Below are 43370 nucleotides of genomic sequence, written 5' to 3' on the forward strand. Positions count from 1 at the left end.
GGCGCCATGGCCGGTGGCTATCTGCTTTCGGGCTTCGCCATCATCCACAATGCGGTGCGTGAAAAACCCTGGGCGCTGCCGTCGCCATGAGACTTGGTCTTGCCATTTGCATAGGTCACCTTGAGGCTGCCCTTGACAACGGCTTTGGCAATGAACCCGTCGAGAATCCCGTTGAACATTCGATCACCACGCACTTTGATGGCGGCTTCGCCGCCACGCAACGCTCGCGCGGTGGTTTCGGCCGACGTTACAAAACGTTAATGTTTGGTAAACTTATCAAAACGCAGCTAGTCGTCAACTATATTGAACGAACGTTTTATGTGGGCGAGGGGACAGTCGGCCAAAAAACGTCACATATGGTTAATTTCAAAAAAGAAGAACCTCCGGCAAGGCCGAAGGTTCCGTTCGAGAAGATCTTCAAATCGGTAAGATCAGAGCTCTTCGCCGTGTTCGAGCTGGTTCGGATCGAAGAAGTCTTCCGGCTTCAGCGCATCTTCATCGACACCGTAGATGGCGTCAGCGGAGGTGAGGCTTTCGCCCTTGGCCTGGCGGACGGCTTCGTCGGCCGAACGGGCGACGTTGAGCGAAATCTCGATCTCGACTTCCGCATGCAGGTGCAGCGTGACCTTGTGCAGGCCGATTTCCTTGATCGGATGGTTGAGATCGACCTGGTTGCGGCCGATGTTGAAGCCTTCCGAGGCAAGCGTCTCGATGACGTCTCGAGCGGCAACCGATCCGTAGAGCTGGCCGGTTTCACCGGCCGAGCGGACGATGACGAAGCTCTTGCCTTCGAGCTTGTCGGCAACGGTCCGGGCTTCGCTTTTGCGCTCGAGGTTGCGGGCTTCGAGCGTGGCGCGCTCGGCTTCGAAGCGCTTCTTGTTGCCTTCGTTGGCGCGCAACGCCTTGCCCATCGGCAGCAGGAAATTGCGGGCATAGCCGTCGCGGACCTTCACGGTCTCGCCCATCTGGCCGAGCTTGTTGACGCGTTCGAGGAGAATGACTTCCATTTTATGTTCCTTTCAGTTCGAATTGTTGGAGGTCTGGTTGGGTCTGGCCGGCGTCAGTGCGATGGCGCGACGCGGATTTGCGAGGCCGCCGGCGATCGCGATCACGACCGTCAGCGGCGGGAAAATCACGGTGACGAGATAGACGAGAATGAGCGCCGGCAGCGCCCAGGGTTTTTCACGCACCGCATTGTGGATGATGGCGAAGCCCGAAAGCAGATAGCCACCGGCCATGGCGCCGGCAAAGGAGGCGCCGATAATGGCGGCTTTGTCGCCGGCGAACATCAGCACGACGCCCGCGAGAAACACGACGATCGACAGCCGGTTCATCCTGAGGCTGGCGCGAATGTCCTCGCGCGGACGCACGCTGCGGCCGATTGCTGTCAGAATGCGCATGGCAAAGTAGAAGCCGGCAAACAACTGAACCATATTGCCGATCCCTTGTCCGAACGGCAGAAAGGTCTTGATCGCGACAATCAGTTGCGGCCTTAGATCCTGAGTGACGAGACTTGGATTGATCTCCGAAGCCATCTGGATCACCTGATCGGCCGCCAGCTCATAGGTCGCCGTTGTCTGTAGCATCAGCAAGAATATCGTTGCCAGCGCAACCAGCGTAGCACCGGCGAGCAGCATGTCGGAGAGCGGGTACCAAGCAAGCGAAGTCTCAGGCCCACCGATTTCTGCGGCGGGTCGCGCTAGGCTGGCAAGCTGGCTCATCACAGCCGCCGGCAGAAGTGTGATCAGGAGCACTAGCGCGAAAAGTGGCGAAGACGTCAACGCGCCCAGGGCGAGCGCCACGGTCACGACCGCAACGATGCCTGCCACCCGACCGAAGCCGAGGCCGGCGATGAAGAGAAGCGTAATGGCTACAAGCTGGGGAACGATTTGCACGTAGACGGACACAGCCATCAATATGGCTGCGGCCAAGCCGGCAACAATGCCGATCAGGATCGGGTTGGCAGTCGGTTTCATCGTTCTCGCTGTCCTGTTCATTCAAGCGAATGAAGCAGTTAGGGGTTTGTCCTGAATTGAGATCTCAGGTCCCCAACATGGGATTTAGGTTTTCCGATCCGCGCCCATCGCGGAAGGGAGGAGGAAGGCGAAGCCGCCTTCCCGTGAGTCAGGCTGCGACAGTTGCCGCAGAGTCATGCCGTAGCGATTGTTTAGGCGACGACGTAGGGCAGAAGGCCCAGGAAGCGGGCGCGCTTGATGGCCTGGGCCAGTTCGCGCTGCTTCTTCTGCGACACCGCAGTGATGCGGGACGGGACGATCTTGCCACGCTCGGAAATGTAGCGCGACAGCAGCTTGACGTCCTTGTAGTCGATCCGCGGCGCATTGGCACCCGAGAAGGGGCAGGTCTTGCGGCGACGATGGAACGGACGGCGGGCCGGTGAGGAAGAGGAAGTATCAGCCATGGTGAGATCTCCTTAGTTGTCGCGCGGACGGAAGGGACGGTCGCCATCGCGGCGCGGCGGACGGTCGCCATCGTCACGGCGCGGCGGACGATCGMCACGCGGAGAGAACGGACGGTCGCCATCTTCGCGGCGCGGACGGTCGTCGCGGTCGCGCTTCTGCATCATGGCAGACGGGCCTTCTTCATGGGCTTCGACCTTGATGGTCATGAAGCGCAGGATGTCTTCGTTGTAGCGCTGCTGGCGCTCGATTTCCTGCACGGCGCCGGCCGGGGCGTCGATGTCCATGAGCACGTAGAAGGCCTTGCGGTTCTTCTTGATGCGGTAGGTGAGGGACTTGAGGCCCCAGTTCTCGATACGGCCGACCTTGCCGCCGGCAGCTTCCACGACGCCCTTGTAGGTCTCGACGAGCGCGTCGACCTGCGGAGCGGCAATGTCCTGCCGGGCAAGGAAAATATGTTCATAGAGAGCCATGAAACTCTTTGCCTTTCTTGCGTTTCATCAATCCCATCCGGTTTGGCGCCAAGCCTCAACGACTGTTCTCAGGTTGCGGCGCGAACCGCGGTGCAAGAAAAGCGTTTTTTCGGTACGGTCGAGAGCGGAGACACGGGAAGCCGGAACCCTGTGGTTCCAAACGGTTTCGTCGCCAAAACCGGCCTTCCGTACAGCCACCAGCCAAATGACCGGATGTTTGATGTGGCGGGCTTATACAGATAAATGCGGCAAAAGCAAGGGGGAAACGGATCGCGAGACTGTCACGTCAGAACTGCTCTACATCCTGTGAAAAAAATCCGCGGCGCAGGAAGACTTCAAGCGTGCTTTCCGCTGCTCCTCTTAAATACTTCCAGTGCTCGGTTGTTATCAATTCCGAGAGTTTCGGCCAATCTTCCGGTACCTCATCGAGTACATCGTCCAAGATTGCATTGTATCGCCAGATCGCAGTTTGCTCGTCCCGAGAGAAAACCGGTTCGCAGTAGCTTTCCGGCATGTCCTCCTGTATCCAATCGCCCCACATATTGAATACATCATTCGGAACGTTAACACGCGGAACTGCGGCTTGTAATCGCAATTGAACTTCGAACGATGATGCGATTTCCAGATACCACATGACGCCGTTTCGCATGCGCTGTTTCAACAAAATTGGCGTGATGTTGTCGTCCGTCATGGCGTCAGACACTTTGCTGCGACCCGATAGGCGTGGAGTGTCTTGCTTTTATAGTAGCCGGTTTCTGGTACCCACGTTGCCAGATCTTGCGGTTGTTGGACGTCACAGGTGGGCGGCTTGGGCGTCACGAACAGCACGTCGCCGGTCGAGGTGGGGGGCAAGGCGAGCTCCTGCTCATAATAGTTCTTCGGTAAACCTTGAGGAGGCGTTGCGTAGAGCCGGAACGACCGATCGCGCAGCGTATAGAAGAGATCGGCGGCGATATCGCGATTGTCCGTGACGATCGTGTTGAGCCCAGCCTGCTTCGCCAGATCACCCGCCTTGCGGCTGACGTCGGAGCGGCCGAGGAAACGCTCCAGCGCTTCCCTGCCATTCGGCAGGACGAGATCATGAGCAAAGATCGTGGCGACCGGAAACAGCACCGAGACGATCCCGCCGATTGCCAGCGAAATCGGCAGCCCTCGCGGCCATTTGCGATCGAGCAGCCAGACGGCCAGGATCGTGCCGGCGACGTAAGCCGTCACTGCCCAGTTGGCATAGGCCTTGGCGATCAGCGCCTGTAGTGTGATCAGGAGCACGACGGGGACGGAGAGCCAGACCAGCATGTTTTCACGCGGCTCGTTCTCGTGTTTGACCATGCGCCAGCAGGCCCAGAGCATGGCGAAGAAGATGATCGGCCCGACCACGCCGAACTGTGCCAAGAAAAATCCGACACCGCCGCCGATATGGACGCCGAGGCTGTTCCAATGGGCAATGTCCTGCGTGTGGCGAACGGTCGTGTTGTTGTGGCTGAGATTCCACCAGAGATTTGGTGCGGCAACGATGGCGGAGACGATAACGGCGATTGCCAGATCGCGCCAGCCGATCCTTGCGTCCTTGATCAGGATGAAGGCAACGATGCCGCCCGGCACGAGGAACAGGATCGCATATTTCGCCAGGAAAGCACAGCCGAACGCTGCTCCCAACAGGATTGCCAAGCCAATCGAGCGCCGCTCCCTCAGCTCGAAATAGGCCCAGAGCGCGATGGCGATGAAGAACAGCAGGATATCGTCGGTCGAAAAGAACACTGAGGACAGCGCCACGGCCGGTGCGGTGACGAAGATGACGCCCGTCCAGCCGGCAATCGCAGGACTGACGAAGCGTCGCGCCGTTGCCATTAGCACCAGCGCGGTCGCGGCATGAAATAGCGGGCCGGAAATGCGGATCCAGAAGATGTCGTTCGATCCGGCCGCGGCAGTCACCGCCCGGATCACCCAGGCGATCATCGGCGGCTTGGAATAATAGCCGAGATCGAGATGCTGCGACCAAAGCCAGTATTGTGCTTCGTCGACGAACAGATCCGTCGCATCGAACCTAAGCAGGACAATGCGCCAGAGCGTGATGGCGAGAATGATAAGAAGGCCGGACCGGGCAGACATCGAAAAGTTCCGCGAGATTAGAATGCGCGGACCGGATACATGAATGCGATGGCTATGCCAACCTTATGCGCCATCAGATCGCCATCGGATATTGCCGGATCACCGCCTTGATCTCCTTCACCAGTTCCGGCCCAATCTCCACATCTTTGGCCGAAATCGCCGTTCTCAGCTGATCCTTGCTGGTCGCCCCAACAATCACTGCGGTCATGAACGGTCGCTGCCGCGCCCAGGCGAGCGCCATCACCGGCAAGTCGATCTGATGTCGGCGGGCGATCTCGCGATAAGCGAGCACGGCCGGCTCCTGCAGCGGCTGCAGGCGGCCGGCGAGGTCGCCGTTGATGGACGCGCGCGAGCCCGGCGGCTTGATGCCGCCAATATATTTGCCCGTCAGAATACCGGCTGCGAGCGGCGAATAGGCGAGCAACCCGATATCCTCGTGATGCGAGAGCTCGGCGAAGTCGAGATCATGCGGCCGGTAGAGCAGGTTATATTCGTTCTGCACCGAGGCGATGCGCGGCAGACCCAGCTCGTCCGACAATTTCAGGAACTGCATGGCGCCCCAGGCCGTTTCGTTCGACAGCCCGATGGCCCGGATCTTGCCGGCCTTCACCGCCTCGCCGAGCGCTTCCAGGCATTCGCGAAAATTGGCGACGATCTCGGCCTTCGGCGGATGCTTTTCCGGATGATAGTTCCAGCCCTGGCGAAAGTGGTAATGGCCGCGATTGGGCCAGTGGATCTGGTAGAGGTCGATATGATCCGTCTGCAAACGCCCAAGGCTGAGATCGAGCGCCCTGCGGACTTCGTTGCCGTCGAGCGGTACGCCACCGCGAATATGCGGCCGGCCGGGGCCGCTGGCCTTGGTGGCGAGGATGATCTTGTCGCGATTCCTCCGCGCCTTCATCCAGTTGCCGATATAGATCTCGGTCGAGCCCTGGTTCTCTTCTGTCGCAGGCGTTGTCGGATAAAGTTCAGCCGTGTCGATGAAGTTGATGCCCTGATCCACGGCATAGTCCATTTGCTCGAACGCTTCCGCTTCGCTGTTCTGACTGCCCCAGGTCATCGTGCCCAGGCAGATTTCGGAGACAAGCATGCCGGTGCGGCCAATCGGATTGAATTTCATGGGAAAATCCTTGCAGTGCGGGAAACGGCGGCACTCTATGCCGATTTTGTTGCAGCGCAAGAGCGTCTACTGCGGCTTTCCGCCGGAAAACCCGTGGCTTTCAGCGGCCCGCGCTTGACAGGCTGGGCGATTGTGTGAATGGAGAGCAAAAACCTTGAGGGAGACATTCATGGCGGTTGCGTTCACTTTTCCCGGCCAGGGCAGCCAGGCTGTCGGCATGGGCAAGGATCTTGCCGATACCTATGCCGAAGCGCGCGCGGTGTTCGAGGAAGTGAATGACGCGCTGGGCGAAAAGCTCACCGACACGATATGGAATGGCCCCGAGGAAACGCTGACGCTGACCGCCAATGCGCAACCGGCGCTGATGGCCGTGTCGATCGCGGCGATCCGCGTGCTCGAAACGCGCGGCCTGAACCTTAAGGACAAAGTCTCTTACGTCGCCGGCCATTCGCTGGGTGAATATTCGGCGCTCTGCGCGGCCGGCAGCCTCTCGCTCTCCGATACTGCGCGCCTCCTGCGCATCCGCGGCAATGCCATGCAGGCGGCGGTGCCGCCGGGCAAGGGCGGCATGGCGGCGATCCTTGGCCTCGACCACGCCGGTGTCGAAGATGCTTGTGCCGGTGCGTCGACCGCCGAAGGCAGCTGTCAGATCGCCAATGACAATGGCGGTGGCCAGATCGTCATTTCGGGTGAAAAGGCAGCGGTCGACCGCGCCTGCGCATTGGCGACGGACAGGGGCGCCAAGCGGGCTATCCTGCTGCCGGTTTCCGCACCATTCCATTCGACACTGATGGCGCCGGCGGCCGAAGCGATGCGCGAAGCACTGTCACATGTCGGCGTCAAGAATCCCGTCGTGCCGCTGATCGCCAATGTCCGTGCCGCACCTGTGACGGACGCGGCCGAAATCGTATCGCTGCTCGTCGAGCAGGTCACGGGCCAGGTGCGCTGGCGCGAGACGGTGGAATGGTTCGCCAGCAACAGCGTCACAGCGCTCTACGAGATTGGCGCCGGCAAGGTTCTGACGGGCCTAGCGCGCCGTATCGACAAAAACGTCACCGGTATTGCGGTCAATGGCTCCGCCGATATCGACGCCGCGCTGGCTACATTGAATGCATGACATCCCACCGATGGATTTGATCAAGACAAGGATATGAGCATGTTTGATCTGACCGGCCGCAAGGCACTTGTCACAGGTGCTTCCGGAGGCATCGGCGAGGAGATCGCCCGCGCTTTGCATAAGCAGGGCGCTACGGTCGGCCTGCATGGCACGCGCCGCGAGAAGCTCGACGCGCTTGCCGCCGAGCTTGGTGACCGTACTTATGTCTTCACGGCCGACATAACCGATCGCGCCGCGCTCAAGACGCTGGCGCAGGATGTCGAAAGCACGCTGGGCGGCGTCGATATCCTGGTCAACAATGCCGGCATCACCCGCGACGGTCTGATGATGCGCATGAGCGACGAGGACTGGGACGCGGTCATCAACATCAATCTCAATGCCGCTTTCCTGCTGACGCGCGAATTCGTCTCGCCGATGCTCAAGCGCCGCTATGGCCGCATCGTCAACATCTCCTCGGTGGTCGGCACGACGGGCAATGCGGGTCAGGCCAATTACGTCGCTTCCAAGGCCGGCATGGAAGGCTTTACCAAGGCGCTCGCCGCCGAAGTCGCCACCCGCAACATAACCGCCAATTGCGTTTCCCCCGGCTTCATCGAATCGGCAATGACCGAGAAGCTCAACGACAAGCAACGCGAAGGCCTGCTGGTGAAGATTCCTGCCAAACGCATGGGAACGGCGTCGGAAGTCGCCGCGGCGGTCGCCTTCCTCGCCTCGTCGGAGGCGTCCTACATCACGGGGCTTACGCTGCATGTAAACGGCGGCATGGCCATGCTTTGACGATTTGCGGTTGGTTTCGGGGGTGTCTGTATGCCCTCGGGCCAGCCGCGAAAACCATGGGCCGAACCCGTTGGAATTCGGTGTTGAACACCCGGGAACGGCTCATTTTCTGGCTTTGCGTGGGCAATAAACCATGTTAAGCCGCAAGTGACTGAGAGCAGTCGTTTGCTCGCCTGATGCATGATTAAAATCGGTTTAGACTGGATTTTGGCATTGGCAGGCGATAAACGGAACCGCCGCTGGCTCGCCTCAGGGGGGAAGCGGTCAAATATAACGGTAGCGCCATCAGGGCGCCATGAAGGACGAAGGTCGAGGAACCTGCTATGAGCGATGTCGCAGAACGCGTGAAGAAGATTGTCATTGACCACCTCGGCGTTGAAGCCGACAAGGTGACCGAGAGCGCCAGCTTTATCGATGATCTGGGTGCGGATTCTCTTGACACCGTCGAACTCGTCATGGCCTTCGAAGAAGAATTCGGCGTCGAGATTCCGGACGATGCCGCCGACTCCATTCTCACTGTCGGCGATGCGGTGAAGTTCATCGAAAAGGCCCAAGCCTGATCTTGACGTATCCATTGCAGCCGGGCGGGAAACGATCCCGTCCGGCTGTTCTCTAACTGCGAACTGCATAACTACGACTGCACGGTAGAATGCGTAAGGGTGGAGGTGGGCCATGAGACGTGTTGTCATCACGGGCATTGGCATGGTGACCCCGCTTGGCTGTGGCGCGGAAGTCACCTGGGCGAATTTGCTGGCGAGCAAGAACGGCGCCCGCAGAGTGACGGAGTTCGAGGTCGAAGACCTGCCGGCCAAGATCGCCTGCCGGATTCCGTTCGGCGACGGCAGCAACGGCACATATAATCCCGACGACTGGATGGAACCCAAAGAGCAGCGCAAGGTCGATGCCTTCATCGTCTATGCGATGGCAGCGGCCACCATGGCGCTCGGCGACGCCGATTGGCATCCGCAAACCGATGAGGATCAGATCGCCACCGGCGTGCTGATCGGCTCCGGCATCGGCGGCATCGAAGGCATTGTCGACGCCGGCTATACATTGCGTGACAAGGGGCCGCGGCGCGTGTCGCCCTTCTTCATCCCAGGCCGTCTGATCAATCTCGCTTCCGGCCAGGTGTCGATCCGCCACAAGTTGCGCGGACCCAACCATGCCGTCGTCACGGCCTGTTCGACCGGCGCGCATGCAATCGGCGACGCCTCACGCCTCATCGGGCTGGGCGATGCCGATGTGATGGTCGCGGGTGGCACGGAATCGCCGGTCAGCCGCATCTCGCTAGCAGGTTTTGCTGCCTGCAAGGCGCTGTCGACCGATTTCAACGACGAACCCCAGCGCGCTTCGCGTCCCTATGACAGGGACCGCGACGGCTTTGTCATGGGCGAGGGCGCCGGTGTCGTCGTGCTCGAAGAACTCGAACACGCCAAGGCGCGCGGCGCCAAGATTTATGCCGAGGTGGTCGGCTATGGCCTCTCGGGTGATGCCTATCACATCACGGCGCCATCGGAGAACGGCGAGGGCGCGGAGCGCTGCATGCGCATGGCGCTGAAACGCGCCGGTCTCGAAGCGTCCGATATCGATTATATCAACGCCCACGGCACGTCGACCATGGCCGACACGATCGAGCTTGGTGCCGTCGAACGGCTGCTCGGCAACCATGCCGCCAATGTATCGATGTCCTCGACCAAATCCGCCACCGGTCACCTTCTGGGCGCGGCTGGCGCGATCGAGGCAATCTTTGCCACGCTTGCGATCCGTGACAATGCCGTGCCGCCGACGCTCAACCTCGATAATCCGGAAGTTGAGACGCCGATCGATCTGGTTCCGAAGGTGGCGCGCAAGCGCAAAGTCGATGTGGCGCTGTCGAATTCCTTTGGTTTCGGCGGCACCAATGCGTCATTGGTGTTGAAACGTTATGTGAATTGATGATGATCGGCCGCGGGATCGGACCCGCGGCCTCTTCCAGTTTCTGCCGCAATGCGATTTTATGACGCGCGGTAAGAATTCGATATTTGAGGGTTTCCGTGACCGATCCAAACCAAGCCAATGATGGTCAGTTCGGGCGCGCTGCCGGCGAAAATGGCCGGTTATTGCCGAAATCTCCACGGGAAGCCTTGAGACCGGAAAGGGTGCCGTCGCCGCCGCGTCGTTCGCGCGAGGCCCGCAGCCAATTGGTCATTTTCCTGAATTTCGTCATGAGCATGGTGACGCTGGTGACGATCGGCGCCGTGGCGCTCGTCTACTACGCCTTCCATGAATACCAGGCGCCCGGGCCGCTCGACGCCGATACGACCTTCATGGTCCGCGAGGGCGCCGGCATCAAGGAGATCGGTACCGGCCTTGAACGCAAGGGCATTGTCAGCCAGGCACGGATCTTCAACGGCGTCAGCCAGTTTCTGCTGGATAACAGGGCGCTCAGGCATGGCGAATATGAGATCAAGGCGCATGCCTCGATGCTCGATATCATGGAACTCTTGAAGTCCGGCAAGTCGATCCAATATGCCGTGACCCTGCCCGAAGGCCTGACGGTCAAGCAGATGTTCAAGAAAATCTCGGATGATCCGGTGCTCGAGGGCGACCTGCCGGTCGATCTGCCGCCGGAAGGCAGCCTCTTCCCGGATACCTACAAGTTCACGCGCGGCTATCGGCGCGCTGCGATCGTCGAACAGATGAAGGCCGCACAGGCGAAAATCCTCGACGAGGTCTGGGCCAAGCGTGACAAGGACCTGCCGATCGAGACGAAGGAAGACCTGCTGATCCTCGCCTCGATCGTCGAGAAGGAAACCGGCAAGGCCGACGAGCGGCCGCAGGTCGCCTCCGTGTTCCTCAACCGTCTCAAGAAGGGCATGCGCCTGCAATCTGATCCGACGATCATCTATGGACTCTACGGCGGCGACGGCAAACCGGTCGACGCGGCGATCCTGAAATCGGAGATCACCAAGGAGACGCCCTACAACACCTATGTGATCAAGGGATTGCCGCCGACACCGATTGCCAATCCTGGCCGCGCGGCGCTTGAAGCCGTCGCCAACCCCTCGCATACCACCTACCTCTACTTCGTCGCCGACGGTACGGGCGGGCACGTTTTCGCCTCGACGCTCGAGGAACACAATGAGAACGTCAAGCGTTACCGGAAAATGAAGGCCGACGACGGCTCCACGACCGACGACAACAGCACCGACACCGATACCGAGACACCTCAGAATTAGCGGCCTGATCAGGCGCGCCGGAGACAGGAAAGCATGGCACTACAGTCCATGACCGGATTTGCCCGGTTGGACGGCCAAAGCGGCCGTTATCAATGGGCTTGGGAATTGCGTTCGGTCAATGGCAAGGGGCTGGATATCCGGCTCAGGCTTCCGGGCGGCTTCGAGCGATTGGAAGTCGAGGCAAGGCGGATCATCGGCCAGCATTTCGCCCGTGGCAATATCCAGGCGACCCTGAATATACAGACCGGCGAGGCGCGCGTGCAGGCCGAGATCAATCAGGCCGCGCTCGACGCGGTTCTGGGGCTGCGCGAGAAGCTCRCAGGCGCGATCGACCCCGCACCGGTCCGCCTGGACACATTGCTCAACCTGCGCGGTATCGTCGACTTCCGTGACGTCGATGACGATCCGGCAGCGACCGAAGCGCTTGATCAGGAAATCATGCGGGGCCTCGAAACCGTGGCGGCGGCAATGCGCCGGATGCGCGAGGCGGAAGGCATGGCACTCGACGCCGTGCTTCGCTCGCAGGTCGATGCGATCGAGCGGCTGACCGCGATCGTCGAAAAAGATCCGTCGCGTTCGCCGGCCGAAATCCGCGCCCGGCTTGCCGCACAGGTCGCCTCGCTGATGGACATTGTGTCCGGCCTCGACCAAGACCGGTTGCACACTGAAGTTGCGTTGCTCGCCACCCGCGCCGATATCCGCGAAGAGATCGACCGGCTGACGGCGCATGTGGTCGCGGCGCGGGAGTTGTTGGCCAAGGGCGGGCCGGTCGGCCGCAAGCTCGATTTCCTGGCGCAAGAATTCAATCGCGAATCGAACACGATCTGTTCTAAATCCAACAGTGCAGCGGTCACCGCGGCAGGCATTGAATTGAAAGTGGTGATCGACCAGTTTCGGGAACAGGTCCAAAATCTGGAATAGGGCCAAAATCTGGAGTAGGGGATGGGCAAACCGCAGGGGAACGCCGTGACGATTGCGCGTCGCGGCCTGATGCTGGTCATTTCATCGCCATCCGGCGCCGGCAAATCGACAATTGCTCGCAATATCCTCGAAGCCGACCAGTCCATGCGGCTGTCGGTGAGCGTCACCACCCGCCAGAGGCGGCCGAGCGAGATCGAGGGCGTGCATTACCATTTTGTCTCGCTCAAGGAGTTCGAGCGCCTGCGGTCGAGCGATTCCCTGCTCGAATGGGCCGAGGTGCACGGCAATTTCTATGGCACGCCGCGCGAGCCGGCGGAGAACGCCATGGCGGCCGGCGAAGACATGTTGTTCGACATCGACTGGCAGGGCGCGCAGCAATTGCAGGAAAAAATGCCGGCAGATGTCGTCTCGGTCTTCATCCTGCCGCCGACCATGGCGGAACTGCAGGCCCGCCTCAACCGCCGCGCCGAAGATTCGGCCGCGGTGATCGCCACGCGGCTTACCAATGCCCGCGCCGAGATCGCCCATTGGCGGGAATATGACTATGTGGTGGTCAACGACGACCTCAACCGCGCCTTTGGCGCCGTCCGCGCCATCGTCGAGGCTGAACGCCTCAGGCGCGACCGGCGGCATGGGCTGTTCGATTTTGTCAATACGTTGATGGAATAAGCGAATAGTTATTTGCGAATAGCGAATAGACGGGCAGCGCCAGCTATTCGCTATTCGCTATTCGCTTTCGAAACCTCCATAGCAATCTTTTAGGATTTCCAAAGCGACCTTAAGAAGCATTTAGGATGCGTCGTCGCTGCGCTCCGCCTAGAAGCCTCCTCGATCCGGAACACTCCGCTCATCCGGCAACTCCAATCGAGGAACCAGAAAATGCCCCATATTTCTCCGCTCGATACCCCCGATCTCAACGGCCGTTGGGATATCTATGGCTCGATCCACAAGGGCCTGCGCAAGGCGCAACTCGAAATGCTAATGCGCATTGGCAGCAGCGATTTCGGCAATCCCGAAACCGTTGCTTCCATTATCGCCGACATGCGGCTGGTCATGTTGCTCGGCGCCTCGCATCTCAAGCATGAGAACGACCATATCCATCGTGCCATGGAGGCCAAGGCGCAGGCAGAGGTGGATCGTCTCGAGGATCAGCACGACAGCCATGAGCGCGACTTCGCCGAGCTCGAAGAACTGCTGAGCGTGATCGAGACTGCAGACAACCGGGCGCGCAAGGCGCTCGGTCGCCGGCTCTATCTCGGCTTCAGCGCCTTCATCGCCCACGACCTCGAACACATGCACGAGGAAGAGACCGTCGCCAACCCGACGCTGCATTCGATGTTTACCGACACGGAACTCGAAGACATCGAGATGCAGATCGTTGCGACACTGACGCCGGAAAAGGCGATTGCCTATATGCGGCTGATGATCCCCGCCTCCAATCCCGACGAGCGAGCCAATCTGCTCGGCGGCATGAAGGCCGCCGCCCCGCCGGAAGCTTTCAGCGCAGTGATCGATCTCGCTGCCCGACCGACTCTGAGTGCTGCTGAATTCGCCGAGCTTTCGCGCCGGATCGGACTGGATGGGTAAGCCATGGCCATTTGCAATCCCCATCGCTGCCCCAACAGGGACAACTGTCCCAGGTTGGTGCTCAGCCGAGCCTTCGGCGACCTGATACCTCCATCGATACCGGAAAAACCGCACGGCTGCCCAGTCGGCCTTCTTCCACGTCCGACCCGCGTGACAGTCTCGGCGGGTGTCGAATGGCTCGGTTCCGTGGTCCGCTAGCAGCTGGCGGCTGAAATCATGCGCCTGTCAGGACTTCTGTATCACGGCTTGTCTGCGACCGGGCAAGGTCATCGCCGCGACACCGGCGATGACACAGGCAAGGCCGATCCAGGCGGTTTGCGAAACGGTCTCTCCGAGGAACACTACGCCGATGCCAACCCCGATCGGCACGCGAAGATAGGCCTGTGAAGTGGTGCCGACCGAGCCGAGCGTCTGTATCAGCCGGAAGAAAATCGCGAATGCGAGCGCGGTCGAGAAGACCGAAAGACCGAGCAAGGCAAGCAGAGAATCCGTCGACGGCGACAATGTCCATGGCCTATCGACAAGCAGGCTGACGGGCACCAGGATGATCGCGCCGGAGATCATCGACCCCGCGGCCGGCATCATCGGATCGAGGCCTTTGAAGTTCTTGCCGAATATCGCGGCACCACCATAGGCGAGGCTGGCAAGAAGAATCGCCAGCTGCGACCAGAGATCGCGCCCGACGCCTTCGAGCGCTTCCACGCCGATGATGAGGCAGATGCCGGTCAAGCCGGCTGCGACGCCGAACATCTTGCGCCCGGTCACTGGTTCATGTCGGGTGATCAACACGGTCAGCAGGAAGGTGAAGATCGGCGTGGTCGAATTCAGGATCGTGGCAAGGCCGGCATCGACAGTCTGTTCCGCCCATGCGATCAGTGTGAACGGGACGACGCTGTTGAGGCAGGCCTGCAGCAGAAAACGCCGCCAGACAGCCGGATCGCGAGGCAATGCAAGGCCTCTGAGCCGCAGGATGCCGATCAGGATCGAGCCGGCAATCAGCGTACGCGCGGCAATGAAGGTCACCGGCGGAATGGTTTCGACACCAATCTTGATGAACGTGTAGGAGGCGCCCCACAGCGTCGAGAGCGTCAGCAGGAGGACGAGGTCTCTGGTCATGGAAGACTTGAGGGGCTTCATTTCGACTCGCATCGGGATTGCGCAAGAACGCTTCTATACGAGAACCAGCATCGATGCTGTGTCCGTCAGCTCAGGAGATTTGCGATCCGGCAAAATTCCGCGACGGTCAGCGTTTCGGCCCGTCGTGCCGGGTCGATGCCGGCCCGCTGCAGCAGAGGTTCGCCGCCCAACGGTTTGAGGCTTTGCCTGAGCATCTTGCGGCGCTGGCCGAAAGCGGCGGCCGTCACGCGCTCCAGCTTGGCGAGATCACAGGGCAGGGGATTGGCACGCGGCTCGAGATGCACCACCGTCGAGGTTACCTTTGGCGGCGGCGTGAACGCCTGCGGCGACAGGTCGAACATCATCTCGGCACGCGTCAGCCAGCCGCAGAGCACGCCGAGCCGGCCGTAATGGTCGTCATCTGCCTGAGCGACGATCCGTTCGCCGACCTCTTTCTGGAACATCAGCGTCAGCGATTGCCAGAACGGCGGCCACGGCACCGTCAGCCAGTTCACCAGCAATTGCGTGCCGATATTGTATGGCAGATTGGCGACGATCTTCAGCGGCTCGCCATCGCGCTTGAACTGCGAAAGGTCAATGTCCAGCGCATCGCCTTCGATCACCGTCAGCCGGCCGGGATAATGCACGCCGACTTCCGCCAGAGCCGGCACGGCGCGGCGGTCACGCTCGATGGCGACGACATGCTTGGCGCCGAGCGCCAAAAGCGCTCGCGTCAGCCCGCCAGGGCCAGGGCCGATCTCGACCACCGTCGCGTCGTCGATCTTGCCCGCCGTGCGCGCGACTTTCTGGGTGATATTGAGATCTAGCAGGAAATTCTGGCCGAGCGATTTCAGTGCGTCCAGGCCATGTTTGGCGATGACCTCGCGCAGCGGCGGCAGGCCGTCAAGCGCGGGCATCGGCGGAACTCTTCTCGGCCATGTCGGCCGCCATCTTCAGCGCAGCGATCAGGCTCGATGGCCTCGCCTTGCCGGTGCCGGCGAGCGAGAAGGCGGTGCCGTGGTCGGGCGAGGTGCGAATGAAGGGCAGGCCGAGCGTGACATTGACCGCATCGTCGAAGCCCAGAGCCTTGGCGGGGATCAGCGCCTGGTCATGATACATGCAGATCGCCACGTCGTAGGTCGCACGCGCCGTCGCATGGAACATGGTGTCCGCCGGCAGTGGCCCGACCACGTCGATGCCGTCGGCGCGTAGCCGCGCGATCGCCGGCGCCACGACGGCGTCGTCCTCGAGACCGAGCGCACCGTTCTCGCCGGCATGCGGATTGAGGCCGGAGACGGCGAGCCGCGGCGCTGAAAGCCCGAAGCGTGCCCTCATATCATGGGCGACGATGCGGCCGGTCTGGTAGATCATGTCCTCGGTCAGCGCCGACGGCACGTCCTTGAGCGGAATATGGATGGTGACCGGCACGGTGCGGAGCGCGGGGCCGGCAATCATCATCACCGGAATGACGTTGCGGCCGAACGCCCTGGCACCGAGATCGGCGAGGAATTCGGTATGGCCCGGAAAGCGGAAACCCGATTGGTAGAGGACGGACTTGGCAATCGGATTGGTCACCACCGCGGAGGCCTGGCCAGAAATTGTCAGTTCCACAGCGGTTTCGATCGCGCGGATCGTGCCTGTCGCCGTCGCAGGATCGGGGCTGCCGGCGCCAACCGGCGCACCGGCGGCGACAGGAAGGCAAGGCAGGGCTTGGTCGAAAGCCGCACTGGCGCTGTCGGTCTCCTCAATCGGTATTTCCAGACCGAGGCGTGCTGCGCGGGCGCGTAACACGTTCGGATCGCCGATATAGAGGAATGGTGGCACACCGTGATCACGGCGCAATGCCCAGGCCAGGAGTGTGATATCTGGCCCTATACCGGCGGGGTCTCCCTGCGACAAGGCCAGCAATGCACCATCGCCTCTGCCCATGGTCAGCGCATGATAATCGTGGCGTTCTTACGAAGCTCGTCAACATATTTCTTGCTGTCCGGATCCCCCGTTTCCTTTTCAGCGGTCTGAAGGTCCTTGGCCTCGTACATCACCTGGGCGGCGAAATCGTCCGATACTTCCCGCTTCTTGCAGACCGCCAGATATTCGATGCCCTTGTCCGTCACCTTCACCGATGTGGTGCCGCCGAGCGGCACCTTGATGATGTCGTCCTTCCAGGCATCGGGCAGTTGCGGCTCAAGGATGCGGCCGATATCGCGGATGGAGACATCGAGATAGCCAGCGGCGAAGGCTTTGGCCTGAGCACAGCCCGGATATTTTTTCCGTGACGCTTCCGCCTCTGCCTTGCGCTTGGCCTCGATCTTGCCGCGCTTGGATTCAGGCACGACGAAAATCACCTGCTGCAGGAAATATTCGTTCGTCTTCGGCTTCTGGCCGTTGTCCTGCTTCAGCCGGGCGATGAACTGAGACTGGGTCATGCGGTTGCCGTTCGAGCCGAAGCGGTTCTGGACCGTACGCGGCCAGCTCATCTGCACGCCGACATAGCCCTTGAAATGCGCGACTCCGATGCCTGCCTTGTCGAGAATCATCGACAACTGGGCCTCGGTCATCTTGTTGTTCTTGGCGAAACGTCCGAAGGCGGCATCGACTTCGTCGGTGCTGACCGACGTGCCGGTGCGGATGATCTCAGTGCGCATCAGCACTTCGTTAACCATTTCATCGACAGCCAGCTTCGGCAGATTGCCTTTCGTCCGGCGGAGTTTGAGGAAATTGATGCGCTTGGCGACGTCGCTGTTGGTGATGACGATGCCGTTGACGATTGCCTTGATCTGGTCGCCGCTGCCAGCTGCCACCGACATGCGCGGCAGGGCCAGCGAAGCGAGAAGCAGGCAGAGTGCACCGACGATCAGCAGGTGCAGTTTGGCCGGTTTCGCAAGCATCGTCATCCCTTCAAAGTCCGGATTGTGGGCGTAATACGCCTTTTGCTGCTGGAATTGCACATTCCTTGCGGCAAAACAATGTCATTGCTGCGCATTGTTGATGGCAGACATGCCCGGCAGGTAATCGAGGGCCACCGTGCCCGGCAAAGCCGGATCACCAACATTGACGTCACCCAGCGTACGGAAGGAAAGCCGCGCGCCGATTTGCCAGTCATTGGCGGTGGTATCGGCGATGTCCTTGGTCTGGGTGAAGCCTATCGCAAAGACCGTGCAGCTGTCGTCGTAGCCGATGCCGAAGCCGCGGCGGCTCAGGATATTCTTGTCCAGGTCCCAGGTCATAGAACTGTAGACCGTCCAATTGTCCTTGATCTTGACGCTGCTGGTAGACTGGATTTCGTCGCTATCGGTCGGATAGCCATAGTGCGGTTGCGCCGCGATACGCGAATAGGTGAGCTCGGCTTGCAGCCGCTTGCCGTTGAAGCCGATCGTCGAATCGGTGCGGCGAATGTCGAAGGTCTTCTGATCCGCGCGGCCGCCGAAGGATACCGACAAACCGTTGGGTGCCTCGATGCCGGTCGCGCCGACGAAATCGGACACCGCTGTCTCCAGGCCGGAATCAGCGCCGACATTCACCAGGTCGCGGCTGGCGAAGGAATTCTTGCCGGCCAACTGATAGGACTGGCCGAACACGCTGCGGATCGTATAGCCGCTGTCGAACGTGCCGGTATAGCGGAAGCCGATATTGGCGCGCGTGCCGCCCTCGACGCGGTCATAGCCGGAGAACTTGTCTTCGGAGAACAGGTTCGACGCATCGAAGACGAAGGCCTGCGCATCCTCGTTGGGCAGGGCGCCGGCCAGTTGCTCGTCGGGCCGGGCGAAGACCTGCACGATCGGCTCGATGACATGGCTCGAACCATCCGCCGTGAGCAGGATCGGATAGCGCGCCTCGATGCCGGCAGTAAGCATATAACGGGTAGCGTCGGTCCCGGTGTAATAGTCGCCGTTATAGCCGATCGGATCGTTGGTACCGAGGCTGAAACCGTCGCCACGGGCGCCGAGCATCGGCGTCAGCACCAGCCCGCCCGGCACGATGAACGTCCGCCGCCATTCGACATCGGTGGTGAACCGGCTCGACGTGCCGGCAAGACCGGGAATACGATCGGAGACATTGGTGCCGTTAATGTCCGTGATGTTATCGGTGGTTGTGCGCGTCAGACTCTGGAAGTTCACCGTCGCGCTGAGTTCACCGCCCATGATCGGATTGGGGCTGATGTAATTATAGTCCATCACCGGATGGACGACGGCCTGTTGATTTTCCGCCAGGTTGGTAGGATCTGCATCCTGGATGTCGAAATAGTAGGAGCGGATGTCGAAATAGTTACGCTGACCGATACCGGTCAGATAAACTTGGTTTGTATGTGTGGCCTCGGTCGCATCGAACAGCGAATAGGTGCGGGCGAAATTATTGTCCGACTGCCACAATGCATCCCAGCCGAATGTCCAGCGCGGATTGATGGCGAACTGCGCCTGCGACGAGACGGCGACGCGCTGCTTCTCTTGGTAGTCGGACGTGTCGGGCGTGAATTTCTGCCGGTTCATCTGGTTGATGCCGGCAAATTCGAGCGTATGGACGCCACCCCAGAATTCCTGGCGGAACTCCGCGTCGAGCAAGGCGCCCTGCGTCGTATAGCCCATCACGGTCAACGTCGCGTCCGCATGCGGACCGAGCGTCTGGTAATATGGAATGCCGAGGCCGAAGCCGAGATTCTGCGAGCTGCTCATGCGCGGAAACAGGAAGCCCGATTTGCGTTTCACCGTGCTGTCGGGCAGTTCCAGGACCGGGATATAGGCGATCGGCTGGCCGAACAGTTCGAAATGCGCGCTCTCCAGCCGCACGGTGTGAGTCTTGCCGTTCTCGATAATGCGCTCCGCCTTGACCTGCCAGAGCGGCGCCTTTTCCGGATGTTCGCGGCAGGGTTCGCAGGCCGTATAGACGCCCTTGTGCAGGATCAACAGGTCCGCGTTGATGCGGCGTCCCTTCACTGCGACGACGCGCGTATCGTCGGTCGATTCGAGCCTGAGCGCCTCGAGGAAGCCGTTGGCGAAGTCGTTGGTGACATCGACTTTGTCAGCATAGACGCGGTTGCCGCTCGGCTCGATCATCTCGACGTCGCCGAGCGCCATCATGCGACCGTTCTTCTGGTCATATTCGACGCGTTTGGCGACCAGCTTGTAGCCGCCATAATTGATCTGCACGCCCCCGACCGCGATGACCTTCTTGTTGTCGCGGTTATATACCAGTTCGGCTGCTGTCAGCTCGAGTTTGGCGTTTTCGGGAACCGTCGTCACTGGCTTCGGCGAAGCGGCCGAGGCCATGTATGGCATGGACATGCATAGGCCGAGCGCCGCCGTCCCCGCCAGGAGAACGGCCCGCAGCCTCTTCACAGTCTTGCGGTCGCCTGCCGCCACTAACCATCCTCCTGATGCAGCAAGAGTGTCGTCCCCAAGAACATTGCGACCACCACTGGAATCCAGGCAGCAACGAACGGAGGAACAACGCCGCTGCTTCCGAACGCCTTCACCAATACACTGACCACATAAAGCACGAAGCCAGCCGCGACGCCACCCAAAATCATGCTCTGGGATTGATTGAACCTACTGAATTTTAACGACACTGTTGCTGAAATGAGTGTCATGGCAATGAGCAGGAAAGGCATCGACATCAGCGAATGGAACTGCGTCTCTAGCGCATTGGTTGAGACGCCGAACGAATGCGCGGCCCTGATCTTGGCCGGAAGGTCGAGAAAATCAACGCTCTCCGGCTCGGTCAGCCGTTCCTGGACGAACTCCCGTTTCAAATTGGTACGGACTTCCGCCGTCGGCTCCACAACCGGGATTTGACCGGGCCGGGTTTCCGTCACCTTGGTAAGAAGCCAGTAACCATCTTTTAATTTTGCTGTGGCTGCATCCTGTCTCAAAACGATTCGGCTTTGCGGTCCGAAGTGGATGAAGACCGCATCGTTGAGCGACGTGCCCCCATCGGCCACCGTCTGGGCACCGATGATCACGTCGTCGCTGCCGACGATCTGCCGGAGCCAGGGGATGGGTTGGTTGCGGCGGGTAAGCGGTTTGGTGGCTGCGCTGTCGAGATCGATTTGCTGCGCAGCGCGCTGACCGGCGGCGGCAAGCGGGTTGAGGACGAAGAGCGCCACCAGACCGGTGATGACGGCGCCGCTGACGAAAGGCATCATGAACTGCCAGGCAGATATGCCCGCCGCGCGGGTGACGACCATTTCCTGCCGGCGGTTGAGCGAGACCAGCGTCGTGATACCGGCAAGCAGCATCACGAACGGTACGGTCTGCTGCAGGATCAGCGGCACCCGCATCGTCGTCAGGATGAAGGCGTCGAGCAGGGTGAAGCCGGGAATATTGCTGCGCGCGCCCGACGTGTTGATGAAATCGAGCAGGAAGATGAGCGCCGTCACCCCGAGGAAGAACCAGAAAATGGTCATCAGGTGGCGCTTGAGGAAATAGCGGAAAAGCGTTCCCGATATCATTGGGCTGCCCCCGCACTATCCGGCTGGGGGCCACGCAGGCGCATGATCGCTTGCGCGATCGCGTCGGCGATGTTGTGGAGCGGACTGGCTCTCCTCAGTTGCGACGTGGCGCGATAGACGCCGAAGGCAAGCACCAACGTCACCGAGCCGACGAAAACATAAAGCGGCGCCGGCGAGGCATGCGGGGACTCGATGCGGTTGGCGAGGAAGAAGCTGATCCAGCGGAAGACGAAGGCGAAGAGCAGCGCCGGGATCAGCGGGTGCACCATCCGCTCCCGGTGCGAATGCGCACCGCCGGCCAGCGACAGCGCCGCCAGCGCGAACGTGATAGGGAAGAACCAGTCGGTCAGACGACGGTGCAGTTCGGCGCGATATTCACCCGGCCGGGTTTGATAATCCGGATCCTTGGGGTCGGGATTGAAGAGAAAGCTCAATGTCCGGTCGCTGGCGCGGAACCGCGCCTGTCCGCGCGTTTCCGATAGGTCTGAAAGATCGAAGGAATAGGAATCGAAATGGACGATCGAGACGGTGCCGCCTGGCGCCTTGCGATGAATCTCGCCGTCCTTCATGATCAACGTTCCACCCTTGTCGTCGACCGCGCCTTCGCGTGCGTAATAAAGCATCTCGTATTGCGGGTCGCGCGAGTCGGCGACGAACAGGCCCTTGAGGACGCGGCCCTGGACGCGTTCGGAAATCTGCACATAGAGATTGTCGTCTATCCGTCGGAAGGCTTTCTCCTCGATCACCGTGGAGAGAAGGTCGGCATAGGTCGCCGCGATCGTCTCGCGCATGCCGATGCGCGATTCCGGTTCGACGAAGTTATCGATCAGGAACGAGGTGACGCAGAGCAGTGAGGCGAGGAAAAGGATCGGACGGTAGATGATGCTTCGCGGTGTGCCGGCGCTGTCGATGACCGCCGATTCCGAATCGTTGTTCATCGTTTGCAGCGTCTGCGTGACGCCGATGATCAGCGCAAAGGGGATGACGACGGGGATGATGGTCGGCAGCACATAGGTGGCGAGCATCACGAAAGAGCCGATCGACTGGCCGCTGTCGGTGACCAGGTTGATGCGCTGCAGCACCTGAGTCGTCCAGATGATGACCAGCACAGGGACCAGCGCTATCAGAAACATCCGGAAGACCCGGCCGAATATATAGGATTCCAGCAGCGCCATAGAACATCCATCATTCGACGGTCGACCAGCCTCTTCCGCGAGGAAGGCGGCAAATTTGCGATTTGGCACTTTTGCCGCTGCCGATCAAGGGGCGCCGCGGCAAACATTTGGCTCCGTCCGATGCGATGTGATAGGTGCAGATTGCGCCGCCTATACTTGGAGATGTAATAGGTATCGCATGAAGTCGCTTGTTCGACCCCGCGGCTGGCTTGCCGCGGACCGAGCCTGGCCCATACGCGATTCGGCACCTGACTGCGGCGTCGATGCGGATATTCTTCGCCAATTCATGTCATCGAGCAATATCGAGCAGAGAAGCCTGTCGGGAAATTGGACGGGAATTGTCTTTTGGTAAGAAGTGCGCGGCGACCGGGCGTCCATGCGGCGCAATCCCAAGTTTGTTTCGACATTCGGACCGCTTTTTGATCTATCGACGCTTGCAAACTCGTAAGCATTGTTGATGATCGGATTCGCTGATTTCTCATCCTTAGGTGCCTCCCATGCCATCGCCGTTCGAAATTTCTTTTGCGCGCTCTGTCCGTCTGTCGGGTGGAACCGTCGTGGTGCTGAAATTTTCCGACGGTGACGGGATATCCGGTGCGGATGCGATCGGGGCCGGCGAGGCTTTGCAGAAGGCGGCGCGGGTCGCGAAGTTCAAGGCCAAGAAGCTGACGAAGCTCGACCTGATCGCTCCGGGCGAGTCTCCCGCCGATCGCATCGTCGTGCTCGGACTAGGCCCCGCTGCCGAGCTGACTGCGCATGACTGGCTGAAATTCGGCGGCGTGGTTGCCGCCGCGATCGACGGGACCGATCGGGTAACGGTCTATATGGACGTTCCCGGGGGCGCCATCCACGCCAAGGCGACGGCGGATTTCGCTCTCGGCATGTTGTTGCGCAGCTACCGTTTCGACAAGTACAAGACCAGCCATGATGACGGCGACGAGGCAAACAACAATCGCAAGGCAGCGCGCGTAACGCTCGTAACCAGTGGCTCTATTCTCGCTAAGCGTGCTTTCGAGACCGCGCAGGCTGTCGCCACAGGCGTCAACTTCGCCCGCGATCTGGTCAACGAGCCGCCGAACGTGCTTGGACCTTCGGAATTCGCGGCCCGGGTCAGGGAACTTGAGCCGCTGGGCGTCGAAGTCGAGATTCTCACCGACAAGGAGATGCGCCGGCTCGGTATGGGCGCGCTGCTTGGCGTGGCGCAGGGTTCCGTCCGTCCGCCGCGGCTGGTCGTGATGCAGTGGAAGGGGGGCAAGCCGAAGGATAAGCCCTATGCTTTCGTCGGCAAGGGCGTCGTCTTCGACACCGGTGGCATCTCGATCAAACCGGCGGCCAACATGGAGGAGATGAAGGGCGACATGGCGGGCGCCGCTGCCGTCACCGGCCTGATGCAGGTGCTTGCCGCGCGCAAAGCCAAGGTCAATGCGGTGGGCGTGATCGGTATCGTCGAGAACATGCCTGACGGTAATGCCCAGCGTCCGGGCGATATCGTCACCTCGATGTCGGGGCAGACGATCGAGATCATCAACACCGACGCCGAAGGCCGGCTCGTGCTTGCCGATGCCCTCTGGTATGTCAACGACCGTTTCAAGCCCGCCTTCATGATCGATCTGGCGACCCTGACCGGCGCGATCGGCGTCGCACTTGGCGCCTATCACGGCGGCCTGTTCACCAATGACGACACGCTGGCTGCCAACTTGCTGATCTCCGGCATCACGGCGCATGAGCGGCTCTGGCGCATGCCTCTCGGCCGCGAATATGACAAGATGATCGACAGCCGCTTCGCCGACATGAAGAATACCGGCGGCAGCCGCCAGGCGGGCGCCATCACGGCCGCCCAGTTCCTCAAGCGCTTCGTCGGCAACACGCCCTGGGCGCATCTCGATATCGCTTCGATGGCGATGAGCGCACCGAATGACGAGATCAACACGTCCTGGGGCACCGGCTATGGCGTCCGCCTGCTCGATGAGCTAATCAGGAGCTACTACGAGAATTGATTGTCCCCGCAACATAGCGGCGGCCAATGGCAGGTGGACGGAACGCCGTGGACATCCTCTTCTACCATTTGACCGAAACACGGGTCGAGGACGCGCTGCCGGGGTTGCTCGAAAAGAGTGTCGAGCGCAGCTGGCGCGTGGCGGTGCAGACGGTTGACACGGAGCGCTCGACCTTCCTCGACAATCATCTATGGACCTGGCGGCCGGAAAGCTTTCTGCCGCATGGAAAAGCCGGCGAGCCGTTTGAAACTGAGCAACCGATACTCATCGTCAGCGATGACGGCAACTCCAACCGGGCGGATGTCCGCTTCCTCGTCGACGGCGCCGAGCCGCCCGATCTTTCCGCCTACCAGCGCGTGGTTTTCATGTTCGACGGTCATGACGAGACCCAGCTGACGCTGGCGCGCGGCCAATGGAAGAAGCTGAAAGGCGAGGGCCATTCGCTCTCCTACTGGCAGCAGAACCAGGACGGGCGCTGGGAGAAGAAGGCATAGGCGCCATGGCCGGGAATGGGCACCTGCAGGTCAGGCCATACCGGCCTGAAGATGCGCCGCTGTTGGGAGACATCTTCTATCGCGCCGTCCGTGAAGTGGCGTGCCGCAGCTATAGCCGGGACCAGGTCGAGGCATGGGCGATCTTTCCGCCGCCGGCCGAATTTTACGAGCGCAAGGCAGCCGACGGACGCTGCTTGCTACTGGCCACCGATCGCGATGATCGGCCGGTGGCCTACGGCGACGTCGAGCGGTCCGGCCATATCGACCACCTGTTCTGCCTGCCCGAAGCGATCGGCACCGGTGCAGCCTCACGCCTCTACGACCAGCTTGAAGTGCAGGCGCGCGCCTGGAATTTGAAACGCCTGTTCGTCGAGGCAAGCGAATTCGCCCAGCCGTTTTTCGATCACAAGGGTTTCGTTAATCTCGGCCGCAAGCACTTCATCATGCGCGGCGCGCAGATGCACAATTATGATATGGAGAAATTTCTGTAGTCTTGCTGCAGTGCCGAGCGGTTGGACCAACTCAGCCTTCATGTTGGAGAATATTGACCAACCGCCCGAAGGGGTCTTTGACAAAAAAACGCCGCACACCCCATGGCTCGGCGGTGACAGGATAGGTGATCTCGAAACCGGCATCGATCATCCGCCGGTGGATCTCATCGAGATTGTCGACCTCGACGGAAAGGTCCGGCACCGGCGTCCCCGATCCGCCTTCCCGGGCGAAGCTCACCTGTGGCATCATGTTGCCGCCCGCCGCATAGGTGACGATCCAGCCGTGATCCATGACCGGATCCAGGCCGAGAATCTCGCCATAGAACCGTCGCGCCGCGCCCGGATCGGCGGCTTGAAAATTGGCGACGATGCGAAGCACTGCCATCGGCCCGGCCTCAGCTCAGCGTGATCGTGTCCTTGACACGTGGCCGCATGATATAGGTCTTGCTGTAGGAGTAGGATGTGACGCCGGTCACCGGTTTCAGCAGGCTGGAAAACGGCGTGGTCAGTGAATAGGTAGCCTTCACCGCAATCAGTTGCACGCCCGCCTCGGCGATATTGGTGGGGATGGTCACCGGTGAAGCAGAACCCTTGGTGAGCGCCGTGGTGTGATAGGCACGCGCCCAGTTGACCGTGGTGGTGAGATTGGTGGCCACATCCAGCACCGTCATCTGGATCTGCAGGTTGGTACTGTCGAATGGCTGGATGATCGTTGCCGTGCCGGTGACGATCGCGTCGAGATCGGACGTGGTCCATGCCGATTTCTGCGAGACCATATCGCCCAACGTGCTGACGATCTGGTCCATCTTGCGCGACACCATCAGCGCCTGCCCGAAATCGACCGTGCCTGCGAGCAGGCCGACGAGCAGCGGGAAGATCAGCACGAACTCGACCGCCGACACGCCGCGCCGGTCGCGGGCAAGCCTGCCCCAGATCTGCCGCAGGCGGCTCTTTGCACACGTGTTGCGATTATGGAAAAGCTTCGGCATCAGAAGGGCTCGTTCTTGAAGAGTTCGGCCGCGCCCAGCACGTAGCGGCCGTCATTCAGCCGCCCGCCGGCGAACGTGTAGAGCTTCAGCACGGGATCGTAGGGCAGAAAGGCCTGGACGAGCACGTAGTCGCCGGAGCCGCCGATATTGAAGTTTTCGCTCACACTGAGCTGGCCGTTGACGATCGGATTGGTTTTCGACACCGACGACATATCGGTAACGACGACGGCGCGGACCAGCAGGCTGCTGCTGCAGGAAAAAGAATAGCTCAACTGGCCGCACAGCGTGCTCTTGAAGGTCGCAAGGCTCCACGAGGCATTCTTGGCCGTGCCGACACGCACCTGTCGCACTGTCTTGTGGAGCGCTGCATCGAGGCCTGAATCGATGAAGAACATCAGCGCAATCTCGATGATGGCGAAGATCAGCACCATGAAAGGCAGCGCCAGGATAGCGAATTCGATCGCTGCGCTGCCCTTTCTGTTGGTGATGAAACKTCGAAAGATCCGCATGCCGTTGTCCTATTGTGTCAGTCGCACCGACCCGAGATATTGCTGAAAGAGTGAGGAAAGGCCCGATTCGATAGCAGTGGGGTCGGCTGCCGAAATGAACATGTCCGAGCTGGAGGCGCAGTCGCCAAGGGCATAGGGAATGTAAGCCTGGCGCGAGGTCGAGGAGCTGACACCCGTGTGCATCGTTCCTCCCCAGAGCGAGGTGAAGCCGCTGGTCTTCATTGTGGCGCCAACGGTTCCGTTATAACCCCAGTCTGTAGCGATCGACAGATATTCGGTGTAGAGCACGCCAAGCGTCATCCCGGTTCCCTTCAAACCGGCACACCAGCTCGGATTGAGCGGCGAGGTCTTGTACTGGTCCGGGAAATAGGCCGTATTATATTTGACGCAGGTTCCGCTGATTTTCGAGGTGCACTTCCATGTGCCCGTGGGGTTGTTTGTCACCCATGGACGCTGCGATTGGACGCCGTCGGTCATCATCAGCACGAGTTTCAGCGGCTTCGTCGCCGAACTGCCGTCGCCGGCCGTACCGACGAGGCTGGCCAGTGTGGCGAGCGAGGTCTGGAAATCGGTCGTCGTCTGCGACGTGGCGCTGGTCAAGCCCTTGGAATCATCCGTCAGCGTCGATTTTACGGTTGTCATCGAGCTGCTGGGCGCCAGCACCTGGGTTGCATCCGCACCGATCGAATAGAGGCCGACCTTGATGCGTGATTGCGTCGGATCTGCCGCCGTCACCAGGTCCAGGACTTCCTTCGCGGCGCTGACAGCCACATCGGCGCGCAGTTGCACGCCCATGGCCTTGGAAAGTGTATAGTTGTTGGCATAGTAGACGCCATTATAAAGATGGCTTCCGTTTTCCGCGTCATGACATGCAAACACGCACCCGGCGGACGAGTTTTGCATCGTGGTCTGCCCAGAGGACGTCGCTGCGAGCAGCATCGATGCGGACTTATCCAGGACGAGATAAACGTTGAGATAGGATGTCGCGGGTCCCGCCACCGACGTCGCGACGGAGACATTCACCGAATTGATGTTGGCCAGCCCGAGGAAGACCGTCGGTACCACGCCGGTCGCCACCGCGTTGATCGTCCTGTTGGTCTTGCTGATCACCATCGTATCGACCAGCAGCGTGTAGCTGGCCTGGTTGTCGCTGGCCTGCGCGGTGAACCAGTTGCCGACTTCCGTCTTGATCTGTCCCTCGTCGAGACTGTCGACTTTCTTGACCGCAGCAATCAGCGCTACGTCCAGGTCAGCCTGCATCTTCACGCGGACGTTATAGGCGCGGACATAGTCGACGCTGACGCCAAGGCCGACCAGAATCGGCATGGATAGCAAACCAAAGGTGAGCGCAATATTGCCCTCACGATTGCCTGCAAGGCGCGCCAATCCACGGCCCACAACACGGCCCAAGTTCCGGCAATAATTCGATAAGCGGAGAGGCAAGACAGGCTCCGGACGCTAAGCACAACGCCGGGAGGCTAACAGGCAAGGCTTGCGTTTCGGTTAAACGCAGCGCTCCTGGGCGGGGCCTGTCGCCAATTGGCACAGGCCGTCGCCCGACCGGCTCAGTCGTGGAACGCCTCGACCACCTTGCGGCGACCGAGCATGAAAGCATCCGCCACATGTGTCAGCGGCGAGATATCGGCATCCGAAACACCCGCCTTCACAATCTCGGCGAAGCGCCTGTAGAGGTTCGGATATTCCTGTTCCGGCGCCTCGAATTCGAGCTTGTCGCCGAGGAAGAACCGCGCCCCGCCATCGGCGAGCCGCATCTTGCCAGCCTCGGTTTCCGCCTCGATATCCCAGCTCTGCTTGCCGGTCTGGCGCCAGTCGAATACCGCATTCACCGGTAGTTTGTCGGCATTGGAGAAGGTCAGGCTCGCGGCGATCGGTGCATCGCGGTTTGCCGGGAATTCGAGTTCGGCGGCCGTGATGAAAATCGGCTTGGGCAGGATATGCGTGACGATCGACAGCGCATTGATGCCCGGATCGAACACGCCGAGACCGCCCGGCTCCCAGATCCAGGCCTGGCCCGGATGCCAGTGGCGTACGTCTTCCTTCCAGGTCACGGTCATGGATTTGATCGGCGAAGCGGCCAGCCACGCCTTGGCCCGCTCGACGGCGGGCGCATAGCGCGAATGCCAGCTGGCAAACAGCGACACTTTCTTGGCATCGGCCATCCGCTGCAGGTCCTCGACTTCGGAAATCGTCGCACCCGGCGGCTTTTCGAGGAAGACATGCTTGCCGGCGGCGAGCGCTTCGGCGGCGGCCTCGTAGCGGAATTGCGGCGGCATGCAGAGCGACACGGCGTCGATCTCCGGATGGGCGGCGAGCATTTCGCCGATCGTCTTATGGGCCGGAACGCCGTCGACCGTGCCGTGACGRCTGGCCGTCGCCACCAGTTCGAAATCCGGATTCTTTGCGATCGACGGCAGGTGCTGATCGCGGACGATCTTGCCGACGCCGACGATACCGAGCTTGATGGGGGCCATGTCTCTCTCCCAAAAGTATGATTATTGTTGGCGATGTTTAGCAGAACATTGAATTTCGGCAAGCGGTCGAATGCATGAAAATCGGCGCAGCCCTGGCAGAGGCTCTGGCATTCTTACTGGCAGTATGGTCGTTTGAGCGTCATCGGCAAGGGTGGCATCGATGCAGGATTATCGGATAAGGCAGGCAACGGCGGACGAAGTCGCGACCATGATCGAATGGGCGGCGCGGGAAGGCTGGAATCCCGGCCACGACGATCTCGTTCCATTCCGCCTGTCCGATCCCGAAGGATATTGGGTGGGGGAGGCTGAGGGGCGCATGACCGCAGCGATCTCGCTCGTGCACCATCAATCAGGCTATGCCTTTCTCGGATTTTACATCGTCGATCCCGCCTATCGCGGGCGAAGCATGGGCTACAGCCTGTGGCGATCGGTGCTTGAGCGTAGCGGGGCGCGTGCAATCGGGCTCGACGGCGTCGTCGCCCAGCAGGCCAACTACCGGAAGTCCGGCTTTGTCTACGCCCATGCCAACTGGCGCTTTGGTGGTGTGATCGGGCAGGGTGCCGCTGATCCCGATTTTGCCACCATCACACCCATTCACCAGAAAGCGGTCCTGGCCTATGACGCCGCCATGAATCCCTCGGCTCGGCCACGGTTCGCCGCGGCCTGGTACACGGACACGGCGACACGCCACAGTGCCTGCCTGATCCGCGATGGCAAAATCGCCGCGTTGGGCACGATCCGCGCTTGCCGCGAGGGTCATAAGGTCGGCCCGCTCTTTGCCGACGACGAGGCGACTGCGGAGCGGCTCTTCCTCCATCTTGTCCATCTGGCCGGCGGCGGCACGATCTATCTCGATATCCCCGAGCCGAATGCGGCAGCCCGTGCACTTTCGGAACGTCACGGCATGACGAGCGTCTTTGAGACTGCGCGCATGTATCGTGGCGACGCGCCGGCGCTGCCGCTTGCAAAGATTTTCGGCATCACCACGTTTGAGCTGGGGTGAGAGCGCCGGCTATTGTCGCACAGCTTTCATCATCGTTTCATATGCCTCGATCAGCGATCGGCAAAAGGAGAGAGCCAATGTCCGAACTCATCGTCTTCGGTTATGAAAGCCAGCAGCAGGCAGAGGCAGCGCGCACAGGCCTCTTCAAGCTCTCCAAGGAATATCTCGTTACTGTCAGCGACGCCGTGGTCGCCACCGCCGAAGAGGATGGCCAGATCAAGCTGCACCAGATGGTCAATCTCTGGGCGGTGGGGGCCAGCGGTGGTGCCTTCTGGGGCTTGCTCGCCGGCATCCTGTTCTTCAATCCACTGATCGGCGTGGCGGCAGGTGCCGCCTCCGGCGCGCTCGCCGGTGCGCTTTCGGACTACGGCATCAATGACGATTTCATGCGCGATGTCGGCTCAGTGCTGCGGCCGGGCCAGGCGGCACTCTTCGTGCTTGCCGACCGCGCCAGTTCTGATCGGGTGATCGAAGCCATGGCGGGCTATGGCGGCACCATATTGCGCACCAATCTCGACCGCACGCAGGAGCAACGCCTGCACGAGATCTTCGATCATGCCCGCAAGAGCGCCATCTCCACCGGCCAACCGGCCGCGACGGACGACAAGAGCTGGTCGGGCGGAGCCTGATCTATTCGATCACGCACCACGCCTGCGCCGCATTGTGCGGATCGGTCCTGAGGCGGAGATTGTGGATGCCCAGCACTTCGTGCAGCGCCACGGTCTCGCCCGGGAAGAGCGGATAATTGAGCTCGTCGAAGGCGAGGATCGCGCCCTTCGGCATGCGCGGGATAATCCGCTCCAGCACGTGCTTCGTCGGCTGGTAGACATCCATGTCGAAGATCGCCATGGCGACGACGGTGCTGGGATTGGCTTCCAGCCAGGTGTCGAACGTCTTCGTCACGTCGCCCTTCACCAGTTCGAACTTGCGCTTGTGGTTGATCGGCGAATAGGCCTCGTGGGCATCGAGCAGTTCGGCGAGCGTCTGCTCATAGTCCTCAGGCGTGCTGAAATCGCCCGCTTCCCAGCCCTGTGCTTTTTCGGCTTCGGTGAGTTCGCTGTTGAAGCCGGAAAACGTGTCGAAGCCGATGATCCGGCGCAGGAAATTATAGGGTTCGTGGATACCGCGCAGATTGGCGAGCAGTGACAGGGTCGCGCCATAGAGCACGCCGAATTCGCAGATCACGCCGGTATTGCCGACGATCTGCCGGTAAAGATTGTCGAAATAGAGGATGCGCGAGATCGACAACCGGTCGGAGAACAACAGCGAATTGTTGAGGTTCCAGATCGGTGTCGGCAACTGACCGCCGATCCGGTCATGCAGATCACGCAGCCGCTGCTGCCGCGGTGTGTTGACCCCGCTCGATCCCGTCTTGTCATGCGTCGACGCGGCAGGCTTTTCGGCTGTCATGGTTCCGTCCGGTGTCAATGATTCCCTGCGGCCACAATAGCTTTGCGGGCGGGGTTTGTCGAACTGGCGGGCACCGTGTTCAAGCCTTGGCCTGCTGTCGGAACAGATCAAGCTCTGCGGACAACAAAAGCTGGTCGAGCGGTGCATAATAAGGCATGATTGCCTCTTGCCGCGAATATTCCGGCCTTCGGCGACGTCCATCTGAACGCTGGCTCACTGTTGCGAACTGCCGAAGGCATGTCCGTGCTGGACAGGTGTTTGCCGGCGACGCTTGACCGTAATAACATTGCCAAGCGGCCAGTTGGATTTTGCATTTGGGAAGATTGTCATGTGGATGCGGATATCAGTGTTTTTGTCGGCGGCATTTTTGTGCGGCCAGGCGCAAGCGGCCAGCTTCGACTGCGGCAAGGCTGCAAGCGCGGACGAAATCGCTATTTGCGCCAATCCATCGCTGCTGCAGGCGGACGACATGGTGAACCAGGCCTATCTGGCCGCGGTTCATGCGGCAGGCAAGCGCACCGCTCGTGCCAAGGCCCAGGAGATGCTTGCCAAACGAAAAGCCTGCGGCAGCGACGTCAAATGCATTGCCGATATCCAGAACCAGACGCTACAGGAACTGCAGTCGATCGCCCAGGATGACAGTTCCCCACTGCCTGATGCAGAAGACATTCTCTACTACGGCTCACGGGCAGGGATGGAAGTCACGGTTCGCAGCCGCCAGGGCATCGGTACGCAGCATGCCGTGATCGTCACCGAGCACACGCTTGCCAATGCGGAGAACTTCTGCCGCGAATATGAGATGACCACCGATCCAGAATGCGTCAAGCAGGAACTGAAGCAGGAGCTGCAACTGACGATCACCGCCGATTGCAACGCAGGCACGTTCACAACGTTTTACGGCGCCCAATATGTGTTTCAAGGACGGCGCAAGTCTGCCGACACCGCGTCGAACACCGACTATGTGCTGCGCGAGACAGATGACAACGACAATTCAGAACTCGACGGCAGCACGGCAAGCGGCTACGACGTCGCCATCGACCAGTTCAAGGCGCTCTGCCCGAATCGGTTCTGATGTTTAGCTTGCCGCCGTCTCCAACTCCTGTGAAAGCTGCAGCCACTCCTCCTCGGTATCGGCCAGCTTCTTTCCAGCATTGGCGCGTGCGACAGTCAGTTCGGTGACGCGGTTGGGGTTCCTGGCGAAAATCGCCGGGTCCGCAAGCTCGGTGTCGATGCCCTGGATCAGTCGTTCGATCCGGCTCATCAGTGACTGTAGTTCGTCCACCTTCTTCTTGAGCAAGCTCGGATTGGTGCGCCGCGCCGGATCAGCCTTGACCGGTTCGGCCGCTGGGGCAGCCGCCTCTTCCTTTTTCTTCGCCTTCCTGCCCGCACCGACGACGAGGTCGCGATATTCGTCCAGGTCGCCATCGAACGGTTTTACGGTGCCGTCCTTGACGATCCAGAGCCGGTCGACGGTCGCCTCGATCAGGTGCCGGTCATGGGCGATGAGGATGACGGCGCCGGAATAATCGTTCAGCGCTTCGATCAAAGCCCGGCGGCTATCCATGTCGAGATGGTTGGTCGGTTCGTCGAGGATCAGGAGATTCGGCGCGTCGAAAGCGGCAAGACCCATCAACAGCCGGGCCTTCTCGCCGCCGGACAGGTCCTTGGCCGGCGTATCCATCTTGGCGGTCGAAAGCCCCATCTGCGCCACCCGCGCCCTGACCTTTGCCTCCGGATCGGTCGGCATCAGTCTGCGCACATGCGCGACAGCGCTTTCTTCCGGCATCAGGTCGTCGATCTGGTGCTGGGCAAAGAAACCCACTTTCAAGCCCGGCGCCACAGTCAACCGACCAGCCTCCGGCTTCAAACGTCCCGAGATGAATTTGGCGAAGGTAGATTTGCCGTTGCCGTTCGAACCGAGCAGCGCAATGCGGTCGTCCGTGTCGATGCGAAGCGACATGCCCTTGAGGATCGGCTTGCCGGCCGTATAGCCTACCGAACCGCCATCGACGGTGATGATCGGCGAAGCCGCTTCCTTCTTCGGATCTGGAAACCTGAAACCTTGCACATGGTCGATGACCACCGCTGCGACCGTCCCCATGCGCTCCAGTGCCTTGATGCGGCTCTGTGCCTGCTTGGCCTTGGTCGCTTTGGCGCGGAAGCGGTCGACAAAGCTTTGCAGGTGTTTTCGCGCCGCATCATTCTTGGCCTTGGCCTTCATCTGCAGCTCTTCGGCCTCCGCCTTCTGCCGCTCGAAACTGTCATAGGTGCCGCGGTAGAAAGTGAGCTTCTTTTGGTCCAGATGCACGATCGCATTGACCGCAGAATTCAGCATGTCGCGATCGTGGCTGATGACCATGACCGTGTGCGGGTAGCGTTTGATATAGTCCTCGAGCCAGAGCGTGCCTTCGAGGTCGAGATAGTTGGTCGGCTCGTCGAGTAGGAGAAGATCGGGCTCGGAGAACAGCACGGCGGCGAGTGCCACGCGCATCCGCCAGCCGCCGGAAAAACTTTTGACCGGCCGCTGTTGTGCGGCCTCATCAAAACCAAGGCCGGCGAGGATCGAGGCGGCGCGCGCCTCGGCCGAATAGGCGTCGATATCGGCAAGCCTGATCTGGATTTCGGCTATGCGGTGCGGATCTGTGGCCGTCTCGGCTTCGCTGAGCAGCGCAGCACGCTCCTTGTCGGCGGCAAGCACGATTTCGATCAGTGATTCATCCGTGCCTGGCGCTTCCTGCGCCACCTGGCCGATGCGCGCCTGCTTGGGGATCTGCACGGAGCCGGTCTCCGGCGCCATTTCGCCGGTGATGATCCTGAACAGCGTGGATTTACCCGCGCCGTTGCGGCCAACGAGCCCAGCCTTCGTGCCCGCTGGAAGCGTGACACTGGCATGGTCGATGAGGAGGCGGCCGGCAATGCGGGCCGAAAGTTCGGTAATGGTGATCATGCCCGCGCCTTTAGCCTAAAATCCGGCGGGAGGGAAGTTTCAAGCTGCGGTGCAGCATGTTCGGCTGACGCTCATTTCTCCATCGGATGATCTGACATCAGGAGGCTGGCGTTTCCGGGTGGAATACAGGAGTGAAACTACCCCGTCCTGCGGCGTGAAAAAGCCCACCGCCTGGAGGGGCCAGGGGGTGGGCTTCTCGCACCACTCGGCTTTGGGGGGACAAGATGCCGAGCTTCAACTTGACAGCCTAACGACCCAAAGTTCCGAAGGTTCCGCACTAACCGGCCAGGGCAGTTTTTGTCTCGAAGAAGAAGGTGCTTTCCCATTCGGGATTGATGGTGCAGAGCTGGTTGATGGTCGCAACCTGCTCCAAGGTAGGCCCGCCGCCGCTGTTTTCCAGCAAAATCATGACGCAGCCCTTGCTCCGCGACGCCTGAGCGGCACTCGGATAGAGCATGCCTGTGTCGGTCATGTCGAAATCGTAGACGGCGGGCACGATCCCGCCTTTGAGATAGAATTGGAAGTTCATCTTCCGCCCCGCATCTTATTCCGCCAGGCTCATAAACGTTTGAGAGTCTGCAGGGTTCCTGACAATTGTCAAAAAAAATGAAAGGGGGCGTGCTTGGGGAGGAGGCGACGGGCTGCCCTCACACCGATGAGGCCGGTCTGGATTCCTGGCAACCGCAAAAAAGCGGCCCGCGCCGCGAACCTGGCACGGGCCGAAACTGATCCCAGCACAGACGAAACAAGCCGCACCGATGGAGGAGAACAGAATTATTATTCCGCTCTTCCACGTTGGTTCCGTCCGTATATCACGCAATGCGTGTATTTTATTGAATTTGCTGATTCTTCTGAGGTCAGGATTTCGGATGCTAAGTTAGGGTCGGTTGACGCTTCATGCAAGGGCGGTCGGTTCTGATGCAGCCATCTCGGCCTGAAAACTTAGATTCATTCCCTCTTCAGAGGTGAGGAAGGGCTTTGAATCTCCACGGTCGGATTGCAGTTTTTCAGCATCGCGTTCACAGGCGAGCGAACGGAAGCCAGTCTTCACCGCGTCATCCACTGCAATGGGTCTCCGACCCGAGAGCAGGTATTGAAGACTAATTTCCGCTGAAAATCGGGCAAAACATGCTCATTCTTGCCGTTTGTTAAATAATGGAAACTTAAAATAGCTGTGAGTGTTGCAGAAATGATTCTATGCACTGAGTCGCGAAGCAGATAACGTCAAGCTTACTCCAGTCTGTAAGAGGGCTCCGGAGCCTTTGTTAAGGGGGAGGCAGGCGGGCCTCCCCCTCTCTATTCTCAGATCTGTTGTGGAAAGATCTCAGAATAGGCAATTTCACCTATCCCTAAAACATTGCGCAAAACTGTCTGAAGCTTCATATCCATATGCATAGCGCGCTGTGCAGGGACAGAGGTGCGCTGCGTAAGAGGGGAGGCTTGAGGTCCGCCGAGCCTCCCTTCGTCGCGAGATCTCCGTGCCATCAAATCTTAGCTGCGACGAAGAAATTCGAGAACAGTCCTGTGATTGGCCGAGTGTCGCTTCGAGCGAGCAAAAATGCTGCCCCGCACTCTGTATTTCGCGTCAGAAAACTTCAGCTGGATAAATTTCATCCGCCGTGCCGAGCAGATCGCTCAAGCCGCCATAATCGGAAAAAGGTCAGGGACCTCACAAAAATCCCCCGACACCGTCATGGCGTCGGGGGAATTTGTCTAGCATGCAACGGATTTGCGGGGCCGTTACAGTTTTCTAATTTGAGGTGTTTTACATTTAAGTCAAATACGATCCGATATTTACGTTAATTTCAAAAATCTGTGCGCAGTGGCGAGCGAAATCATAAGCGAATGTCGGCATCTTCGTGAAGGTTATCCCGCATTGGCAGCGGTTTGGCTTCTGCAATACATCGCTCGCTTGAAAGAGGCGAGCATGACCATCGATGTTTGCTCAATTGTTGCCGACGAGGTGGCGAATGTGCCTTCTCGGATGAAGCCGTTCATCGAAGATAGATGCGTCGATGGCCAACACGCCGTCGACGATCAGGACGAGCATCTTAAAATCTTTTATCGATTAATTTTCGCTCTGAAGCGGATTCATATCCAGCGCATTAACCATTTCCGTCAACAATCGCGTAACCTGTTGGCGAATGGAAATTCGGAATGCTGTACCTGGTTCTATGCTCCGTCACTCTGACTGCGATCAACCTCTGCTATATTATCAGAAAACACCGGATGTTGGACGTTGAAATCCAAAAGGGTGTTGAGCAGAGGCTCTCCGCGAGCGCTTCCATGATCGAACTCGCCGAGTTGAGGGAAGAGCGCATGGTTACGCGCAACCTTCTGCGGGACATTTTGGAAAATGAAGCGCTTATCAAGCACGCGACGGCAATGCCTGATGACGAGAGAGTGGTGCTGCTAAAGTATCGCAAGGACCGCAGGTTTGAACTTTTCGGCGAGACGCTTGCTGTGCTGGGAGAGATGAAGCCGGCGGACGTGAAGTGGCGCAAGGATGCCCGCGTCGGCTGGAGCGCAGCAAAATGAATTCGTAAGGCAGAGCCTTCAAGGCTGCCGTCAAGGCTATCGCCAAATCCATCAATGACACACGGAACAAGCTGCCGGAAGCCAGAGCCTGGCAGGCCTTCATCAAGGCTGGTGAGGACGCCGGCATCGATATTGAGAAGGCGGTATCTGACACGCTCGTGCGTTGAGGCGTGTTGGGTGATGACAGCCAGATCGTTGACATAAGGCTAAAATGAGCAACCCCAGGGAGCATGCCCCCGGGGTTGGTAGCTGTTAAATTGAAACTAGCCAAAGCTACTCAATGCAATGGTTCATTCAGGCAGTGAATTTTCCTGCTGCACAGGTGGATGCCAGCGGTTCGGGCTGTCGATATCCTTGGCGTCGGGAAGGTCTGAACCGGGGTTGTCGAATTTGCCGTTCGCAATGTCGTCCAACGTAACCGGGCAGTGATCGCCGCAGCTCGGCGTTGCGTTCTCGAAATAGCCATCTCTGGGAACTTCGACCGGCTTGATGTTAAGCGGCATGAGCAACGGCAGGACAATGCCGGCAGTCGTGTTGGCCCCGGTGTTCTCATGAGTCGTGTCATTGTCGGTCATCATCTCGCCGCTGCGATTGTTGCTGGGCGACGAAGATACTGCCACTTGAATCTTGACCTTGCCGAGTTCGTGAAAGCCGTTGTGCACGTCCTTGGACGCCTGCTGAACAACCTTCGTTGCCTGCTTCGTAATCCTCGGAATGTTCGGGATTTTTACGTGCACGGCGCGATCAACGCCRCAGCCCAACATGCCGCAAGCATGGGCGGAAATGCTGAGCGACAGCGCGATTGAGGTGGCAATGGCCGTCGTGCCGGCCAGTTTACGCAGAATGAGTAACATGGAATCCTCCCAAAGGGTCCATACGGGGTTACCGATAAGAAGGCAGTCGGCAGCCACGCGTTGTCCCATTTTTGTCCGCGTACGCTGAAAATTGCCGAGCAGCCGAATTAGTTCCCGCCGGATTTATGAATTTTTTGTAACAATCCGGTTGGATTTACGAATCGTGAATTTGGCCGCCTCGAAGAGCTTTCGCATATGCTGCCTGCGCTCGYCTTTCCACCTCACCGCCCTGTCGTGAAACTCTCAAGCGACGTTTACAGGCGTTTCAAGGACTATCCTGATGGTCGGCTCTTCAAATTCCACGGAAAGCCCATGCTGAGACCTGAGACGGGTGTGAGAGGCGTTCGTCGGCGGGCAGGGCTGGATGAAGCGGTCACGCTCTATTCGATCCGGCACACTTGTGCCCGCTGGATGCGTATGGAGGGTGTCGATACGGATGGAGATTGCCAACCAACTCGGCCATCGCCGCCTCGGGTTCGAGATGACCATGCGGTACGCGCCACATGCGCCGGATTATCTTTCTAAGAGTCTGTCCGGAAGCAACCCACTGAAATCGCTTGGAAATCCCAATCCAGTTCCCGAATTTTTCAGTCGCCTCGACCAGAAAAATACACAATATCAGCAAGTTAGATGATTTGAGGCGAATTCTCTAAAAACGGTAAGCGACTGAATTCAAAAAGAAAACGTCCCGGACGGACTCTAAGGCTGCGGCGACGCTTGAGAACCTATGTCGCGCTGCCTTTTTTTGACCAGTGTGCGCCAAAAGCGCGCCAGTGACGGTTTTGCCGAACCGACCACTGGCGCGGAATTTCAAAGCCACCGCTGGCCGGCAACACGCTGGAAAGCCACTAGGTCGAGTGTGATTGAAGGCTTGCCCAGCGCAGTCAAAATCATATGGCACTGCCCCCTGTGATGGGTCTGGTGGTTGAAGAAATGAAAAACGGCAGAGCCGAGCTTCTGCGTCACCGGCTCGGGCGTGCTGATCGGCGTATAGGTGAAATTCTCGCCGAACATACTTTCATCAACGCTATCGATCCATGCGCTGATGCGGGCGTCCTCGGCGTCGCGTGCCTGCTTGAGCGCTGAAAGTTCCGGGARAAGCACGGTGTTGAGCGMCTTGGGCGCTTCGCCCTCGCCGGTGAAGCGGCGCATCCAGATGCGGTCGGCGCAGAGGAGGTGATTGAGCGTGCCCATCATCGAGCCGAAGAAGGCGCCCTTGCTGGCGTTGAACTCTTCGGGCGACAAGTCATCTGCCGCGGCATAGACGACGCCGTTCGCCCAGCTGTTATAGGCGGCAAACATCTGGAAATCGGTTTTCATGACAAATTCCTTGACGGGTTTTGGCGGCATTCATTCATGCCTTTGCGGCCGGATCAATCGACTTTTCCAGATGGTTTGCATGACATTTTTTGAATTGCCGAAACAGCGCCTTTGCGCTCAACTATCGCGCACGAACGATCAGGAGGCGGTGATGGCGAGAGTGCTTTATACTTTGTGTGGTGCCGATGCGGCGCGGCGGTTTTCCCCGCATTCCTGGAAGATCGTCATGGCGCTGCATCACAAGGGGCTGGAGTTCGAGGAGCGGCCGACGCCGTTTACCGAGATTCCGAAGATCGAGGGCGGTTTTTCGCCCACGGTGCCGGTGCTCGACGACAATGGGCGCCTGGTCCGCGACAGTTTCGACATCGCGGTTTACCTGGAGGAGACCTATCCCGACCGTCCCAGTCTCTTCGGCGGCGAGGGCGGCAAGTCGCTGAGCCGCGGCATCGAAGGCTATACGCAGTTCGTCGTCCAGGCGGCGCTGATGCGGATCATCGTCAAGGATATCCATGACGTGCTGGCGCCTGAGGACCAGGCCTACTTTCGCAAAAGCCGCGAGGTGCGTCTCGGCCGCACACTGGAGGAGATCTCCGGCGATTGGGAGAACGAGGCGGCCGCCTTCGCCGCCAAGCTCGAGCCTATGCGGCATGTGCTGCGCTTTCAGAAATATCTCGGCGGCGACGGCCCGCTCTTCGCCGACTATATCCTGTTCGGCGCGCTGCAATGGGCTCGCGTCGCCTCGCCGAAGCCGCTGCTCAAGGCCGACGATCCGGTCAGCGACTGGTTCCAGCGCTGCCTCGACCTGCATGGCGGGCTGCCTCGGACGGTAAAGGCTGCGGCGTAGCGGGCACCTTTATCCCGATGCGGTGATGGCGAGCTTGAGGATCTGCTCAATGTAGCCCTTGTAGGCGACATAGTCCGCAGGTGGTGCGATCGGTACCTTCTGCGGTGCCTGGTCGGCTTCGTCCTCGGCCGTCTTGGCGACTTTTCGTCCCATGACCCGCGCCGTCCAGGCATTGATATCGTTGACGGTCATGCCGTTGAGATGCGGATTGGCCTTCATCACGTCGGCGCCGACAATGGTGGAGACGAGCGCCGTCCCCGACGAACTCAGGATCAGGTCGGCCCCGCCCGGACCGAGGAAATGGGCGAGATAGAGATGTGCTGCCGTGATCGGATGGCCGCGGGATTTCAGATAATCCTCGTTTTCGCGTGCCAGATTGCCGAGCATTTCACGCGAGATCGTCGGATCGGTCCTGAGCGCCAGCACCTGCGCCCTGGACAGGCTGCTCATCAGTTCCGGCCGATACGAGCTGATCATCCGGATCCAGGTCGAATCGATGAACTGGCCAAGACCTGTCGCGGAGGAGCGTGGGTTCTTCGCATCGCTCTTGCCGCCGCTTTCGACATGAATGATCCGGTTGATCAGGTCCTGGACCGCCTGCGCATCGTTGCCGACTTCGGCGACGTTCATCTGCAGGGGATCGACGGCCTGGCCGTTGCGATAGGCTTCGAAGTGCAGATGTGGGCCGGTTGAATGACCGCTGGTGCCGACATAGCCGATCAGGTCGCCGGCCTTGACCTTCATTCCCACCTTCAGGCCGGTCGCAAACGCGGAAAGATGCGCATAGCTGGTTTCGAAATGCCTGGCATGATCGAGCTGGATATAGTTGCCGAGATTGCCCTTGTCGCCAACGAATTCGACGGTACCGGCATAGGCCGCCCGCACCGGCGTACCGATCGGCGCCGTCCAATCGACGCCCTTGTTCAACAGCACCTTCTTCAGCACCGGATTCAGCCTTGGGCCGAAGGCCGAGGTCATGACGCCTTCGACCGGCATGACCATGCCGTTCTGCGCCGTGGTCGCATTCGTGGTGCCATTCTCGTTGAAACAGCCGAAATTATGCGTGTCGGTGAGCAGCGTTACGTAGCATTTGATCGAACTGTCTGCCCTGTCGATGCTGATATAGAGCATGTTGGTCCGGTTGCCGTCCTGTTCGCGCGGCGAGGCGGCGTAAAGCAGCGTTACCCAGTCTGATTCATTGGCATATTCGGCAAGGTCATAACTCTTGGAAAGCTGCATGATCGCCTCGCCGGCGATACGGGTGCCGATGCCGTTGCGGATCGCCGCCGAATAGACACCGTCGATCAGCCGGTACTTCTGCACCACTTGCGGCTGGTCCTCGGGCTTCTTCACCGCCGACAGGTCCTTGTCCGCCCAGGGATCGACCGAAGGCATGAAGGTGCCGTCCTGGCTGGCGGCGAGCGCGCCGATATATTTGCCCGGCTCGTAAAGGGCGATCTGCACCAGCCGGCTTTTTCCGGTGCCCGCACCGGGTTGCTGGGCAAAGCGTAGCGCCACCACGGAACCGGCTGTCAGTTGGGTCAAGGAAAACTGCGTCGAAACCGCGTCGCCGGCAAACTTGGCGATCACCGGATTGATATCGCTCTTGGTGAGGAAATCGGTGAGTTCGACATCGCCGGTGACCTGCAGGATGCGATCGGTCGTGGCGCGCTGGCGGCTTGCCTCCGGGATGACATAGGCGGTCGAGACATTGTCCTCGATGGCAGTCTTCTTCCACTTGCTCTCGCCGGGGGCCAGGTTGGAACCGTTGAGTTCGCCCCAATCGTCACGGTCGGTGCCGGCATCGGTGGCGTTTGTCGAGATCTGCTCGGCTTTTGCGGTCGGCTGCTCGCCGGCGTCGTCCGTCCTGGTGTCCTTGGCGATATGGGCAAAGGATTTTGAGTCAGGCTGGACAGGCTGCGGTCTAGCGACTTTCTGGGCTTCGAAGAAGGCGAAATCGCGCTGTGTTGACGGTATTTTCAGCATCAGCTGGGTGCTGGTCGGCAGGATGCGTTCATGCAGCACCGCGACACTGCCGTCGACGCCATATTTCGCCAGATCGGCCGGCGCGGCATACCAGCGCAGCCGCGAGGACGCCGTTGCATCATCGGGAAGCTCGATCCTCAGCGGCGAGCCGGCGAGATCGATGATTTCGGGCGCGTAAGCCGCGAGCATCTCGGCTTCGGAGGGTTGGTTGTCATCCGTCACGTCGCTGTCTGTTGCTTGCCCACGCCAGGCGAAATAGCCGTAAAGCCCGCCCGAGCAGACGATCGCCGCGAGCATGACAAGCGTCAACCGCCGCCAGAATCGCGTCCTGCGCGATTTGCGGATCTCGCTTCTCCTGATGCTGAAACTGTCGTCGATCCTGTGCATCGCAGCCATAGCGAGACGTGGAAAATAACGAGCCGATCGCGCGGTCTACCGGTATTTCCAAGCTTATGCAGTAATCCAGGTTACAGCATGTGCATGCATTGTCGAGTAGATACTTATCCAAGGCCGATAGGTAAATCCCGTAGAGTAGGTTTTGCCCTTTTGCCTTTCCAGTCAGGTTGCCGGATGCTATGTTCGATTGGCATTCTGTGTCGCCTTACTGAGGAAATCATGGTGGAGGGGCGTATGATACGCATTGGAATGGTACTTGCCGCCGCACTCTTGGCCGCTGGCTGCACGACGACGCCGGCGAAGGCGCCCGAAGGGCCTGCGCTTGTAGGAAAGGTCAAATCCCAGCCTGGCAACTGCTACTATAAGGATGCATCGGGGAAACTCTTCATCTCCCCATGTAAGTAAGTGCCTTCGCTGTCGGCGCACCTTGCGTGAAAAAACGAGTGGAGTGGCGAACGGCAAGATTTTGCCGGGCAGTTGGCGAATAATATCGTCGATCGCCACGTCTACGATATGCAGTACGCCGTCGGCCGCAGGGCCGTGCGACCGCAGAAGCGTGGTCGGTTTTTGTAGTTGAAAACCAAGGACACCCGGATAGGGTGGAGCGACGTCACAAACCCGTGAC

The 43370-nt window shown here is 59.9% G+C and carries 46 protein-coding genes; 18 read left to right on the forward strand and 28 right to left on the reverse strand.

Annotated features, from left to right (window positions below; genetic code table 11):
* Nucleotides 1–431: 431 nt before the first annotated feature.
* The 7 genes from rplI to AC1D06_RS28520 all read right to left on the reverse strand — a co-directional run bounded on the left by rplI (nt 432) and on the right by AC1D06_RS28520 (nt 6119).
* Nucleotides 432–1007, reverse strand: a complete 576-nt coding sequence (rplI, locus tag AC1D06_RS28490) for a 50S ribosomal protein L9 (RefSeq protein ID WP_477876456.1) — start codon at nt 1005–1007, stop codon at nt 432–434.
* Nucleotides 1008–1019: 12 nt separating this feature from the next.
* Nucleotides 1020–1976, reverse strand: coding sequence for a DUF2232 domain-containing protein (locus AC1D06_RS28495; RefSeq protein WP_477876457.1), 957 nt, complete (start codon nt 1974–1976; stop codon nt 1020–1022).
* A gap of 191 nt (nt 1977–2167) precedes the next feature.
* Nucleotides 2168–2419 (reverse strand): 30S ribosomal protein S18, encoded by a 252-nt coding sequence (gene rpsR / locus AC1D06_RS28500; RefSeq protein ID WP_477876458.1) that lies wholly within the window; start codon nt 2417–2419, stop codon nt 2168–2170.
* A 12-nt stretch (nt 2420–2431) separates the two neighbouring features.
* Nucleotides 2432–2890 carry a 30S ribosomal protein S6 gene (gene rpsF / locus AC1D06_RS28505; protein WP_477989220.1) on the reverse strand — a complete coding sequence of 153 codons (459 nt, stop codon included), beginning with the start codon at nt 2888–2890 and terminating at the stop codon, nt 2432–2434.
* A gap of 286 nt (nt 2891–3176) precedes the next feature.
* On the reverse strand, nt 3177–3581 hold the full coding sequence (locus AC1D06_RS28510; protein ID WP_477989221.1) for a hypothetical protein: 405 nt from the start codon (nt 3579–3581) through the stop codon (nt 3177–3179).
* The gene (locus AC1D06_RS28515) at nt 3578–4999 is read right to left on the reverse strand and encodes an ArnT family glycosyltransferase (RefSeq protein ID WP_477989222.1); all 1422 of its coding nucleotides are present in this window, start codon (nt 4997–4999) and stop codon (nt 3578–3580) included. Before AC1D06_RS28515 ends, AC1D06_RS28510 begins: the two co-directional genes overlap by 4 nt.
* Before the next feature lie 73 nt (nt 5000–5072).
* Nucleotides 5073–6119, reverse strand: a complete 1047-nt coding sequence (locus AC1D06_RS28520) for an aldo/keto reductase (protein ID WP_477989224.1) — start codon at nt 6117–6119, stop codon at nt 5073–5075.
* 169 nt (nt 6120–6288) lie between these two features.
* Here AC1D06_RS28520 and fabD point away from each other — a divergent pair, with 169 nt between their 5' ends.
* The 8 genes from fabD (at nt 6289) to AC1D06_RS28560 (ending at nt 13739) form a co-directional block, all read left to right on the forward strand.
* Nucleotides 6289–7236 (forward strand): ACP S-malonyltransferase, encoded by a 948-nt coding sequence (fabD, locus tag AC1D06_RS28525; protein WP_477876465.1) that lies wholly within the window; start codon nt 6289–6291, stop codon nt 7234–7236.
* 39 nt (nt 7237–7275) lie between these two features.
* On the forward strand, nt 7276–8013 hold the full coding sequence (gene fabG, locus AC1D06_RS28530; protein ID WP_477876466.1) for a 3-oxoacyl-[acyl-carrier-protein] reductase: 738 nt from the start codon (nt 7276–7278) through the stop codon (nt 8011–8013).
* Nucleotides 8014–8336: 323 nt separating this feature from the next.
* The gene (locus AC1D06_RS28535) at nt 8337–8573 is read left to right on the forward strand and encodes an acyl carrier protein (RefSeq protein ID WP_477876467.1); all 237 of its coding nucleotides are present in this window, start codon (nt 8337–8339) and stop codon (nt 8571–8573) included.
* A gap of 112 nt (nt 8574–8685) precedes the next feature.
* Nucleotides 8686–9948 (forward strand): beta-ketoacyl-ACP synthase II, encoded by a 1263-nt coding sequence (gene fabF, locus AC1D06_RS28540; protein ID WP_477876468.1) that lies wholly within the window; start codon nt 8686–8688, stop codon nt 9946–9948.
* Between the two features lie 98 nt (nt 9949–10046).
* A complete protein-coding gene (gene mltG, locus AC1D06_RS28545; protein WP_477989226.1) occupies nt 10047–11231 on the forward strand; it encodes an endolytic transglycosylase MltG in 1185 nt (394 codons plus the stop codon).
* 33 nt (nt 11232–11264) lie between these two features.
* On the forward strand, nt 11265–12152 hold the full coding sequence (locus tag AC1D06_RS28550) for a YicC/YloC family endoribonuclease (protein ID WP_477989227.1): 888 nt from the start codon (nt 11265–11267) through the stop codon (nt 12150–12152).
* 21 nt (nt 12153–12173) lie between these two features.
* Nucleotides 12174–12821, forward strand: a complete 648-nt coding sequence (gmk, locus tag AC1D06_RS28555) for a guanylate kinase (protein WP_477989229.1) — start codon at nt 12174–12176, stop codon at nt 12819–12821.
* Nucleotides 12822–13031: 210 nt separating this feature from the next.
* Nucleotides 13032–13739 carry a hemerythrin domain-containing protein gene (locus tag AC1D06_RS28560; protein WP_477989230.1) on the forward strand — a complete coding sequence of 236 codons (708 nt, stop codon included), beginning with the start codon at nt 13032–13034 and terminating at the stop codon, nt 13737–13739.
* A gap of 225 nt (nt 13740–13964) precedes the next feature.
* On the opposite strand, the gene AC1D06_RS28565 is transcribed toward AC1D06_RS28560, so the two are convergent.
* The 7 genes from AC1D06_RS28565 to AC1D06_RS28595 all read right to left on the reverse strand — a co-directional run bounded on the left by AC1D06_RS28565 (nt 13965) and on the right by AC1D06_RS28595 (nt 22475).
* Nucleotides 13965–14855, reverse strand: coding sequence for a DMT family transporter (locus AC1D06_RS28565; RefSeq protein WP_477989232.1), 891 nt, complete (start codon nt 14853–14855; stop codon nt 13965–13967).
* An 86-nt stretch (nt 14856–14941) separates the two neighbouring features.
* Entirely contained in the window at nt 14942–15772 is an 831-nt protein-coding gene (rsmA, locus tag AC1D06_RS28570; protein ID WP_477989234.1) for a 16S rRNA (adenine(1518)-N(6)/adenine(1519)-N(6))-dimethyltransferase RsmA, read from the reverse strand.
* On the reverse strand, nt 15759–16784 hold the full coding sequence (gene pdxA, locus AC1D06_RS28575; RefSeq protein WP_477989235.1) for a 4-hydroxythreonine-4-phosphate dehydrogenase PdxA: 1026 nt from the start codon (nt 16782–16784) through the stop codon (nt 15759–15761). The genes rsmA and pdxA overlap by 14 nt, the downstream gene beginning before the upstream one ends.
* Before the next feature lie 2 nt (nt 16785–16786).
* Nucleotides 16787–17743: a SurA N-terminal domain-containing protein gene (locus AC1D06_RS28580; protein ID WP_477989236.1), complete on the reverse strand. Its 957-nt coding sequence runs from the start codon at nt 17741–17743 to the stop codon at nt 16787–16789.
* Between the two features lie 81 nt (nt 17744–17824).
* Nucleotides 17825–20212, reverse strand: coding sequence for an LPS-assembly protein LptD (locus AC1D06_RS28585; RefSeq protein ID WP_477989238.1), 2388 nt, complete (start codon nt 20210–20212; stop codon nt 17825–17827).
* Nucleotides 20212–21300, reverse strand: coding sequence for an LPS export ABC transporter permease LptG (gene lptG, locus AC1D06_RS28590; protein WP_477876478.1), 1089 nt, complete (start codon nt 21298–21300; stop codon nt 20212–20214). Before lptG ends, AC1D06_RS28585 begins: the two co-directional genes overlap by 1 nt.
* Entirely contained in the window at nt 21297–22475 is a 1179-nt protein-coding gene (locus AC1D06_RS28595) for an LptF/LptG family permease (RefSeq protein WP_477989239.1), read from the reverse strand. Before AC1D06_RS28595 ends, lptG begins: the two co-directional genes overlap by 4 nt.
* A gap of 497 nt (nt 22476–22972) precedes the next feature.
* Here AC1D06_RS28595 and AC1D06_RS28600 point away from each other — a divergent pair, with 497 nt between their 5' ends.
* Genes AC1D06_RS28600 through AC1D06_RS28610 form a run of 3 tightly spaced genes read left to right on the forward strand, consistent with a single transcriptional unit; the run spans nt 22973 to nt 25457 of the window.
* A complete protein-coding gene (locus AC1D06_RS28600) occupies nt 22973–24472 on the forward strand; it encodes a leucyl aminopeptidase (RefSeq protein WP_477989241.1) in 1500 nt (499 codons plus the stop codon).
* 47 nt (nt 24473–24519) lie between these two features.
* Complete coding sequence (locus AC1D06_RS28605) at nt 24520–24966, forward strand: DNA polymerase III subunit chi (RefSeq protein ID WP_477989242.1); 447 nt, start codon at nt 24520–24522, stop codon at nt 24964–24966.
* Between the two features lie 5 nt (nt 24967–24971).
* Nucleotides 24972–25457, forward strand: coding sequence for a GNAT family N-acetyltransferase (locus tag AC1D06_RS28610; protein ID WP_477989244.1), 486 nt, complete (start codon nt 24972–24974; stop codon nt 25455–25457).
* Between the two features lie 31 nt (nt 25458–25488).
* Here AC1D06_RS28610 and AC1D06_RS28615 read toward each other — a convergent pair whose 3' ends face one another.
* The 5 genes from AC1D06_RS28615 to AC1D06_RS28635 form a co-directional block, all read right to left on the reverse strand.
* Nucleotides 25489–25842, reverse strand: coding sequence for a VOC family protein (locus AC1D06_RS28615; protein WP_477989246.1), 354 nt, complete (start codon nt 25840–25842; stop codon nt 25489–25491).
* 10 nt (nt 25843–25852) lie between these two features.
* Entirely contained in the window at nt 25853–26446 is a 594-nt protein-coding gene (locus AC1D06_RS28620; RefSeq protein ID WP_477876484.1) for a TadE/TadG family type IV pilus assembly protein, read from the reverse strand.
* Entirely contained in the window at nt 26446–26955 is a 510-nt protein-coding gene (locus AC1D06_RS28625; protein WP_477989248.1) for a TadE/TadG family type IV pilus assembly protein, read from the reverse strand. The genes AC1D06_RS28620 and AC1D06_RS28625 overlap by 1 nt, the downstream gene beginning before the upstream one ends.
* 9 nt (nt 26956–26964) lie before the next feature.
* Nucleotides 26965–28365 (reverse strand): TadE/TadG family type IV pilus assembly protein, encoded by a 1401-nt coding sequence (locus tag AC1D06_RS28630; protein WP_477989250.1) that lies wholly within the window; start codon nt 28363–28365, stop codon nt 26965–26967.
* 155 nt (nt 28366–28520) lie between these two features.
* On the reverse strand, nt 28521–29447 hold the full coding sequence (locus AC1D06_RS28635; protein WP_477876487.1) for a Gfo/Idh/MocA family protein: 927 nt from the start codon (nt 29445–29447) through the stop codon (nt 28521–28523).
* A gap of 160 nt (nt 29448–29607) precedes the next feature.
* Here AC1D06_RS28635 and AC1D06_RS28640 point away from each other — a divergent pair, with 160 nt between their 5' ends.
* Both AC1D06_RS28640 and AC1D06_RS28645 read left to right on the forward strand, forming a co-directional pair.
* Nucleotides 29608–30450, forward strand: a complete 843-nt coding sequence (locus AC1D06_RS28640; protein ID WP_477989252.1) for a GNAT family N-acetyltransferase — start codon at nt 29608–29610, stop codon at nt 30448–30450.
* Nucleotides 30451–30527: 77 nt separating this feature from the next.
* Entirely contained in the window at nt 30528–31079 is a 552-nt protein-coding gene (locus AC1D06_RS28645) for a DUF1269 domain-containing protein (RefSeq protein WP_477876489.1), read from the forward strand.
* A 1-nt stretch (nt 31080) separates the two neighbouring features.
* On the opposite strand, the gene AC1D06_RS28650 is transcribed toward AC1D06_RS28645, so the two are convergent.
* Complete coding sequence (locus AC1D06_RS28650) at nt 31081–31860, reverse strand: class I SAM-dependent methyltransferase (protein ID WP_477876490.1); 780 nt, start codon at nt 31858–31860, stop codon at nt 31081–31083.
* A gap of 213 nt (nt 31861–32073) precedes the next feature.
* Nucleotides 32074–32304: a hypothetical protein gene (locus AC1D06_RS28655; RefSeq protein ID WP_477876491.1), complete on the reverse strand. Its 231-nt coding sequence runs from the start codon at nt 32302–32304 to the stop codon at nt 32074–32076.
* Nucleotides 32305–32329: 25 nt separating this feature from the next.
* Here AC1D06_RS28655 and AC1D06_RS28660 point away from each other — a divergent pair, with 25 nt between their 5' ends.
* On the forward strand, nt 32330–32932 hold the full coding sequence (locus AC1D06_RS28660; protein ID WP_477876492.1) for a lysozyme inhibitor LprI family protein: 603 nt from the start codon (nt 32330–32332) through the stop codon (nt 32930–32932).
* A 3-nt stretch (nt 32933–32935) separates the two neighbouring features.
* Here the strand turns inward: AC1D06_RS28660 and AC1D06_RS28665 are convergent, their stop codons facing one another.
* From AC1D06_RS28665 to AC1D06_RS28675, 3 genes are all read right to left on the reverse strand, one after another.
* Nucleotides 32936–34807 (reverse strand): ABC-F family ATP-binding cassette domain-containing protein, encoded by a 1872-nt coding sequence (locus AC1D06_RS28665; protein WP_477989254.1) that lies wholly within the window; start codon nt 34805–34807, stop codon nt 32936–32938.
* 277 nt (nt 34808–35084) lie between these two features.
* Complete coding sequence (locus tag AC1D06_RS28670; RefSeq protein WP_477876494.1) at nt 35085–35336, reverse strand: hypothetical protein; 252 nt, start codon at nt 35334–35336, stop codon at nt 35085–35087.
* A gap of 366 nt (nt 35337–35702) precedes the next feature.
* Complete coding sequence (locus tag AC1D06_RS28675) at nt 35703–35870, reverse strand: hypothetical protein (protein ID WP_477876495.1); 168 nt, start codon at nt 35868–35870, stop codon at nt 35703–35705.
* An 864-nt stretch (nt 35871–36734) separates the two neighbouring features.
* Here AC1D06_RS28675 and AC1D06_RS28680 point away from each other — a divergent pair.
* Both AC1D06_RS28680 and AC1D06_RS28685 read left to right on the forward strand, forming a co-directional pair.
* Nucleotides 36735–36998, forward strand: coding sequence for a hypothetical protein (locus AC1D06_RS28680; protein ID WP_477876496.1), 264 nt, complete (start codon nt 36735–36737; stop codon nt 36996–36998).
* Nucleotides 36999–37093: 95 nt separating this feature from the next.
* Nucleotides 37094–37345, forward strand: a complete 252-nt coding sequence (locus AC1D06_RS28685; RefSeq protein ID WP_477876497.1) for a hypothetical protein — start codon at nt 37094–37096, stop codon at nt 37343–37345.
* 290 nt (nt 37346–37635) lie between these two features.
* Here the strand turns inward: AC1D06_RS28685 and AC1D06_RS28690 are convergent, their stop codons facing one another.
* Entirely contained in the window at nt 37636–38199 is a 564-nt protein-coding gene (locus tag AC1D06_RS28690; RefSeq protein ID WP_477876498.1) for a hypothetical protein, read from the reverse strand.
* A 436-nt stretch (nt 38200–38635) separates the two neighbouring features.
* Between AC1D06_RS28690 and AC1D06_RS28695 the strand changes: the two genes are divergently transcribed.
* The gene (locus AC1D06_RS28695; protein WP_477989257.1) at nt 38636–38833 is read left to right on the forward strand and encodes a hypothetical protein; all 198 of its coding nucleotides are present in this window, start codon (nt 38636–38638) and stop codon (nt 38831–38833) included.
* Nucleotides 38834–39009: 176 nt separating this feature from the next.
* Here AC1D06_RS28695 and AC1D06_RS28700 read toward each other — a convergent pair whose 3' ends face one another.
* Complete coding sequence (locus AC1D06_RS28700; RefSeq protein WP_477989259.1) at nt 39010–39519, reverse strand: DinB family protein; 510 nt, start codon at nt 39517–39519, stop codon at nt 39010–39012.
* A gap of 151 nt (nt 39520–39670) precedes the next feature.
* On the opposite strand from AC1D06_RS28700, the gene AC1D06_RS28705 reads away from it, so the two are divergent.
* Nucleotides 39671–40363 (forward strand): glutathione S-transferase family protein, encoded by a 693-nt coding sequence (locus tag AC1D06_RS28705; protein WP_477989261.1) that lies wholly within the window; start codon nt 39671–39673, stop codon nt 40361–40363.
* 9 nt (nt 40364–40372) lie between these two features.
* Here AC1D06_RS28705 and AC1D06_RS28710 read toward each other — a convergent pair whose 3' ends face one another.
* Together AC1D06_RS28710 and AC1D06_RS28715 are read right to left on the reverse strand one after the other, a co-directional pair.
* Nucleotides 40373–42745: a M23 family metallopeptidase gene (locus AC1D06_RS28710; RefSeq protein ID WP_477989263.1), complete on the reverse strand. Its 2373-nt coding sequence runs from the start codon at nt 42743–42745 to the stop codon at nt 40373–40375.
* Between the two features lie 177 nt (nt 42746–42922).
* A partial coding sequence (locus tag AC1D06_RS28715) for a hypothetical protein (RefSeq protein WP_477989265.1) occupies nt 42923–43370 on the reverse strand: 448 nt, incomplete at its 5' end.

The sequence above is a fragment of the Rhizobium sp. P2_G2 genome, from assembly GCF_056403555.1.

What these genes read in the sequence shown, in the direction of transcription:
- rplI (WP_477876456.1), bottom strand. Translation starts at nt 1,007, where the DNA reads ATGGAAGTCATTCTCCTCGAACGCGTCAACAAGCTCGGCCAGATGGGC.
- AC1D06_RS28495 (WP_477876457.1), bottom strand. Translation starts at nt 1,976, where the DNA reads ATGAAACCGACTGCCAACCCGATCCTGATCGGCATTGTTGCCGGCTTG.
- rpsR (WP_477876458.1), bottom strand. Translation starts at nt 2,419, where the DNA reads ATGGCTGATACTTCCTCTTCCTCACCGGCCCGCCGTCCGTTCCATCGT.
- AC1D06_RS28510 (WP_477989221.1), bottom strand. Translation starts at nt 3,581, where the DNA reads ATGACGGACGACAACATCACGCCAATTTTGTTGAAACAGCGCATGCGA.
- AC1D06_RS28515 (WP_477989222.1), bottom strand. Translation starts at nt 4,999, where the DNA reads ATGTCTGCCCGGTCCGGCCTTCTTATCATTCTCGCCATCACGCTCTGG.
- AC1D06_RS28520 (WP_477989224.1), bottom strand. Translation starts at nt 6,119, where the DNA reads ATGAAATTCAATCCGATTGGCCGCACCGGCATGCTTGTCTCCGAAATC.
- fabD (WP_477876465.1), top strand. Translation starts at nt 6,289, where the DNA reads ATGGCGGTTGCGTTCACTTTTCCCGGCCAGGGCAGCCAGGCTGTCGGC.
- fabG (WP_477876466.1), top strand. Translation starts at nt 7,276, where the DNA reads ATGTTTGATCTGACCGGCCGCAAGGCACTTGTCACAGGTGCTTCCGGA.
- AC1D06_RS28535 (WP_477876467.1), top strand. Translation starts at nt 8,337, where the DNA reads ATGAGCGATGTCGCAGAACGCGTGAAGAAGATTGTCATTGACCACCTC.
- fabF (WP_477876468.1), top strand. Translation starts at nt 8,686, where the DNA reads ATGAGACGTGTTGTCATCACGGGCATTGGCATGGTGACCCCGCTTGGC.
- gmk (WP_477989229.1), top strand. Translation starts at nt 12,174, where the DNA reads ATGGGCAAACCGCAGGGGAACGCCGTGACGATTGCGCGTCGCGGCCTG.
- AC1D06_RS28560 (WP_477989230.1), top strand. Translation starts at nt 13,032, where the DNA reads ATGCCCCATATTTCTCCGCTCGATACCCCCGATCTCAACGGCCGTTGG.
- AC1D06_RS28565 (WP_477989232.1), bottom strand. Translation starts at nt 14,855, where the DNA reads ATGACCAGAGACCTCGTCCTCCTGCTGACGCTCTCGACGCTGTGGGGC.
- rsmA (WP_477989234.1), bottom strand. Translation starts at nt 15,772, where the DNA reads ATGCCCGCGCTTGACGGCCTGCCGCCGCTGCGCGAGGTCATCGCCAAA.
- pdxA (WP_477989235.1), bottom strand. Translation starts at nt 16,784, where the DNA reads ATGGGCAGAGGCGATGGTGCATTGCTGGCCTTGTCGCAGGGAGACCCC.
- AC1D06_RS28580 (WP_477989236.1), bottom strand. Translation starts at nt 17,743, where the DNA reads ATGCTTGCGAAACCGGCCAAACTGCACCTGCTGATCGTCGGTGCACTC.
- lptG (WP_477876478.1), bottom strand. Translation starts at nt 21,300, where the DNA reads ATGATATCGGGAACGCTTTTCCGCTATTTCCTCAAGCGCCACCTGATG.
- AC1D06_RS28595 (WP_477989239.1), bottom strand. Translation starts at nt 22,475, where the DNA reads ATGGCGCTGCTGGAATCCTATATATTCGGCCGGGTCTTCCGGATGTTT.
- AC1D06_RS28600 (WP_477989241.1), top strand. Translation starts at nt 22,973, where the DNA reads ATGCCATCGCCGTTCGAAATTTCTTTTGCGCGCTCTGTCCGTCTGTCG.
- AC1D06_RS28610 (WP_477989244.1), top strand. Translation starts at nt 24,972, where the DNA reads ATGGCCGGGAATGGGCACCTGCAGGTCAGGCCATACCGGCCTGAAGAT.
- AC1D06_RS28615 (WP_477989246.1), bottom strand. Translation starts at nt 25,842, where the DNA reads ATGGCAGTGCTTCGCATCGTCGCCAATTTTCAAGCCGCCGATCCGGGC.
- AC1D06_RS28620 (WP_477876484.1), bottom strand. Translation starts at nt 26,446, where the DNA reads ATGCCGAAGCTTTTCCATAATCGCAACACGTGTGCAAAGAGCCGCCTG.
- AC1D06_RS28640 (WP_477989252.1), top strand. Translation starts at nt 29,608, where the DNA reads ATGCAGGATTATCGGATAAGGCAGGCAACGGCGGACGAAGTCGCGACC.
- AC1D06_RS28645 (WP_477876489.1), top strand. Translation starts at nt 30,528, where the DNA reads ATGTCCGAACTCATCGTCTTCGGTTATGAAAGCCAGCAGCAGGCAGAG.
- AC1D06_RS28650 (WP_477876490.1), bottom strand. Translation starts at nt 31,860, where the DNA reads ATGACAGCCGAAAAGCCTGCCGCGTCGACGCATGACAAGACGGGATCG.
- AC1D06_RS28660 (WP_477876492.1), top strand. Translation starts at nt 32,330, where the DNA reads ATGGTGAACCAGGCCTATCTGGCCGCGGTTCATGCGGCAGGCAAGCGC.
- AC1D06_RS28665 (WP_477989254.1), bottom strand. Translation starts at nt 34,807, where the DNA reads ATGATCACCATTACCGAACTTTCGGCCCGCATTGCCGGCCGCCTCCTC.
- AC1D06_RS28670 (WP_477876494.1), bottom strand. Translation starts at nt 35,336, where the DNA reads ATGAACTTCCAATTCTATCTCAAAGGCGGGATCGTGCCCGCCGTCTAC.
- AC1D06_RS28680 (WP_477876496.1), top strand. Translation starts at nt 36,735, where the DNA reads ATGACCATCGATGTTTGCTCAATTGTTGCCGACGAGGTGGCGAATGTG.
- AC1D06_RS28685 (WP_477876497.1), top strand. Translation starts at nt 37,094, where the DNA reads ATGATCGAACTCGCCGAGTTGAGGGAAGAGCGCATGGTTACGCGCAAC.
- AC1D06_RS28695 (WP_477989257.1), top strand. Translation starts at nt 38,636, where the DNA reads ATGGAGATTGCCAACCAACTCGGCCATCGCCGCCTCGGGTTCGAGATG.
- AC1D06_RS28705 (WP_477989261.1), top strand. Translation starts at nt 39,671, where the DNA reads ATGGCGAGAGTGCTTTATACTTTGTGTGGTGCCGATGCGGCGCGGCGG.
- AC1D06_RS28710 (WP_477989263.1), bottom strand. Translation starts at nt 42,745, where the DNA reads ATGGCTGCGATGCACAGGATCGACGACAGTTTCAGCATCAGGAGAAGC.